The 55,547-nt window shown below is 70.3% G+C and carries 55 protein-coding genes and 1 pseudogene; 27 read left to right on the top strand and 29 right to left on the bottom strand.

The annotated features are described in order from the left end of the window. A partial coding sequence (locus CLM62_RS35250; protein ID WP_095754012.1) for a tetratricopeptide repeat protein occupies positions 1-2,334 on the top strand: 2,334 nt, incomplete at its 5' end. Here CLM62_RS35250 and CLM62_RS35255 read toward each other — a convergent pair. Continuing rightward, positions 2,315-3,106 (bottom strand): ABC transporter permease, encoded by a 792-nt coding sequence (locus tag CLM62_RS35255; protein WP_095753958.1) that lies wholly within the window; start codon positions 3,104-3,106, stop codon positions 2,315-2,317. The two genes, CLM62_RS35250 and CLM62_RS35255, sit on opposite strands and share 20 nt — an antisense overlap. Next, positions 3,103-4,074, bottom strand: a complete 972-nt coding sequence (locus tag CLM62_RS35260; RefSeq protein ID WP_095753959.1) for an ATP-binding cassette domain-containing protein — start codon at positions 4,072-4,074, stop codon at positions 3,103-3,105. The genes CLM62_RS35255 and CLM62_RS35260 overlap by 4 nt, the downstream gene beginning before the upstream one ends. A gap of 305 nt (positions 4,075-4,379) precedes the next feature. Here CLM62_RS35260 and CLM62_RS35265 point away from each other — a divergent pair, with 305 nt between their 5' ends. The 9 genes from CLM62_RS35265 (at position 4,380) to CLM62_RS35305 (ending at position 14,145) form a co-directional block, all read left to right on the top strand. Further along, positions 4,380-5,438, top strand: coding sequence for a BMP family protein (locus CLM62_RS35265; RefSeq protein ID WP_095753960.1), 1,059 nt, complete (start codon positions 4,380-4,382; stop codon positions 5,436-5,438). 198 nt (positions 5,439-5,636) lie between these two features. Then, the gene (locus CLM62_RS35270; protein ID WP_095753961.1) at positions 5,637-6,095 is read left to right on the top strand and encodes a PPOX class F420-dependent oxidoreductase; all 459 of its coding nucleotides are present in this window, start codon (positions 5,637-5,639) and stop codon (positions 6,093-6,095) included. A gap of 363 nt (positions 6,096-6,458) precedes the next feature. Next, the gene (locus tag CLM62_RS35275; protein WP_095753962.1) at positions 6,459-7,505 is read left to right on the top strand and encodes a BMP family protein; all 1,047 of its coding nucleotides are present in this window, start codon (positions 6,459-6,461) and stop codon (positions 7,503-7,505) included. A 210-nt stretch (positions 7,506-7,715) separates the two neighbouring features. Then, the gene (locus CLM62_RS35280) at positions 7,716-9,281 is read left to right on the top strand and encodes an ABC transporter ATP-binding protein (protein WP_095753963.1); all 1,566 of its coding nucleotides are present in this window, start codon (positions 7,716-7,718) and stop codon (positions 9,279-9,281) included. Continuing rightward, positions 9,281-10,420 carry an ABC transporter permease gene (locus CLM62_RS35285; RefSeq protein ID WP_095753964.1) on the top strand — a complete coding sequence of 380 codons (1,140 nt, stop codon included), beginning with the start codon at positions 9,281-9,283 and terminating at the stop codon, positions 10,418-10,420. Before CLM62_RS35280 ends, CLM62_RS35285 begins: the two co-directional genes overlap by 1 nt. Continuing rightward, the gene (locus CLM62_RS35290) at positions 10,417-11,691 is read left to right on the top strand and encodes an ABC transporter permease (RefSeq protein ID WP_095753965.1); all 1,275 of its coding nucleotides are present in this window, start codon (positions 10,417-10,419) and stop codon (positions 11,689-11,691) included. Before CLM62_RS35285 ends, CLM62_RS35290 begins: the two co-directional genes overlap by 4 nt. Next, complete coding sequence (locus tag CLM62_RS35295; protein WP_095753966.1) at positions 11,688-12,080, top strand: cytidine deaminase; 393 nt, start codon at positions 11,688-11,690, stop codon at positions 12,078-12,080. The genes CLM62_RS35290 and CLM62_RS35295 overlap by 4 nt, the downstream gene beginning before the upstream one ends. Before the next feature lie 121 nt (positions 12,081-12,201). Continuing rightward, positions 12,202-13,479 (top strand): thymidine phosphorylase, encoded by a 1,278-nt coding sequence (locus tag CLM62_RS35300; RefSeq protein WP_179382373.1) that lies wholly within the window; start codon positions 12,202-12,204, stop codon positions 13,477-13,479. Positions 13,480-13,554: 75 nt separating this feature from the next. After that, on the top strand, positions 13,555-14,145 hold the full coding sequence (locus CLM62_RS35305; RefSeq protein ID WP_095753968.1) for a Uma2 family endonuclease: 591 nt from the start codon (positions 13,555-13,557) through the stop codon (positions 14,143-14,145). A gap of 7 nt (positions 14,146-14,152) precedes the next feature. Here CLM62_RS35305 and CLM62_RS35310 read toward each other — a convergent pair whose 3' ends face one another. Next, entirely contained in the window at positions 14,153-15,079 is a 927-nt protein-coding gene (locus CLM62_RS35310; protein WP_095753969.1) for an AEC family transporter, read from the bottom strand. Between the two features lie 180 nt (positions 15,080-15,259). Here CLM62_RS35310 and CLM62_RS35315 point away from each other — a divergent pair, with 180 nt between their 5' ends. Then, complete coding sequence (locus CLM62_RS35315) at positions 15,260-15,613, top strand: STAS domain-containing protein (RefSeq protein ID WP_257004269.1); 354 nt, start codon at positions 15,260-15,262, stop codon at positions 15,611-15,613. Here CLM62_RS35315 and CLM62_RS35320 read toward each other — a convergent pair. Both CLM62_RS35320 and CLM62_RS35325 read right to left on the bottom strand, forming a co-directional pair. Next, the gene (locus tag CLM62_RS35320; RefSeq protein WP_095753970.1) at positions 15,497-16,513 is read right to left on the bottom strand and encodes a sigma-70 family RNA polymerase sigma factor; all 1,017 of its coding nucleotides are present in this window, start codon (positions 16,511-16,513) and stop codon (positions 15,497-15,499) included. The two genes, CLM62_RS35315 and CLM62_RS35320, sit on opposite strands and share 117 nt — an antisense overlap. Before the next feature lie 366 nt (positions 16,514-16,879). Further along, on the bottom strand, positions 16,880-18,163 hold the full coding sequence (locus CLM62_RS35325) for an MFS transporter (RefSeq protein WP_095753971.1): 1,284 nt from the start codon (positions 18,161-18,163) through the stop codon (positions 16,880-16,882). 63 nt (positions 18,164-18,226) lie between these two features. Between CLM62_RS35325 and CLM62_RS35330 the strand changes: the two genes are divergently transcribed. Then, the gene (locus CLM62_RS35330; protein WP_095753972.1) at positions 18,227-19,216 is read left to right on the top strand and encodes a LysR family transcriptional regulator; all 990 of its coding nucleotides are present in this window, start codon (positions 18,227-18,229) and stop codon (positions 19,214-19,216) included. Positions 19,217-19,302: 86 nt separating this feature from the next. Here the strand turns inward: CLM62_RS35330 and CLM62_RS35335 are convergent, their stop codons facing one another. Further along, positions 19,303-20,064: a prolyl oligopeptidase family serine peptidase gene (locus CLM62_RS35335; protein ID WP_095753973.1), complete on the bottom strand. Its 762-nt coding sequence runs from the start codon at positions 20,062-20,064 to the stop codon at positions 19,303-19,305. A gap of 113 nt (positions 20,065-20,177) precedes the next feature. Between CLM62_RS35335 and CLM62_RS35340 the strand changes: the two genes are divergently transcribed. Next, entirely contained in the window at positions 20,178-21,341 is a 1,164-nt protein-coding gene (locus CLM62_RS35340; RefSeq protein ID WP_095753974.1) for an adenosine deaminase, read from the top strand. A gap of 137 nt (positions 21,342-21,478) precedes the next feature. Next, positions 21,479-21,631: pseudogene (locus tag CLM62_RS53280) on the top strand (ATP-binding protein); the annotation flags it as partial. 418 nt (positions 21,632-22,049) lie between these two features. Here the strand turns inward: CLM62_RS53280 and CLM62_RS35350 are convergent. From CLM62_RS35350 to afsQ1, 5 genes are all read right to left on the bottom strand, one after another. Next, positions 22,050-22,253: a PspC domain-containing protein gene (locus CLM62_RS35350; protein ID WP_095753976.1), complete on the bottom strand. Its 204-nt coding sequence runs from the start codon at positions 22,251-22,253 to the stop codon at positions 22,050-22,052. Between the two features lie 89 nt (positions 22,254-22,342). After that, on the bottom strand, positions 22,343-22,894 hold the full coding sequence (locus CLM62_RS35355; RefSeq protein ID WP_095753977.1) for a VanZ family protein: 552 nt from the start codon (positions 22,892-22,894) through the stop codon (positions 22,343-22,345). Between the two features lie 125 nt (positions 22,895-23,019). After that, entirely contained in the window at positions 23,020-23,634 is a 615-nt protein-coding gene (locus CLM62_RS35360) for a hypothetical protein (RefSeq protein WP_179382369.1), read from the bottom strand. Continuing rightward, positions 23,634-25,196 carry a HAMP domain-containing sensor histidine kinase gene (locus tag CLM62_RS35365; protein WP_095753978.1) on the bottom strand — a complete coding sequence of 521 codons (1,563 nt, stop codon included), beginning with the start codon at positions 25,194-25,196 and terminating at the stop codon, positions 23,634-23,636. Before CLM62_RS35365 ends, CLM62_RS35360 begins: the two co-directional genes overlap by 1 nt. After that, a complete protein-coding gene (afsQ1, locus tag CLM62_RS35370) occupies positions 25,193-25,870 on the bottom strand; it encodes a two-component system response regulator AfsQ1 (RefSeq protein WP_179382370.1) in 678 nt (225 codons plus the stop codon). Before afsQ1 ends, CLM62_RS35365 begins: the two co-directional genes overlap by 4 nt. Before the next feature lie 275 nt (positions 25,871-26,145). Here afsQ1 and CLM62_RS35375 point away from each other — a divergent pair, with 275 nt between their 5' ends. Further along, a complete protein-coding gene (locus CLM62_RS35375) occupies positions 26,146-26,970 on the top strand; it encodes a SigE family RNA polymerase sigma factor (RefSeq protein ID WP_095753980.1) in 825 nt (274 codons plus the stop codon). Positions 26,971-27,168: 198 nt separating this feature from the next. Here the strand turns inward: CLM62_RS35375 and CLM62_RS35380 are convergent, their stop codons facing one another. Continuing rightward, positions 27,169-27,873 carry a uridine kinase gene (locus CLM62_RS35380; protein WP_179382371.1) on the bottom strand — a complete coding sequence of 235 codons (705 nt, stop codon included), beginning with the start codon at positions 27,871-27,873 and terminating at the stop codon, positions 27,169-27,171. A gap of 56 nt (positions 27,874-27,929) precedes the next feature. Here CLM62_RS35380 and CLM62_RS35385 point away from each other — a divergent pair, with 56 nt between their 5' ends. Further along, entirely contained in the window at positions 27,930-28,334 is a 405-nt protein-coding gene (locus tag CLM62_RS35385; RefSeq protein ID WP_095753981.1) for a hypothetical protein, read from the top strand. Positions 28,335-28,410: 76 nt separating this feature from the next. On the opposite strand, the gene CLM62_RS35390 is transcribed toward CLM62_RS35385, so the two are convergent. The 5 genes from CLM62_RS35390 to deoC all read right to left on the bottom strand — a co-directional run bounded on the left by CLM62_RS35390 (position 28,411) and on the right by deoC (position 32,374). Further along, positions 28,411-28,662, bottom strand: a complete 252-nt coding sequence (locus CLM62_RS35390) for a type II toxin-antitoxin system RelE/ParE family toxin (protein WP_095753982.1) — start codon at positions 28,660-28,662, stop codon at positions 28,411-28,413. Beyond that, on the bottom strand, positions 28,659-28,910 hold the full coding sequence (locus tag CLM62_RS35395) for a type II toxin-antitoxin system Phd/YefM family antitoxin (RefSeq protein WP_095754015.1): 252 nt from the start codon (positions 28,908-28,910) through the stop codon (positions 28,659-28,661). The genes CLM62_RS35390 and CLM62_RS35395 overlap by 4 nt, the downstream gene beginning before the upstream one ends. A gap of 140 nt (positions 28,911-29,050) precedes the next feature. Further along, positions 29,051-29,983 (bottom strand): aldehyde dehydrogenase family protein, encoded by a 933-nt coding sequence (locus tag CLM62_RS35400; RefSeq protein ID WP_095753983.1) that lies wholly within the window; start codon positions 29,981-29,983, stop codon positions 29,051-29,053. After that, positions 29,976-31,412, bottom strand: coding sequence for an aldehyde dehydrogenase family protein (locus CLM62_RS35405; RefSeq protein ID WP_095753984.1), 1,437 nt, complete (start codon positions 31,410-31,412; stop codon positions 29,976-29,978). Before CLM62_RS35405 ends, CLM62_RS35400 begins: the two co-directional genes overlap by 8 nt. A gap of 5 nt (positions 31,413-31,417) precedes the next feature. Then, positions 31,418-32,374: a deoxyribose-phosphate aldolase gene (gene deoC / locus CLM62_RS35410; protein ID WP_095753985.1), complete on the bottom strand. Its 957-nt coding sequence runs from the start codon at positions 32,372-32,374 to the stop codon at positions 31,418-31,420. Positions 32,375-32,519: 145 nt separating this feature from the next. On the opposite strand from deoC, the gene CLM62_RS35415 reads away from it, so the two are divergent. Further along, the gene (locus CLM62_RS35415) at positions 32,520-33,227 is read left to right on the top strand and encodes a PH domain-containing protein (protein ID WP_095754016.1); all 708 of its coding nucleotides are present in this window, start codon (positions 32,520-32,522) and stop codon (positions 33,225-33,227) included. Between the two features lie 86 nt (positions 33,228-33,313). Here CLM62_RS35415 and CLM62_RS35420 read toward each other — a convergent pair whose 3' ends face one another. The 4 genes from CLM62_RS35420 to CLM62_RS35440 form a co-directional block, all read right to left on the bottom strand. Next, positions 33,314-34,945, bottom strand: coding sequence for a phospho-sugar mutase (locus tag CLM62_RS35420; RefSeq protein WP_095753986.1), 1,632 nt, complete (start codon positions 34,943-34,945; stop codon positions 33,314-33,316). Between the two features lie 324 nt (positions 34,946-35,269). Continuing rightward, positions 35,270-36,094 (bottom strand): purine-nucleoside phosphorylase, encoded by an 825-nt coding sequence (locus CLM62_RS35430; RefSeq protein WP_095753987.1) that lies wholly within the window; start codon positions 36,092-36,094, stop codon positions 35,270-35,272. A 102-nt stretch (positions 36,095-36,196) separates the two neighbouring features. Next, positions 36,197-36,475, bottom strand: coding sequence for a hypothetical protein (locus tag CLM62_RS35435; RefSeq protein WP_095753988.1), 279 nt, complete (start codon positions 36,473-36,475; stop codon positions 36,197-36,199). Between the two features lie 51 nt (positions 36,476-36,526). Then, positions 36,527-36,964 (bottom strand): gamma-glutamylcyclotransferase, encoded by a 438-nt coding sequence (locus CLM62_RS35440; protein WP_095753989.1) that lies wholly within the window; start codon positions 36,962-36,964, stop codon positions 36,527-36,529. On the opposite strand from CLM62_RS35440, the gene CLM62_RS35445 reads away from it, so the two are divergent. After that, positions 36,963-38,519, top strand: coding sequence for an NAD(P)H-quinone dehydrogenase (locus CLM62_RS35445; RefSeq protein ID WP_257004270.1), 1,557 nt, complete (start codon positions 36,963-36,965; stop codon positions 38,517-38,519). The two genes, CLM62_RS35440 and CLM62_RS35445, sit on opposite strands and share 2 nt — an antisense overlap. Before the next feature lie 166 nt (positions 38,520-38,685). After that, a complete protein-coding gene (locus tag CLM62_RS35450) occupies positions 38,686-39,648 on the top strand; it encodes a DeoR/GlpR family DNA-binding transcription regulator (protein WP_095753991.1) in 963 nt (320 codons plus the stop codon). A gap of 146 nt (positions 39,649-39,794) precedes the next feature. Here the strand turns inward: CLM62_RS35450 and CLM62_RS35455 are convergent, their stop codons facing one another. Then, the gene (locus CLM62_RS35455; RefSeq protein WP_095753992.1) at positions 39,795-41,567 is read right to left on the bottom strand and encodes a biotin carboxylase N-terminal domain-containing protein; all 1,773 of its coding nucleotides are present in this window, start codon (positions 41,565-41,567) and stop codon (positions 39,795-39,797) included. A gap of 385 nt (positions 41,568-41,952) precedes the next feature. On the opposite strand from CLM62_RS35455, the gene CLM62_RS35460 reads away from it, so the two are divergent. Next, on the top strand, positions 41,953-42,435 hold the full coding sequence (locus CLM62_RS35460; RefSeq protein WP_095753993.1) for a hypothetical protein: 483 nt from the start codon (positions 41,953-41,955) through the stop codon (positions 42,433-42,435). On the opposite strand, the gene CLM62_RS35465 is transcribed toward CLM62_RS35460, so the two are convergent. Genes CLM62_RS35465 through CLM62_RS35480 form a run of 4 tightly spaced genes read right to left on the bottom strand, consistent with a single transcriptional unit; the run spans position 42,404 to position 45,115 of the window. Then, on the bottom strand, positions 42,404-43,024 hold the full coding sequence (locus CLM62_RS35465) for a nucleoside triphosphate pyrophosphatase (RefSeq protein WP_095753994.1): 621 nt from the start codon (positions 43,022-43,024) through the stop codon (positions 42,404-42,406). The genes CLM62_RS35460 and CLM62_RS35465 overlap by 32 nt on opposite strands. Positions 43,025-43,066: 42 nt before the next feature. After that, positions 43,067-43,195, bottom strand: coding sequence for a morphogenic membrane protein MmpB (gene mmpB / locus CLM62_RS52205; RefSeq protein WP_095753995.1), 129 nt, complete (start codon positions 43,193-43,195; stop codon positions 43,067-43,069). A 56-nt stretch (positions 43,196-43,251) separates the two neighbouring features. Continuing rightward, complete coding sequence (locus CLM62_RS35475) at positions 43,252-43,458, bottom strand: acyl-CoA carboxylase subunit epsilon (RefSeq protein ID WP_095753996.1); 207 nt, start codon at positions 43,456-43,458, stop codon at positions 43,252-43,254. 55 nt (positions 43,459-43,513) lie between these two features. After that, positions 43,514-45,115, bottom strand: a complete 1,602-nt coding sequence (locus tag CLM62_RS35480; protein WP_095753997.1) for an acyl-CoA carboxylase subunit beta — start codon at positions 45,113-45,115, stop codon at positions 43,514-43,516. A 110-nt stretch (positions 45,116-45,225) separates the two neighbouring features. On the opposite strand from CLM62_RS35480, the gene CLM62_RS35485 reads away from it, so the two are divergent. Beyond that, positions 45,226-46,095 (top strand): biotin--[acetyl-CoA-carboxylase] ligase, encoded by an 870-nt coding sequence (locus tag CLM62_RS35485; protein WP_095753998.1) that lies wholly within the window; start codon positions 45,226-45,228, stop codon positions 46,093-46,095. Positions 46,096-46,197: 102 nt separating this feature from the next. After that, positions 46,198-47,370 (top strand): adenylate/guanylate cyclase domain-containing protein, encoded by a 1,173-nt coding sequence (locus tag CLM62_RS35490; RefSeq protein WP_095753999.1) that lies wholly within the window; start codon positions 46,198-46,200, stop codon positions 47,368-47,370. Positions 47,371-47,403: 33 nt separating this feature from the next. Here the strand turns inward: CLM62_RS35490 and CLM62_RS35495 are convergent, their stop codons facing one another. Next, complete coding sequence (locus CLM62_RS35495; RefSeq protein WP_179382372.1) at positions 47,404-48,069, bottom strand: hypothetical protein; 666 nt, start codon at positions 48,067-48,069, stop codon at positions 47,404-47,406. Between the two features lie 173 nt (positions 48,070-48,242). On the opposite strand from CLM62_RS35495, the gene CLM62_RS35500 reads away from it, so the two are divergent. From CLM62_RS35500 to hutH, 3 genes are all read left to right on the top strand, one after another. Next, complete coding sequence (locus CLM62_RS35500) at positions 48,243-49,052, top strand: enoyl-CoA hydratase/isomerase family protein (protein WP_095754000.1); 810 nt, start codon at positions 48,243-48,245, stop codon at positions 49,050-49,052. A 476-nt stretch (positions 49,053-49,528) separates the two neighbouring features. Continuing rightward, the gene (locus CLM62_RS35505) at positions 49,529-50,674 is read left to right on the top strand and encodes a GGDEF domain-containing protein (protein ID WP_095754001.1); all 1,146 of its coding nucleotides are present in this window, start codon (positions 49,529-49,531) and stop codon (positions 50,672-50,674) included. A gap of 113 nt (positions 50,675-50,787) precedes the next feature. Then, positions 50,788-52,326 carry a histidine ammonia-lyase gene (gene hutH / locus CLM62_RS35510; protein WP_095754002.1) on the top strand — a complete coding sequence of 513 codons (1,539 nt, stop codon included), beginning with the start codon at positions 50,788-50,790 and terminating at the stop codon, positions 52,324-52,326. A gap of 45 nt (positions 52,327-52,371) precedes the next feature. Here hutH and CLM62_RS35515 read toward each other — a convergent pair whose 3' ends face one another. Together CLM62_RS35515 and CLM62_RS35520 are read right to left on the bottom strand one after the other, a co-directional pair. After that, on the bottom strand, positions 52,372-53,163 hold the full coding sequence (locus CLM62_RS35515; RefSeq protein ID WP_095754003.1) for a hypothetical protein: 792 nt from the start codon (positions 53,161-53,163) through the stop codon (positions 52,372-52,374). Positions 53,164-53,205: 42 nt separating this feature from the next. Further along, positions 53,206-53,532 carry a hypothetical protein gene (locus CLM62_RS35520; RefSeq protein WP_095754017.1) on the bottom strand — a complete coding sequence of 109 codons (327 nt, stop codon included), beginning with the start codon at positions 53,530-53,532 and terminating at the stop codon, positions 53,206-53,208. A gap of 109 nt (positions 53,533-53,641) precedes the next feature. Between CLM62_RS35520 and CLM62_RS35525 the strand changes: the two genes are divergently transcribed. Together CLM62_RS35525 and CLM62_RS35530 are read left to right on the top strand one after the other, a co-directional pair. Beyond that, positions 53,642-54,010, top strand: coding sequence for a hypothetical protein (locus tag CLM62_RS35525; protein ID WP_257004271.1), 369 nt, complete (start codon positions 53,642-53,644; stop codon positions 54,008-54,010). Positions 54,011-54,261: 251 nt separating this feature from the next. Then, a complete protein-coding gene (locus CLM62_RS35530; protein WP_095754019.1) occupies positions 54,262-55,515 on the top strand; it encodes an Ig-like domain-containing protein in 1,254 nt (417 codons plus the stop codon). The last annotated feature ends 32 nt before the right edge of the window (positions 55,516-55,547 follow it).

Raw genomic sequence — 55,547 nt, forward strand, 5'->3', positions numbered from 1 at the left:
GTCTCCCGCGCCGTCACCGTGGCCGGCCCCGGTGGCCTCGGCAAGACCCGGCTCGCGCACGCCGTCAGCCGCCGGGCCGAGCAGCGCGTGGTGTATTGCGTGCCGCTCGCCGGCGTCACCGCGGACGAGGACGTGGCCGCGGAGGTGGCCTCCGCGCTCGGCGCGGGCGAGGGGCGGGCCGGCGCCATGACCGGCCACGCCTCGGCCGACCCGGTGTCCGGCATCCTCGGCGTGCTCGGCTCCGGGCCCGCACTGCTGGTCCTCGACAACTGCGAGCAGGTCATCCGGGGCGCCGCCGACCTCGTACGGGCCTTGGTCTCGTCCTCGAAGGACCTGCGGGTGCTCGCCACCAGCCGGGCCCCGCTCGGCCTCAGCTCGGAGGCGGTGTACGCGCTGCCGGAGCTCGGTCTCGACACCTCGGTCGAGCTGTTCACGCAGCGGGCCCGGGCCGCCCGGCCCGGCGTGGAGCTGCCACCGGAGCCGGTGGCCGGGCTGTGCCGCCACCTCGACGGGCTGCCGCTCGCCGTGGAGCTGGCCGCGGCGCGGGTTCGGGTCCTTTCGGTGCCGGAGATCGCCCGCCGCCTCGGCGACCGGTTCGCGCTGCTGCGCGGCGGGGCGCGGGACGTGCCGGAGCGCCACCGCACGCTGCACGCGGTCGTGGAGTGGAGCTGGAACCTGCTCGCGGAGGACGCCAGGGCGGCGCTGCGCATGCTGTCCGTCTTCCCGGGCGGCTTCTCGGGCGAGGCGGCTGAGCAGGTGCTGGGTGAGGACGCGCTGTCTCTGCTGGAGCAGTTGGCCGATCAGTCGCTGCTCACCGTCGCCGACACCCCGGCCGGCGTGCGGTTCCGGATGCTGGAGACCGTACGGGAGTTCTGCGCGGCCCGGTGCGCTCAGGCGGGCGAGGACGAGGAGGCCGTCGGCCGGTTCCTCGCCTGGGCGCGGGACTTCGGGGTCGCGTACCACGACTGGCTCTTCCGCTCGGAACCGCTGACCGACCTGGAGCGGATCAGGGCCGAGCAGGACAACCTCGTGCTGGCCCTGCGGCACGCCCTGGCCCGCACGGACGGCCCCACCACCGCCGCCCTCACCGCCGTCCTCGCCGCCCTGTGGTCCCTCGGCTCCAACTACCCCCGCCTCACCGCCCTCGCCGCGGACACCGGCCCGCCGCTGTCGCACTACCACCCCGAGCCCGAATACGTCGAAGTCGCCCGCTCCGCCGCGGTGTTGTGCACGACGAGCCTGTTCATGGGCTACGGCCCGGTCGCCATACGCCAGTTCGTCACCCTCCGGCGGCTGCCACCGGCCCCGCCGGACACGCTGCTGCGCGCCATCGCGGTGGTGCTGAGGGCGGTCCCCGAGATGCTGCCGCCCGACTACGAAATGCTGCAGAAGCTCTGCGACAGCGAGCAGCCGCTGCTCGCCGGCACCGCCGAGTGCGTCGCCACCTACGTCTGGGAGTCGGAGCACGACATCAACCGCGCGCTCGCCTCGGCTCGGCGGATCATCGCCGCGCTGGGGCCGGTCGACAGCCCGTTCCTGCAGGTCATGGGCCACTCCCGGCTGAGCGAGCTGTGCTTGCAGACGGAGCGGGGCGAGGAAGCGTATGAACACCTCAAGGCGGCGCTCCAAGCGGTGCTGCGGCTCCGCGACGAGCACGACCTCATCGGCATCCGCTGGGGCCTCGTCCTCGCCTGCCTCCAGCGCGGCGACCCCGACGAGGCCGAGTACTGGCTGCGGCAGGCGGAGGGCGCCAGCGCCACGCAGCAGGACGACTACAGCATGGACATCCTCGGGCGCGCCGAGATCGCACTCGCCCGCGGACTGACGGAGGTCGGGCTCGGCTTGTGGCGCAGCGCCGTGCAGCCGCTGCCCGCAGTCGGCTCGATACACGGCGGCGACCCCTTCTTCGACCGGTGGGTGCTGGAGATCCTGGCGGTGGCGGTGACGGCGCACGCGCACGCCGGCCGTCTCGAGCTCGTCACGGAGCCGGTCGACCGACTGCGGCAGGGGCTGCGGACCCTGCTCTCCGGTCCGTCCGGCTCGCCCATGGAGCTCCCGGTGTTCGGGACGGTGCTGCACGCGCTCGGCATGGCAGGCCTCGCGTCCGGCGACGCCTCCGCCGTACGGATGATCGCGCTGGCCGAACGGCTGCGGGTGCTCCGCTCGTTCCAGCCGACGATGTCGGCGGACCGCGCCCGGAAGGCGGTCGGGGCGGCCGGGAACGCTGCCAGGGCGGCGTACGCCGACGCGGTGTCGGAGTACGCCCCCCTGGGGCGGGACGAGCTGCGGGAGGCAGCCCGCGCTGTCATGGCGGTTACTTCGGGTCGCGGTTGAACAACGCCGTCGACCAGCGGTAGCCGAGCACGGTCAGGCCGACGCACCAGGCGAGCGCGATCCACCAGTTGTTGCCGATCTCGGTGCCGAGCAGCAGGCCGCGCAGGGTTTCGATGGCCGGTGTGAACGGCTGGTACTCGGCGATCGGCTGGAACCAGCCCGGGATCGCGTCGATGGGGACGAAGGCGCTCGAGATGAGCGGGAGGAGGATCAGCGGCGTTGCCATGTTGCTGGCCGCCTCGGGGTTCGGGCTGGCCATGCCCATGCCGACCGCGATCCAGGTGAGTGCCAGGGCGAACAGCGTGATCAGCCCGAACGCCGCCAACCACTCCAGGACTGTGGCGTCCGTGGACCGGAAGCCGATGGCCACGGCGACGGCGCCTACGAGGACCAGGCTGGCGAGTACCTGCAGCACGCTGCCGACGACGTGCCCGATGAGCAGAGAGCCTCGGTAGACCGCCATCGTGCGGAAGCGGGCGATGAGACCCTCGGTCATGTCCATGGAAACGGAGATCGCGGCCCCGATCACGGTGCTGCCGATGGTCATCAGCAGGAGGCCCGGGACCACGTAGGCGATGTAGTCGGAGCGGTCGGCGCCGTCGCCACCGATGCCCGCGCTCATCGCGCCTCCGAAGACGTAGACGAAGAGCAGCAGCAGCATGATCGGCGTGAGCAGCAGGTTCAGGGTCATGGACGGGTAGCGCCGCGCGTGCAGGAGGTTGCGGCGTAGCATCGTGTTCGAGTCGCGGACGGCGAGGGAGAGGGCGCTCATCGGACATTCTCCTTGGACTGGTTGGGGACCTTGTTGCCGCCGGTCAGGGCGAAGAACACGTCGTCGAGGTCGGGGGTGTGCACGGTCAGCTCGTCCGCCTCGATGCCGGCCGTGTCCAGCCAGTCGAGGATGGAGCGCAGCTCGCGCTGGCTGCCGCCGCTGGGGATCTGCAGCGACAGCGCCTCGTCGTCCCTGGTGGCTTCGCGCAGGGCGACGGCGGCGGACTGGTACGCGGACGGGTCGGTGAAGCGGAGCCGGACGTGTCCCCCCGGGATGAGCCGCTTCAGCTCCTCGGCGGTGCCCTGGGCGGCGATCTTGCCGTCGTTGAGCACGGCGATGCGGTCGGCGAGCTCGTCGGCCTCCTCCAGGTACTGGGTGGTGAGGAAGACGGTGACGCCGCCGGAGACCAGCTCGCGGATGATCCCCCACATGTTGTGGCGGCTGCGCGGGTCGAGGCCGGTGGTCGGCTCGTCGAGGAAGATGATCCGCGGATCGCCGACCAGGGTCATGGCGATGTCGAGGCGGCGCTTCATGCCGCCGGAGTAGGTGGAGACGGGCTTCTTGGCGGCCTCGGTGAGGTCGAAGCGCTCCAGCAGCTCGGCGGCGACCTGCCGTCCCTCGCGCTTGGACAGATGGTGGAGGTCCGCCATGAGGAGCATGTTCTCCTCGCCGGTGATCAGGCCGTCGACGGCGGAGAACTGCCCGGTGACGCCGATCGCGGCCCGCACGGCCTGCGGGTCGGTGGCCAGGTCGTGGCCGCCGACGTGCAGCTCGCCGGCGTCGGCGGTGATGAGGGTGGAGAGGATCTTGACGGCGGTGGTCTTGCCGGCGCCGTTCGGGCCGAGCAGGGAGAAGACCGTGCCGGCCGGCACCGCGAGGTCGATGCCGTCGAGGACCGTCTTGTCCCCGTAGGCCTTGCGCAGCCCCTCGGCCGCGATGGCGGGAGAGTGCGATGTCGTTGTCGTCATGCGGCAGAGGTTGCGGCAGGGCGCATTCAGCGCGGCTTCAGGAGGGTTTCAACGCGCTGGAGCCCGGGTTGCCCTAGGAGACGGACCCCCGACCGCCCGGTCGCAGAGCGCGGTCGGGGGCGCGACGAGGTGTGAACGGGGACCTGTGCAACTAGCCTGTTTCCGGCTGAGAAGGTGACAAGAACGTAACCGGCGCCACGAATGGATAACGTCCAGCCGCACCCCGTTTCCCAGGAGTGTCTACGCGCGTTACTCTGCGCCGAACTCAGCACCCACTGCGGGGCTTGGAGAATGGGGAACTTCTGATGCGTCGGATATCCAAACTGACCCGCGTCGCGGTGGGGGTCGCGTCGCTCGCACTCGCCGCGACGGCCTGTGGTGGCACCAGCAGCGAGAGTAGTGACAGTGGTGACAGCGGTGCCAAGGAGGACCTCGGACTCGCCATCGCCTACGACATCGGCGGCAAGGGCGACCAGTCCTTCAACGACGCCGCGTACTCCGGCCTGGAGAAGGCCCAGAAGGAGTTCGGCTACAAGACCGACGACGTCGAGCCCAACGAGGGCGAGACGGACGCCGACAAGGAGCAGCGCCTGGCCTCGCTGGCGCGGCAGGGCTACAACCCCGTCATCGGCATCGGCTTCGCCTACGGCCCGGCGATGAAGAACGTGGCCGCGAAGTACCCGAAGACCACCTTCGGCATCGTCGACTCCGTGGTCGAGGGCGACAACGTCGCGTCCCTCGTCTTCGCCGAGGAGCAGGCCTCCTACCTGGCCGGCGTCGCCGCCGCCAAGGCCACCAAGACGAACACCGTCGGCTTCGTGGGCGGTGTCGACATCCCGCTGATCCACAAGTTCGAGGCCGGCTACAAGCAGGGCGTCCAGGAGACCAGCGGCGGCAAGGTCAAGGTCATCTCGCAGTACCTGACGCAGACCGCCGAGGAGGGCGGCTTCTCCAGCCCGGACAAGGGCAAGGCCGCCGCCGAGGGCCAGATCGAGAAGAAGGCCGACGTCGTCTACCAGGCGGCCGGTCTGTCCGGTCAGGGAGTGATCGAGGCCGCCGCCAAGGCGAAGGTCTGGGCGATCGGCGTCGACTCCGACCAGTACGAGCAGGCGGCCCTGGCGTCGTACAAGAACTACATCCTGACCTCCGCCCTCAAGGACGTCGGCGGCGCGGTGTACGCCCTGGCCAAGTCCGTCGAGGACGACAAGCCGCTGACCGGCGTCCAGACCTTCGACCTGAAGGTGAACGGCGTCGGCCTGGCCGAGAGCAACCCCGAGATGGCGAAGATCGCGGGCCTCTCCGACGCCGTGGCCAAGGCCAAGGCGGGCATCATCGACGGCACGATCAAGGTCAAGACCGAGTAGAGGCGACCGACCTTCGTTCCGCCTGAACGGGCGAGCCGCCTGAACGGGCGAGAAACGATCGGACTCTCACGAAGCGGGGCGGGCGCCAGTAGGGCTCGCCCCGCTTGGCTGTCGCGTCTTGTTCTGTTGCACCTATCGGCAGACCTGATCCGGTTCGGCCATGAAATTTCGGGGGCGGCCACAAACGTTGATCTGATCATGACTCAAGGCCCGGCACCCCGCCCGTTATCCGACGAAGCCCTCTCCAACCTGCTCGGCAAGCAGCAGTTCGGCACTCTCGCCACCGTCAAGCGCAATGGCCGCCCCCACCTGACCACCATGCTCTACAGCTGGGACCCCGAGGCCCGCATCGTGCGGTTCTCGACGACGGCCGACCGCATCAAAGTCAAGCATCTGCGGCGCGACCCGCGTGCGGCGCTGCATGTGCAGGGTGGCGACGTGTGGTCGTTCGCCGTCGCCGAGGGTGAGACCGAGGTTTCCGAAGCCACGACAGTCCCTGGCGACGCGGTCGGGCGGGAACTGCTCGGGATGATCCCGGAGGCTGCGAAGCCGGAGGACGACGATGCGTTCCTGGAGCAGTTGGTCGCCGAACGCCGGGTTGTCATCCGGTTGAAGGTCGACCGGCTGTACGGGACGGCGCTCGACATCAACGGATAGACATACCGGGTCCGTGCTGGTCGTAGCCACTCGTCGAGGGCTGCGACCAGCACGGTGGCCTCGTTGGCGAACGGCGAGCTTGAAGAGCCGCTCGGCGGCGTCGCCGAGTCGCCTCGGCCACGGCCCGATAACAAGGTGGACAGAAGGGGTTTTCAGGCAGGTCTACGCGCGTTAATCTGCGGCGAAGCCAGTGCCGTAGCCGAACCGTCCGGCGCTGGGCGACCCCGGAGAAGTGCGAGTACGACCCCACGCCGCCCGGCACGCCGAGAACACGCACCGGCGGCGCCGCAAGCCGCTACCGCGGCGGGCGCAGGGACACACCCGCACCTCCCCGGACCCGCCAGTACGACAGGAGCACCACACATGCGCCGGATTTCCCGGATCACGGTCGCAGGCGCAGCGACCGCCTCTCTGGCCCTCGTCCTCGCCGCCTGCGGCTCCACCTCGACCTCCGGCTCGTCGGGCGAGAAGGGCAACATGGGTCTCGCCATCGCGTACGACGTCGGCGGCAAGGGCGACCAGTCCTTCAACGACGCGGCGTACGCGGGCCTGGAGCAGGCGAAGAAGGAGTTCGGCTACGACACGGCCGACATCGAGCCCAACGAGGGCGAGACGGACGCCGACAAGACCCAGCGCCTGGTCTCGCTGGCCAAGCAGGGCCACAACCCGGTGATCGGCGTCGGCTACGCGTACGCGCCGGCCGTCAAGGAGGCCGCCGAGAAGTACCCGGACACCACCTTCGGCATCGTCGACGACTCCACGATCAGCGCGAAGAACGTGGCCGACCTGGTCTTCTCCGAGGAGCAGGCCTCCTACCTCGCCGGTGTCGCCGCCGCCAAGAGCACCAAGAGCAACGTCGTCGGCTTCGTCGGCGGTGTGGACATCCCGCTGATCCACAAGTTCCAGGCGGGCTTCGCGCAGGGCGTCAAGGACACCGACCCCAAGGTCCAGGTCCTGTCCCAGTACCTGACCCAGACGGCCGAGGAGGGCGGCTTCTCCAGCCCCGACAAGGGCAAGACGGCCGCCGAGGGCCAGATCGAGAAGAAGGCCGACGTCGTCTACGCGGCCGCCGGTCTGTCCGGTCAGGGCGTGATCGAGGCCGCCGCCGCCAACAAGGTGTGGGCGATCGGCGTCGACTCCGACCAGTACCAGCAGGAAGCCCTCGCGAAGTACAAGGATTCCATCCTGACCTCGGCGATGAAGGACGTCGCCAAGGCGGTGTACAACCTGGCTAAGTCGGTCGAGGACGGCAAACCCGAGACCGGTATCGTCAGGGGCGATCTGAAGACCGGCGAGGTGGGCCTGTCGAACTCCAACCCGAAGTTCGCGGATGACGCCGAGGTCCAGGAAGCCATCAAGACGGCCAAGGAGAAGATCATCAGCGGCGAGATCAAGGTGAAGAGCAGCTGATCCAGCAACACCCTGAGCAGCGTGTAACCGCGGGGTTACGTCCGCTCAACGGGGTACGGGGAGGCTGTCTCCCCGTACCCCGTTGTCACGGGCGTCGGGCCCCTTTCGATGCCGTAGGGGCGCTACGCGCGTAGACGACCCCCGTCCCCAGGAGAGTGCGCCATCAACGCGTCCAGCAGCCCTCCGGCCGGAGCGGCGGTCAACGGTCAAGTGACCGCCGTCGAACTCGCCGGGATCACCAAGCGTTTCCCGGGCGTCGTGGCCAACCACGACATCCACCTCACCGTCCGCAAGGGCACCGTCCACGCCCTCGTCGGCGAGAACGGCGCCGGCAAGTCGACCCTGATGAAGATCCTCTACGGCATGCAGAAGCCGGACGAGGGCACCATCGCGATCGACGGCGAACAGGTCTCCTTCTCCTCGCCGGCCGACGCCATCGCCCGCGGCATCGGCATGGTGCACCAGCACTTCATGCTCGCCGACAACCTGACGGTGCTCGAGAACGTGGTCCTGGGCAGCGAGAAGCTGTACGGCATCGGCGCCCGCGCCCGCCGCAAGATCAAGGAGATCTCCGAGCGCTACGGCCTCGAGGTCCGCCCCGACGTCCTGGTCGAGGAGCTCGGCGTCGCCGCCCGCCAGCGCGTGGAGATCCTCAAGGTCCTCTACCGCGGCGCCCGCACGCTGATCCTGGACGAGCCGACGGCCGTCCTGGTGCCGCAGGAGGTGGACGCGCTCTTCGACAACCTCCGCGAGCTCCGCTCCGAGGGCCTGTCGGTCATCTTCATCTCCCACAAGCTGGGCGAGGTCCTCTCCGTCGCCGACGAGATCACCGTCATCCGCCGCGGTACGACCGTCGGCACGGCCGTGCCCGCCGAGACCACCTCCCGCCAGCTCGCCGAGATGATGGTCGGCAGCGAACTGCCCACCCCCGAGACCGCCGAGTCCACGGTCACCGACCGCCCCGTCATCACCGTCGACAAGCTGCGCCTGGAGGCGGTGGGCGGCAAGGCCCTCCTCGACGACATCAGCTTCACCATCCACGCGGGCGAGGTCCTCGGCATCGCCGGCGTCGAGGGCAACGGCCAGACCGAGCTGGTCGACGCGCTCATCGGCCTCAAGCACGCCGACTCCGGAACGATCACGCTGATCGACGAGGAGATCACCGCCTGGCCCACCCGCAGGCGCCGCGAGCAGGGCATCGGCTACATCCCCGAGGACCGCCACCGCCACGGCCTGCTCCTGGAGGCCCCCCTCTGGGAGAACCGTATCCTCGGCCACGTCACCGAGAAGCCCAACGCCAAGGGCGTCTGGCTCGACCCGAAGGCCGCCCAGGACGACACCCGCCGGATCGTCGAGGCCTACGACGTCCGCACCCCCGGCATCGACGTCACCGCCGCCTCCCTCTCCGGCGGCAACCAGCAGAAGCTGATCGTCGGCCGCGAGATGAGCCACAAGCCGCGCTTCCTCATCGCCGCCCACCCCACCCGCGGTGTGGACGTCGGCGCGCAGGCCGCGATCTGGGACCACATCCGCGAGGCCCGCCGCGAGGGCCTGGCCGTGCTGCTGATCTCCGCCGACCTCGACGAGCTGATCGGCCTGTCCGACACCCTCCGCGTGATCTACAACGGCAGGCTGGTCGCCGACGCCGACCCGGCCACCATCACCCCGGAGGAGCTCGGCTCGGCCATGACCGGCGCCGCCACCGGCCACCTGGAACACGAAGAGACCCCCGAGATCCGTAAGTCTCCCGAGGCTCCGGAAGACGAGGCCCGCTGATGAAGAAGTTCGACAGGGAGCGCGTGCTCCTCGCGGTGGCCGGCCCGGTCATCGCGCTCGCCGTGGCCTTCGCCCTGAGCTCGGTCGTGCTGATCGCCTCGGGCAAGAACCCCGTCGAGCCGTACACGCTGATGTTCGAGCAGGCCTCCTTCTCCGACATCCAGGTCCTGATCATCAACCAGGCCTCGATGTACTACATCGCCGCCCTAGCGGTGGCCATCGGCTTCCGGATGAACCTGTTCAACATCGGCGTCGACGGCCAGTACCAACTCGCCGCCATGATGGCCGCGATCGTCGGCGCCCACGCCAACCTGCCGGCCGCCCTCCAGGTCCCGCTGCTGCTCCTGACCGCCGTCTGCACCGGCGCCTTCTGGTCCGGCATCGCCGGTGTCCTCAAGGTCACCCGCGGCGTCAGCGAGGTGGTCGCGACGATCATGCTCAACGCGATCGCCACCTCCGTCATCGCCTACCTGTGGCTGCCGAACGTCTTCGGCGTCAAGGTCGGCAACAACAACACCACCGGCGAGATGCACTCCTCGGGCTGGATCCCCGGCATCGACATGGGCGCGGCCGGCGAGATCTACGGCCTGGTCATCCTCGCCGTGCTGCTCGGCATCGGCTACTGGGTCGTCCTCAACCGCACCCGCTTCGGCTTCGACCTGCGCGCCTCCGGCGCCTCGGAGTCCGCCGCCGCGGCCAGCGGTGTCGATCCCAAGCGCATGGTGCTCACCGCCATGCTGCTCTCCGGCGCCATCGCCGGTCTCGCGGGCCTGCCGATCCTGCTCGGCGACGCGCACACCTACAACCTCAACTTCCCCACCGGCATCGGCTTCCTCGGCATCGGCATCGCCCTGCTCGGCCGTAACAGCCCGGTCGGCATCGCCTTCGCCGCCCTGCTGTGGGCCTGGCTCGACAAGGCCTCGCCCGAGCTGGACTTCCACGGCTACGACAAGGAGATCGCGGTCATCATGCAGGGCCTGATCGTCCTCTCGGTCGTCGTCTCCTACGAGGCCGTCCGCGAGTGGGGCCTGCGCCGCCAGCAGCGCCGGGTCGGCGCGGAGCTCGCCGCCGGTCACGTCCTCGGCTCCTCCGACTCCACCGACGGCAACAACTCCCAGAAGGAGGTGGCTGGCCGATGACCGCCCCCCTTTCGGCGACTGACGTCAACCAGCCCACGCTGCAGCCCGCGGCGCCGACCGGCCGCCGCCTGTCGCTGCCCGTCCTGCTGCTGGTCATCGCCGGAGCCCTGGCGCTGACCTCGATCGTGCGCATCATCACCGGCGCCGACGGCATCACCAACGTCAGCCAGATGTCCACCGCCCTCCAGCTCGCCGTCCCGATCGGCCTCGCCGGTCTCGGCGGCCTGTGGGCCGAGCGCGCGGGCGTCGTCAACATCGGCCTCGAGGGCATGATGATCCTCGGCACCTGGTTCGGCGCCTGGGCCGGATTCCAGTGGGGCCCGTGGACCGGCGTCCTGGTCGGCATCCTCGGCGGCGCGATCGGCGGCCTGGTGCACGCCGTCGTCACCATCACCTTCAACGTCAACCACATCGTCTCCGGTGTGGCCATCAACATCCTCGCCCTCGGCGCCACCCGCTACCTCGCCCCCCTCGCCTTCGAGGGCCATCAGGGCGGCTCCGCCAAGCAGTCCCCGCCGGTGGAATCGCTCGGCGACTTCACGGTGCCGGGCCTGTCCGACGGGCTGAGGGATCTCAACGCGCACGGCTGGTTCTTCATCTCGGACATCGCGGGCCTGCTCGGCGGCCTGGTCACCAACGTCTCCTGGCTGACCCTCATCGCCGTCGCCCTGATCCCCGCGACCTGGTGGATCCTGTGGCGCACCGCCTTCGGCCTGCGCCTGCGCTCCTGCGGTGAGAACCCCGTCGCCGCCGAGTCCCTCGGCGTCAACGTCTACAAGTACAAGTACCTGGCCGTGATCATCTCCGGCGGACTGGCCGGCCTCGGCGGCGTCTTCCTGTCCATCGTGGCCAACCCGTTCTACCTGGAGGGCCAGGTCAGCGGCCGCGGCTACATCGGCCTCGCCGCGATGATCTTCGGCAACTGGATGCCGGGCGGACTCGCCATCGGCGCCGGCCTGTTCGGCTACACCGACAGCCTCAACCTGCGCGGCGGCTCCACGAACGTCCACGCGCTGCTGCTGCTCGCCGCGCTGCTGCTGATCATCGGCGCGATCTGGCTGGCCATCCGGAAGAAGTACGTCCAGGCCGCGATCACCGTGGCCGTCGGCGCCCTGGTCTTCGCCTGGTACGCGGGCACCAACGAGGTCCCGAACCAGGTCGTCTCCGCCACGCCGTACGTCATCACGCTCGTCGTTCTCGCCCTGTCGGCCCAGCGCCTGCGGATGCCGAGGGCGAACGGCATGCCGTACCGGAAGGGACAGGGCAAGTGACCGACGTCGACTGGGAGGCGCTGCGTACGGCGGCCCGGGACGCCATGTCCCGGGCGTACGCCCCGTACTCGGGCTACCCGGTCGGCGCCGCCGCGCTGGTCGACGACGGTCGCACGGTGACGGGCTGCAATGTGGAGAACGCCTCCTACGGCATCGGCCTGTGCGCCGAATGCGGACTCGTCTCGCAGCTGCAGCTCACCGGCGGCGGCCGGCTGACGCACTTCGTCTGCGTGGAGGGCCAGGGCGAGGTCCTCGTCCCGTGCGGCCGCTGCCGGCAGCTGCTGTACGAGTTCGGCGGGCCGGGCATGCTCCTGGACACCCCGGCGGGCATCCTGCCGCTGTCCCAGATGCTCCCGCAGGCCTTCGGGCCGGAGCATCTCACCAAGTAACTCCCGTGCGGCCCTTCTGAGTTGCTCGCGCCAGATACTCACTCGCGTCGGACACTCAGAGGGGCCGCGCAGTTTCTCAATGCTTTTCGGAGCTTTTCGGAAGGAAGGCCAAGCCATGGCCATGGACGCCATCTCCGTCATCCGCACCAAGAGGGACCGCGGCGAGCTCAGCGACGAGCAGATCGACTGGGTCATCGACGCGTACACCCGCGGGGAGGTCGCCGACGAGCAGATGTCCGCGCTCGCCATGGCGATCCTGCTCAACGGCATGAACCGCCGGGAGATCGCCCGCTGGACGGCCGCGATGATCGCCTCCGGCGAGCGCATGGACTTCTCGGCGCTGTCCCGCCCGACCGCGGACAAGCACTCGACGGGCGGCGTCGGCGACAAGATCACCCTCCCGCTGGCCCCCCTGGTGGCGGCCTGCGGCGCGGCGGTCCCGCAGCTGTCGGGCCGGGGCCTGGGCCACACCGGCGGCACGCTGGACAAGCTGGAGTCGATCCCCGGCTGGCGCGCGCTGCTCTCGAACGAGGAGATGCTGTCGGTCCTGGACGGCACCGGCGCGGTGATCTGCGCGGCGGGCGACGGCCTGGCCCCGGCGGACAAGAAGCTCTACGCACTCCGCGACGTGACCGGCACGGTCGAGGCGATCCCCCTGATCGCTTCCTCGATCATGTCGAAGAAGATCGCGGAGGGCACCGGCTCGCTGGTCCTGGACGTGAAGGTGGGCACGGGCGCCTTCATGAAGACGCTTCAGGACGCCCGCGAACTGGCGTCGACGATGGTCGGCCTGGGCACGGACCACGGAGTGAAGACGGTGGCGCTCCTCACGGACATGTCGACGCCGCTGGGCCTGACGGCGGGAAACGCGCTGGAGGTCAGGGAATCGGTCGAGGTCCTGGCCGGCGGCGGCCCTTCCGATGTGGTGGAGCTGACCCTGGCCCTGGCGCGCGAGATGCTCGACGCGGCCGGCGTGAAGGACGCCGACCCGGCGAAGGCCCTGGCCGACGGCTCGGCGATGGACGTCTGGCGCCGCATGATCGCAGCCCAGGGCGGCGACCCGGACGCGGAGCTGCCGGTGGCGCGTGAGCAGCACATGATCAAGGCACCGTCGTCCGGTGTCCTGACCCGCCTCGACGCCTACGACATCGGCGTCGCCGCCTGGCGCCTGGGCGCCGGACGCGCCCGCAAGGAGGACCCGGTGCAGGCGGGCGCGGGCGTGGAGATGCACGCCAAGCCCGGCGACACGGTGACGGAGGGCCAGCCCCTGCTGACGCTCCACACGGACACGCCGGAGCGCTTCGCGTACGCGTTGGAGGCGGTGGAGGGCTCCTACGACATCGCGGCGGCGGGGACGGACTTCACGGCGTCGCCGGTGGTGTTGGAGCGTATCGCCTGACCTGGAGTTTTCTCCTTCGGGTGAACGGGATCGGTGGACCGGCGCCGGTCCCGTTCGGCGTGTTTGGCTGGCCATATGGGTGTGCCTGACGGCGACTACATCATGGCCGACAACGAGTGGGACGAACTCGTCTGGATCTGGGAGCAGACGGACGCACCCAAGGGCTGCAAGGTGGAGATCATCGAGGGACTCGTCACGGTGACGCCCTTGTCCGCCGGCGCACACCACGCCATTGCCGAGCGCGTGCAGCGGCCCCTCTATGAGGTGATCCCGGAGGAATGGGACGTCTACCAGCGGTTGGGCATGGCTGTGCCATCCCGACTCGGGCTCTACGTGCCGGACCTCGCTGTGATGCCGATGCAGACGCTCCGTGCAGGGAACGGCAATTTCGTCCCCGCAGGTGACGCAGAACTCGTCGTGGAGGTCACGTCCCGGGCCACCGCGAGGAACGACCGTATCCACAAGAGCGCCGGCTACGCCGAGGCCGGTATCTCGCTCTACCTCCTCATCGACAGCCTGGCCCCGGGCGGCCCGACGATCACGCTGTACGGCGAACCGAAGGGCGACGTGTACCGCCTCTTGCACGCGTGCAAGTTCGGAGACCAGATCACCCTGCCGCTGCCCTTCGATCTCGCCCTCGACACCGGCGAGTTCCTCATGGGCTGACGCCCCGTCATCCCAACAACGCCGCCACCCCCACCAACACCGGCACGGACAGCAACGTCGACAGCAGTATGGAGTCCCGCGCCAACCCCTCGCCCACGCGATACCGGCTCGCGTACGTGAACAGGTTCTGTGCGGCCGGCAGCGCCGACGTCACCACCACGTCGAGCAGGGGTGCGCCGTGCAGCCCGAACACTCCCGCCGCCAGTGCCCAGGCCACCGCCGGCTGGCCCACCGTCTTCAACGCGACCGAGAGCAGCACGAGTTGTCTGTCCGGGCCCCGGCCCGGCATCGTGCTGCCGCACAGGGAGATGCCGAAGGCGAGCAGGACCGCCGGGACGGACATGTTGCCGATCAGGGTCAGCGGGTCCATGACGGCGGACGGGACGTGGATGCCTGCTGCCGACACCGCGACCCCGGCCAGTGAGCCCACCGCTATCGGGTTGCGCAGGGGCGTGAGCAGGCGTTGCCACAGGGGCCCCTTCTCGCCCTCGTCCTTGCCCGCCAGGTCCAGGATCGTCAGGGCGACGGGCGTGAGCACGAGGAGCTGGAAGAGCAGCACCGGCGCCACCAGCGAGGCGTCGCCCAGGACGTACACGGCGATCGGGATGCCGAGGTTGCCGGAGTTGACGTAGCTGGAGCAGAGCGCGCCGATGGTCGTCCGGCCCAGGCCCCAGCCTCGTACGGCGCCCACCGCGACGAAGACCCCCGCCGCCGCTGCCGTACTCAGCGCGGTCACCAGCAGGCGGCTGGAGAAGATCAGCGACAGGTCGGTCCCCGCCAGCGTCGTGAACAGCAGGGCCGGTGAGGCGACGTGGAAGGCGAGCCGGGTCAGCACCTCGCGGCCGTGGTCGCCGAGGTGGCCGCGTCGGCCGATCACATAGCCGACGCCGATGACGACGGCGATCACCGCGAAGCCCGTCAGCACCCCCCGCACGGAATCTCCCCCGAGGTGAGGAGTCCGTCGACCGGGCAGGGAGACGCTGATCTGTGGCGCATACACCCAACCCTCCGGGGAAGGTGGGCCGCAGGTCAATGTGATCCCGGTCGGCTCTGCGGGTTCCGAGGAGTTCCGATGAGTTACGCCCGCCCGCGAGGTCTACAGATCGTGGACGCCATGACACCCGCTGTACTCGTGCTGACCGGCCCCGTCCCCAGGGACGAGGTGACCGGGCTGTGCGACGACGTACGGGCGCTGCTGGAAGCCACGGGGGCACGTGGGCCGAGCGTCGTGGTGTGCGATGTCGGAGGGCTCGGGCCGCCGGGGCTCGGTGCCGTCGACCTGCTGGCACGGCTGGAGCTCACGGCCCGGCGGGCCGGGGGCAGGATCCGGCTGCGGGACCCCGACCCCGCCCTACGCGCCCTCCTCGACCTGGTCGGCCTCCCCTTCGAGGTGGAGGGGCAGCCCGAACAGCGGGAACCAGCGCTGGGTGTCGAGGAAGCAGTGGAACCCGGTGATCCGGCCCTCTGAAATCTCCAGCACCTGCACCGCCCACGGGGTGAAGCCGCCCTTCTCCGGGTCCGGCTTGTACTGGGCGAACCCGGGAAGACCATTGACCTGGACGGGCACGAGACGCGAGCCCGCGCACGGGGCGCCGAGCGTCGTCATGAAGCCGGTGATGTCCTGCTGCCCCGTCAGCCACAGGTCGAACGGCGGCATCGTCATGACGGCGTCCTCGTGCAGCAGCGCCGTCAGAGCCGTCATGTCGTAGCCCTCGAACGCCGCCACATAGCGCTCCAGGAGCTTCTGCTGCTCCTCGTCCAGCGGGTCGGAGACGGCCGCGTCGGTGCCGTGCGCGTCCCGCTCGGCGAGCGTCGCCCGGGCCCGCTGCAACGCGCTGTTGACCGAGGCGACCGAGGTGCCGAGCAACTCGGCGACCTCGCTCGCCTTCCAGGCCAGCACCTCACGCAGGATCAGCACGGCACGCTGCTTGGGCGGGAGCTGCTGCAGGGCGGCCATGAAGGCGAGCCGTACGGACTCCTTGGCGACGGCCGCCTCTGCCGGGTCGTCTGTCGTGGGGAGGACTCGTGCGTCGGGCATGGGTTCCAGCCAGGTGTTGTCCGGGCGGGGGGAGAGGGCGGCCTGGGCGAGGGGGGTGGACTCGGTGAGGTCCATGGGCCGGGCGCGTTTGTTGCCGGCCGTCAGCATGTCCAGGCAGACGTTCGTCGCGATGCGGTAGAGCCACGAGCGGAGGCTGGAGCGGCCCTCGAACTTGTCGTAGCTGCGCCAGGCTCGGACCATGGTGTCCTGGACCGCGTCCTCGGCCTCGAAGGAGGAGCCGAGCATGCGGTAGCAGTAGCCGGTCAGTTCTGTTCGGTGTTTCTCGAGCCTGACGTCGAGGTCTGACGTCGTCGCCGTGCCGTTCGTCATCGTCCACCCACCCCTGTGGCCGTTCCCATCCGCGCGCCTCTTTGCGCCCAGCACTTCGGAAGCTACCGCAGCACACTGACAATGGCGCCCGGAGCTGGGAAAGGGGCAGGTGAAAGAGGGGACCCCGATCCCGGCTCGGTGGTCGAGAGGTGCACCACATCCAGCCCGTCCGGCGCTTGAGGACGAGGCCGTCGAGGCCGAAGGGGGTCTGGGGCACAGCCCCAGCGGGGTGCAGAGGCGGAGCCCCGCGAGGGGTGCAGGGGACGCAGTCCCCGCCGGGTTCCAGGGGCGGAGCCCCTGGCGGGGTCGAAGGGGCAGCGCCCCTGGGGACGGGACGGGTAGGGGCGGCGGGGGCGAACCCCTCCCTCAGCGCACCGCCACCGGCACCCGCCCCCGCCGCGCAGCGACCCGCGCCGCCCGCGTCCCGAACACCGTGATCGTCACCACGCCCACAACCGCCAGCAGACCGACCCCCACCGTCCCGGCCCAACCGCCCGCATGAAACGCCACCGCCCCCACCATGCTCCCCGCACTGGAGCCGACGTAGTACGCCGACTGATACAGCGCCGACGCCTGCGCCCGCCCCCGCGTCGCCGTCTTGCTCACCGCCGACGACGCGACAGCGTGCCCCGCGAAGAAGCCCCCGGTGATCAGCACCAGCCCCAGCAGCACCAGCGGCAGCGACCCGGCCAGCGACAGCACCAGCCCCGCAGCCGTCGTACCACCCGCCGCGTACAGCGCACCCCGCCGCCCCAGCCGGCCCACCAGCCGCCCCGCCGTCGACGCCGACACCGTACCGACCAGGTAGACCAGGAAGATCGAGCCGACGACGCCCTGCGGCAGCCCGAAGGGAGCCTCCGACAGCCGGTACCCGATGACCGTGTACACGCCGCCGAACACCGTCATGAACAGCGCCCCGATCGCATACAACCGGCACAGCAGCGGGTCGGACAGATGGTCACGGACCGTACGGGCCAGCACCCGCGGCCGCAGCGACCCCGCCACGAAGTGCTTCGGCGCCGGCAACAACGCCCGGAACGCCACCGCACACGCCACCGCGATCGCGCCGATCACACCGACGGCGACCCGCCAGCCCCACTCCTGCGCGACCCACCCGGTGATGACCCGGCCACTCATCCCGCCGACGCTGTTGCCCGCGACGAACAGCCCGATCGCCGTCACCAGCGCCTTCGGCCGGACCTCCTCCGCGAGATACGCCGTCGCCGAGGCCGGCAGACCGGCCAGCGCCGCCCCCTGAACGGCCCGCAGCACGACCAGCGCGGTCAGCGAGGGAGCGAAGGGGACCAGCAGACCCACGGTCACCGCGACCGCCAGCGAGGCCGTCATCACCGTACGACGGCCGAAGCGTTCCGACAGGGCGCTCATCGGCAGCACGAACAGCGCCAGAGCCCCCGTCGCAGCCGCCACCGTCCAGCTCGCCTCGCTCGCCGCCACCCCGAACTCGCCCGAGATCAACGGCAGGAGCGCCTGCGTGGAGTACAGGAGGGCGAAGGTCGCGACACCGGCGAGGAAGAGGGCGAAGCTCATCCGGCGATAGCCGGGGCCGCCCGGGGCCATACGGGAGTCGACGACAGGGGCAGAGGACGCGGCGCCCACGATGGTGGACGCCTCGGTACTGGCGGGAGACATGCTTCGAAGCTACGTACGCCCCCACTGATCCGTCCAATGCATGGAAACGCCATAATCGTTCCCATGGCGCATCAACACAGGTCACAGGCTCACCTGTCACCGTCCAGTGACACACGAGACATGGCAGAGACGGCGGACACGGCGGACACGGCGGACATGGCGAGGCTGCTCGCCCCCCGCCTCGCCTACTTCGCCGGCGTGGCCCGCACCGAGCACGTCACCCGCGCCGCCCAGGAGATGCAGGTCCCGCAGTCCACCCTCTCCCGCGCCATGGTCCGCCTCGAACAGGACCTGGGCGTCGACCTGTTCGCCCGCCGCGGCCGTACGGTCTCTCTCACCCCCGCGGGCCGCACCTTTCTCGGCTCCGTCGAACGCGCCCTCGCCGAGATCGAGCGTGCCGCCGAAGAGGTCCGCGCCGACGCCGACCCCACCGCCGGCAAGGTCGCCTTCGGTTTCCTGCACACCATGGGCGCCGAAACCGTGCCGGGCCTCATCCAGGCCTTCCGCGCCGACCACCCGCGCGTCCGCTTCAGCCTCGTCCAGAACTACGGCGAGGCGATGATCGAACGCCTGCGAGCGGGCGAACTGGACCTCTGCCTGACCTCCCCGGTCCCCGACGCCCCCGATCTCGTGGCCCTCCGCCTCGACGAACAGAAGCTCCGCCTCGTCGTCCCGGCCGACCACCGCCTCGCGGCCCGCAGACGCATCCGCCTCGCCGAGGCCGCCGACGAAACCTTCGTCACCCTGGAACCCGGCTACGGCCTCCGCCGCATCACGGACGACCTCTGCCAGGAGGCGGGCTTCCGCCCCCGGGTGGCCTTCGAGGGAGAGGAGGCGGAAACCCTGAGGGGCTTGGTGGCAGCGGGCCTCGGGGTGGCGCTTCTACCTCCACCGGCAGTCCCACGCCCGGGAGTAGTGGAACTGACGGTCACGGCGCCGCGAGCGGCACGCGAAATCGGCGTCGCCTGGCTCGACGGCCACCCGGACACACCCCCGGTGGCAGCCTTCAAGAAGTTCCTCCTGTCAAGACGGGGCAACTTGCTGCCGGGTTAGGGGCGCGGGGCTGTGTTGAACATGCGGCTCCGCCGCGTGGGCGCGACGAGCCCCCACAAACCCGCACACCACACCGAACCCAAGGATCAACGGCGAAGGGACCGCCCGAAGCCGGAGGCAAGCGGCATCCGCAACCCCAAAGGAGGCGGAGCCGCAAGCGCATCCCGAACCGGCCGGGCAAACGCCCGCCCGAACAACGCCCCCATCACAAAGTCCTCAGCCAACGCATGCACTTCATCCCGATGCTGATGCAACCCGTGCCCATCGGAGTGCACCTCGAACCGACACACCTCCCGGTTCACCTTCTTCACCCGAGCCGCCAGCCGAAACGACAACTCAGGATCCGTACGCTCGTCATTCGTGCCGTGCACGATCAGCACCCGCCGCCCCACCAACTGCTTCACCGGTTCGGGCGGTGCGGCCACGTCCTCCTCGGGCAGCCAAGGGGCCATCGCGACCACGGAGTTGACGGCCTCGTGCCCGCCCGCGTGCAGCGCCGCGCGGCCGCCCATGTCGACGCCGGCGAGGCAGACGGGGACGTCGCCGTAGCGTCGTACGACCTCCTCCACGGCCCAGGACGCGTCCTGGGCCAGATGGGCCTCGCTGCCGTTCCAGCCGCGATAGCGGTAGTGGACGACATGCGCGGCGAGCCCCTCCTCGCGGCCCGCGCGGGCGAGTCGGCGGCCCAGCGCCCGAACGGACGCCGTCGCCAGCATGGGGGACGGTCTGCGGTGGGAGACCTCGTCGCCGCCGGGGAGCAGCAGAACCACCCCGCTCACCGCCGTCGGCTCCGGGCCGAGCGCCCGCCCCAGCCGGGCCGTGCGAACCGGCGTCGCTTGCTGTGCCATGACAGAACAGTGTCAGAAGAGACGGTGTACGCCACTAGTCGGTGCGGTCACCGTTACGTATCGACGGATTCGTACAGCGCGCGATCTACGCGCGTAGGAGTTAGAGTGCGGAAATGACGAGCCAGACTGCCCCGATGGGAAACGCCCCGAGCTCGGATCAGATCCGCCGGGCGCCCAAGGTTCTGCTGCACGACCACCTCGACGGCGGGTTGCGCCCCGGCACGATCGTCGACCTCGCCCGGGAGACCGGGTACTCCCACCTGCCCGAGACCGACCCCGACAAGTTGGGCGTCTGGTTCCGCGAAGCCGCCGACTCCGGTTCGCTGGAGCGGTACTTGGAGACCTTCTCGCACACCGTCGGCGTCATGCAGACCCGTGACGCCCTCGTCCGGGTCGCCGCCGAGTGCGCCGAGGACCTCGCCGAGGACGGGGTCGTATACGCCGAGGTGCGGTACGCCCCCGAGCAGCACCTCGAAAAGGGCCTGAGCCTGGAAGAGGTCGTCGAGGCCGTCAACGAGGGGTTCCGGGAAGGGGAGCGGCGGGCCAAGGAGAACGGCCACCGCATCCGTGTCGGCGCCCTGCTCACCGCCATGCGGCACGCGGCCCGCGCCCTGGAGATCGCCGAACTCGCCAACCGCTACCGGGATCTAGGGGTGGTCGGCTTCGACATCGCGGGCGCGGAGGCGGGCTACCCGCCCACCCGGCACCTCGACGCCTTCGAGTACCTCAAGCGCGAGAACAACCACTTCACCATCCACGCCGGTGAGGCCTTCGGGCTGCCGTCCATCTGGCAGGCCCTGCAGTGGTGCGGCGCCGACCGGCTCGGCCACGGCGTGCGCATCATCGACGACATCCAGGTCCACGAGGACGGCTCGGTGAAGCTGGGACGACTCGCCTCGTACGTACGGGACAAGCGGATCCCGCTGGAGATGTGCCCCAGCTCCAACCTCCAGACGGGAGCCGCCGACTCGTACGCCGAGCACCCGATCGGCCTCCTGCGCCGACTGCATTTCCGTGCGACCGTGAACACGGACAACAGGCTCATGTCGGGCACCAGTATGAGCCGGGAATTCGAGCACCTTGTCGAGGCATTCGGTTATACGCTCGACGACATGCAATGGTTCTCCGTCAATGCGATGAAATCCGCATTCATTCCTTTCGATGAACGGCTCGCCATGATCAATGACGTCATCAAGCCCGGATATGCCGAGCTGAAGTCCGCGTGGCTGTTCCAGCAGACCGCTTCCACCAGCGGGTCTGTGCGCGTGGAGGGCTGATCGAGGGAAGGCGGGGGCGCGGAATGCGGGCGGGCGTTCACCATCCGTCCGCATTTCGATGTTTGCGGCGGGTGGCTGGGCATGTTTACGGTCGTGGACCGCTCATATCCCCGTAACTCATTTCGAGGACGCATTTCATGAAGCAGTCTGCTGCCAAGACCCTCGGTGTCGCCGCCCTCGGTGCCGCCTTCGCCGCCGCCGGTGCGGGCGCCGCGAACGCCGCGCCGGCCGTGCCGGACGCCACCCAGGCGCTGGACGGCATCACCAAGACGCTCCCGACGGAGAACGTCGGTAAGACGCTGCCCGCGGGGAACCTCGGCAAGGCGCTGCCGACGAAGAACGTCGGTAAGACGCTGCCCGCGGGGAACCTCGGCAAGGCGCTGCCGACGAAGAACGTCGGTAAGACGCTGCCTGCGGGGAACCTCGGCAAGGCGCTGCCGGGTGCCGGTCAGGCGCTGTCCCAGGCGCAGCCGGCGCTCGCCGCGGGCCAGGCCGCCGCGCAGCCGGCCGTCGAGAAGGCGATGGCCGGCGGTCCCACCGCGCCGGTGGCCGGCCTCCTCGGCGGTCTGCCGGTGAAGGGTCTGCCCACGCAGGCCCTGCCGGTGAACGGTGTTCCGCTCGTCTGATCCGCGCCGCCTGAAGTACGCGCCGGTGGGGCGCACCCTCGGACACGGGGTGCGCCCCACCGGCGTACGGCTGTACGGGCGGTCACCAGGCCGTGCGGGCCGCCTTCCCCTCCGAGGGGAACAGGATCCACAGCGCGATGTACAGCAGGAACTGCGGGCCCGGCAGCAGGCAGGAGACCAGGAAGATCACGCGCATGGTCGTCGCGGAAGTGCCGAAGCGCTGCGCCAGCGCGGCACACACTCCGCTGATCATGCGGCCGTTGGTGGGGCGGGCGAGGCGGGACATATTCGGCTCCTTCGATTCGTGTCCTTGTGGGCCGGTTGGCTGCCCATCTGCCTACAACGCTACGGAACCGAAACGGACGTAGCGTCGCTCTATGGGGCGATCCCGACCCTGGGAATCGTCGGGGTCCGACCCTGAGCCGCTTCCTCCTGGCGGACGGAGCCGCGTCGGGCGCGGTCCTTCCTGCGGCGGAGCCAGGCGCGGGCTGCCGGTACGAACGCGACGTGGGCCAGGCCCACGCCCGCCGTGTTCAGCAGGAGTGAGTCGATGTCGACGACCTGTCCGGGCACCGCCGTCTGGAGCAGCTCTATGCCCAGCGAGATGAGGGCGCCGGCGGCTGTCGTCCGCAGGAATGAGGCGAGCGGGGAGACCGCGAGCCTGCCGTGGACCATGGGAAGCAGGACGCCCAGCGGGGCGAGCAGCCCGAGCCCTTCGACGATGCGCCGGACGCCTTGCTGCCAGCCCAGCGCGAGATCGGACCGGATGCCGGCGAGCGGATGCAGGTTGGGCGGCATCACCCAGGGGACGTCCAGCGGACGCAGCGTGAACCAGGCGACGAACGCCAGGTGTGCGACTAGGAGAACACCCCCTGTCACACGGATGCGGATCGCGGCGCTGCCGCCGATGGAGCCTTGACGCTGCACGACCCCCTAGACGCGGCCTCCGGCACGGTCGGTTCCGGGATGCCCAGGAGCACGGCATGAGGCTTGCGCCACACGCTCCTTTTCGGGCCCGTACATCCTCGTAGGTCGTCGTGCGTTCTCGTACGTCAGGCGCCCGCGACCTCGCCCGACGGCGGCTCCGTGCTGCCCGGCCGGGAGCGGACCTCGTCCGTGCACTCGTAGCGGCGCGGCGGCTCGCCGTCCGGCCCGCCGAGGATCACCGAGCCGTCGCCCTCGGCGGCCGCCGAGTCGGAGAACGTGCAGACCAGCTGGGCCAGGGCATAGGAGGTCAGGTCGCCCGGCGCGGTGCTCAGCCGGAGCGCGTCCTCGGGGTCCTGGGGGCGCGGCCCGCTCACCGCCATGCCGCCGCGTACGTCGGTGGTGTACCCGGCCTCCTTCTCCGCGGGCGACGGCGTCGCGGCGAGCTCGTCGAGCAGGCCCTGCGCCACCAGCACCCGCCGCTGGAAGTCCGCCGTACCGTCCGGGACGCGCACGGTCCGGTCGACGGCCACGAGCGACGAGCCGCACAGCAGGAACACCTGCACCGGCAGCCCGCGCGAGGCCTGCGTCGAGACGTCCGGCTCGGTCAGGGAGCAGCGCACCCGGGAGGGCGCGGGACCGAAGTCGGTCGGCACCTCCGTGGCCCGGATGCCGCATCCGGTGAGAAGCCCGGCGAGGACCGGGAGCGCGAGCAGGCGTCGTACGTTCAGTCGCACGTTCATCAGGCGTCCCCCTTGCCCTTGTCGCCTTCCTCGGTCTCCTCCATCAGTGCCGAGGCGTCCCGCGGCAGCCGCAGTGTGAACACCGCGCCGCCCTCGGGGGAGTTGGCGGCGGTTATCTCGCCGCCGTGGATGTGCGCGTTCTCCAGGGCGATGGACAGGCCCAGGCCGCTGCCCTCGGAACGCGGCCGGGAGGCGCTGGCCTTGTAGAACCGGTCGAAGACGTGCGGCAGGACGTCCTCGGGGATGCCGGGCCCGTGGTCCCGTACCCCGATCACGACCTCCTCGTCCGCCTCCCGTACGGAGACGCGCACCGGCGAGCCGCCGTGCTTGAGGGCGTTGCCGATCAGGTTCGCCATGATCACGTCCAGGCGGCGCGGGTCGAGACGGGCGTGGATGCCGCGCTCGGTGTCCAGCTCCACCGCGTCCAGCCAGGCCCGCGCGTCGATGCACGCGGTGATCTGGTCGGCGACGTCGACGTCGTCCAGGACCAGCCGCGCGGTGCCCGCGTCGAAACGGGTGACCTCCATGAGGTTCTCGACGAGGTCGTTGAGCCGTCGGGTCTCACTGACGACGAGCCGTACGGCGGGCTCGATCATGGGATCCATGGACCCGGACTCCGCCTCCAGCTCCTCCTCCAGCACCTCGGTCACGGCGGTGATGGCGGTGAGCGGCGTACGCAGCTCATGGCTCATGTCCGCCACGAACCGACGGGACGCCTCGTCCCGCGCGGCCATGTCGGCGACCCGCTTCTCCAGCGCCTCGGCCGCGTTGTTGAACGTCCGGGACAGGTCGGCGAGTTCGTCGGTGCCGGACACGCGCAGCCGGGTGTCCAGCTTGCCCTCGCCGAGCCGGCGGGCGGCCACACCCAGCCGGTGCACCGGCTTCAGTACGGTCGTCGCGGCGGCCTGCGCGAGCAGCGCGGACCCGATCAGCGCGAGGCCGGTGGCGATGCCGAGCGACCAGGCCAGCGAGTTGAGGTCCTTCGCCTCCGGCTCCAGCGACTTGAGCATGTAGCCGGTCGGCCCCCCGCCGATCACCTTCGTGCCGGCCACCAGGTACGGGGTGCCGTTGTTGACCACCCGCTGCCAGTACAGGTGGTACGCGTACTTGTTGGTCGAGCTGACCGCCTGTTCCTCGTTCACGGCCTCGCGCAGCGACATCGGCACGTCCTGCAGCGAGAACCCGTCCAGGGCACCGGAGTTGCCGTACACCGTCTTGCCGCCGGCGTCCTCGGCGACGAGCAGGACGCTGAAGCGCTGGCTGCTGTTGGCCATCTGTCCGGCGGTGTGCTGCAACTCGTCCTGCGACGGGCTCTGAGGCAGCGCGCCCGCGCGGTTCTGCATCTCCTGCTCGAAGTCGCGCAGCACGGCGTCCTGGGTACGGGTGAGCACGGCCTCGCGGTTGAGCCAGTAGGCGATCCCGGACGCGGCAACGGCGGCGGTCAGCGCCACCAGCCCGAAGACGACGACCAGGCGCAGGCGCAGGCTGGTGAAGCGCAGCCGTGACCAGCTTCCCTTACGAGCCGCGGCCCAGCCGCGGAACCCCCCTTGAGCTTCGGTCACTGAGGACTGTCCAGCCGATAGCCCACGCCACGCACGGTACGGATCAGCGTCGGGGACGACGGCACGTCCTCGACCTTGGCGCGCAGCCGCTGCACACAGGCGTCCACCAGCCGCGAGTCGCCGAGGTAGTCGTGCTCCCACACCAGCCGCAGCAACTGCTGCCGCGACAGCGCCTGCCCCGGCCGCCGGCTCAGCTCCAGCAGCAGCCTGAGCTCGGTCGGCGTGAGCTGGAGATCCTCGCCGTTCTTCGTCACGGTCATGGCCGCGCGGTCGATCACGAGGCTGCCGAACGTGGCCGCGTCGTTCGCCTCCCGCTCGCCGCGCCGCAGCACGGCCCGGATCCGGGCGTCGAGCACCCGCCCCTGGACGGGCTTGACGACGTAGTCGTCGGCGCCGGACTCCAGCCCGACCACGACGTCGATGTCGTCGCTCCGCGCGGTCAGCAGAATGATCGGCAGTTGGTCCGTGCGCCGGATGCGCCGGCACACCTCGAACCCGTCGATGCCGGGCAGCATCACGTCCAGCACGATCAGATCCGGCCGCTGCTCGCGCAACAGCTTCAGACCGTCCTCACCGCTGGCAGCGGTGGCCACGCGGTGACCCTGGCGCGTCAGAGAGAGCTCCAGGGCCGTCCGGATGGCGTCGTCGTCCTCGATCAGCAACAGGGAAGGCACGGGCTCATTCTGGCCCATGGGGGGCCGGGGTTTCGACACCTGTCTTTCTACCGGCCGGTACCTGTATTTTCGCGGGCCGCTAGCGCTCTGTTCTGTGTGGGGGCTGTGCCGAGCCTGGGAGCGACATCCCGAGACGACCCCTGTGACAGGTCTGTGACAGTCGACGGACACGGCCATGAAGTGGCCCGGGCAGGATTTTCGGCACAGGCAAGGAAGCAAGACGCAACAAGCTGCAACAAGCCGAACACCGGTAAGTCCACGACGGGGGGCGCGAGATGAACATGCTGCACGGCAACGGCACCAGCGCAGTGATCACGCGTCTGCACGACGTGAACGCGAACGTGAACCGGAGTTCCGAGAAGTCCGGTGCCGATGGGGGTCCCTCCCGCGCGAGCGTATTCGAGCGTGGGGGAGGGCGGGGGTGCGCTCGCGGCACCGGGCGTCAGCACACCGCGTATGCGCAGCAAGGGCTTCAGCCCTACATGGCGGTGGTTGACGTCCACACGGGGGAAGCTCACGGGGGAGCCGCGTACGGGGAGGCCACGGGGGAGCGTCGTTCGCGGTCGGAGACGGTAGATGCCGAAGCGGCGTTCACCGCCTACGTCCAGGAGCGCCGCGCCTCCCTGTACGCAACCGCCTATCACCTCACCGGCGACCGTTTCGAGGCCGAGGACCTGCTGCAGAGCGCGCTGTTCTCGACGTACAAGGCGTGGGACCGGATCAGTGACAAGGCGGCGGTCGGCGGATACCTCCGCCGCACCATGACCAACCTGCACATCAGCGCGTGGCGCCGCCGCAAGCTGAACGAATACCCGACCGAGGAACTGCCGGAGACGCCCTCCGACACGGACGCGATGCGCGGCACCGAACTGCGCGCGGTCCTGTGGCAGGCGCTGGCCCGGCTGCCCGAACTCCAGCGCACCATGCTGGTCCTGCGCTACTACGAGGGCCGCACGGACCCGGAGATCGCGGAGATCCTCGACATCAGTGTCGGCACGGTGAAGTCCAGCATCTGGCGGTCGCTCCGCCGGCTGCGTGAGGACGAGGTCCTCAGCTTCGGCCGTGACGAGGAAGACGCCTTCGGGGAGCTGGTCGCCTGAGGGTCTGGGGGGGAGTAAGTACGGGGGAGCGGTAACCGGGGGGACCAACGGGGGTCACGGGGGACCAACGGGGGTCGACGGGGGAAGTACCACGGGGGAGCAGCAAGAGAGCGGGACTGGAGGGCCGGGGGGTCCGTCCGGTCCCGCTTTTGCTGTGCGCGCGTGCGTACGTCCGTGAGGTCCCCGTCCGTACGTCCGTCAGGCCGCCGTACGCGCCGTCGCGCATCGTCCCGCTGCCGCGGACGCAAGGCGGCCCATCGCCTCGTCCTGGTCGCAGGCGTACGCCCCCAGCGCCGTCTGACGGGCCACGATGGAGCGCTCGGCGCGCATCAGGCGCCAGCCGCGGCGCAGCAGGAACGGGACCGACTTGCGCCCTTCCTTCAGATCGCGGAGGAAGCGTCGGCGGAAGGTCCTGACCGGGCCGCGGCTCAGGCACAGCGCGTCGGCCAGGACACCCAGCTCCCGGCAGCGCGAGACGATCTCGGCGGCGAAGACGCCCTCCGCGATGAACAGCGGGGTACGGCCCACCTCCACCGACTCCTCGCCGGTACGGGCGCTCAGCGAGATGTCGTAGACGGGAACCTTCGTACGGCCCGTGCGGCACAGGTCCACGATCGCGGTGACCGCCGTGTCCGCCTCCCACGAGTCGGGGTGGTCCCAGTCGATGTCGGAGCTCCCGGCCACCAGCGGCAGCGTCGGGTCGTCGCCCTCCTTGTAGAAGTCGTCGAGCCGCAGCACCGGAAGGCCGGAGCGGGCCGCGAGGAGGGACTTGCCGGAGCCGGAAGGGCCGCAGAGCAGCACGACTCGCGTCGGTATGGGTGGAGGGGAGGTCACGGGACACCAGTGTGAGGCATCGACCGGGCCCCGAACGACCCCGCGGTTCGGCTTTGAAGCGCGCGTCACACCTCTACTACTCTTCGTGCTGACTCGATCACTCTCCGCATGAAAAGGTGGCAGCGATGGCCCGACACGCGTCCCTCCGCACCCCGACCGCCCAGCGTGCGCTGGTCGTCCTCGCGACCGCCGGAATGGCCCTGGGGGCAGGCGCGGCGACGGCCTCCGCCGACGCCAGGACAAGCGCCGGCCCGCAGCACGACCGCCCCGCCTCGCGCGGCGCACTCCACCCGCAGGCCAGTCCCGAGTCGGCCACCGGCCTGGTCGGCCACGTCACGGGCCCGGTCTCGGAGATGCGGCTCAACCCGCTCGCGGGCACGGGCGCCGACCCACTCGACAACTCCGTCAACGCGGAAGTGGGCGACTTCAAACCGGTGTCCACGAAGAAGCTGACCGGGCCGGTCGCGCAGGCGCCGTCGGTCGGCAGGATCCCGGTGGTCGGCCCGGTGACGCGGCTGCCGCAGGGCTGAGGGCCACAGCGGCGGAGAGCCGCGCCTTCCCTGGGTGGAGGGGAGGCGCGGCTCTCTCTTGTTGCCTGGTGGTGGGTCAGGCGGTGCGGCCGAGGTGGGTGACCATGATGCGGATGACGTCGTCGTCGATGATGTACAGCACCCGGTAGTCGCCGACGTGCAGGCGGCGTACATCCTGGGACCCGTAAGGATTGGAGTCGCGCGGGCGGGGCTGGGTGGCCAGGGCGTCGACGGCCTCATAGACGGCGGCCAGTCCAGCCGGGTCGTCCTTGAGGAACCGCGCGGCCGCGTTGGTGGCCCGCGGTTCCCAGATGATCTCGTAGGTCACTTACGCAGCCCCAGCATCCTGCCGACTTCCTCGTGAGGGATGCCCGGGCCAAGCGTCCCGCGCTCTTTCTTCAGCTCGTACTCGGCCACCGCCAAGGCGTCTTCCAGATCCTCTATCACTTGGGGTGAGATGAGGAGGGCGGCGACGTGGCCGTGGTCGGTGAGGGCGATGGTCTCGCGGCCGTGGGCGGCGCGGCGGACCAGGTCGCCGAGCTGGGAGCGGGCGGTGCTGATGGCGATCTCAACCATGTGCACATGGTGGCACGAGATGAATCTAGTGGTCAATTCGTCCGGCGCCGTGAAGAAGCGGCGCCTCTACGCAGAAGGCCGCACTTCCCCCGGACGGAGGGGATAGTGCGGCCCTCTGATGCGGGGCGGTCGTCAGGCCGTCAGTACGACGAGCCCGACGCGCCAAGCGACCCCGTCGGATGCCAGACCGTCTTCGTCTCCAGGAACGCCGTCAGGCGCTCGATCCCCGGCGTCTCCGCGTAATCCACAGGCTGTGGACGGAGGACCCGCTTGAGGTTGTCCGCCGCCGCGATCTCCAGTTCCTTCGCCAGTACGTCGTCGGCGCCGGCCAGGTCGATCGCGTTGACGTCCTGGTGGGACGCGAGGGGCGTCGCGATCTCCGCCGTACGGCCGGAGAGGACGTTGACCACGCCGCCGGGGAGGTCCGAGGTGGCCAGGACCTCGCCGAGGGAGAGGGCAGGGAGAGGGGACTTCTCGGAGGCCACCACGACCGCCGTGTTGCCCGTCGCGATCACCGGGGCGACGACCGAGACCAGGCCCAGGAAGGACGACTCCTGGGGCGCGACGATCGCCACCACGCCCGTCGGCTCCGGAGTGGACAGGTTGAAGAACGGGCCCGCCACCGGGTTGCCGCCGCCGACCACCTGGGCGATCTTGTCGGTCCAGCCCGCGTACCAGACCCAGCGGTCGATGGTCGCGTCCACCTGTGCGGCGGCCTTCGACTTCGACAGGCCCTCCGCGTCCGCGACTTCGCGGATGAACTGCTCGCGGCGGCCCTCCAGCATCTCCGCGACGCGGTAGAGGATCTGGCCGCGGTTGTACGCCGTCGCGCCGGACCATGGCCCGAACGCCTTGCGGGCCGCGACCACCGCGTCCCGGGCGTCCTTGCGGGAGGAGAGCGGTGCGTTGGCCAGCCACTTGCCCTTCCCCGCCGCGTCAGCGGCTGATGTTGCTGTGGTCACCTCGTACACCCGGCCGCTCTCGGAACGCGGGAACTTCCCGCCGACGTACAGCTTGTAGGTCTTGAAGACGCTCAGACGCTGCTGCTCGGTGCTCTTGGACTTATCAGACATCGAGGTACGCCTCCAGGCCGTGGCGGCCGCCCTCGCGGCCGAAGCCCGACTCCTTGTAACCGCCGAACGGCGAGGTCGGGTCGAACTTGTTGAACGTGTTGGACCAGATCACGCCCGCGCGGAGCTTGCCCGCGACGGCGAGGATCCTCGACCCCTTCTCCGTCCAGATGCCCGCCGACAGGCCGTACGGGGTGTTGTTGGCCTTGGCGACCGCCTCGTCCGGGGTGCGGAAGGTGAGGACGGACAGGACCGGGCCGAAGATCTCGTCGCGGGCGATGGTGTGCGCCTGGGTGACGTTCGTGAACAGCGTCGGGGCGAACCAGTAGCCGGAGGAGGGCAGTTCGCAGGCCGGGGACCAGCGCTCGGCGCCCTCCGCCTCGCCCTGCTCGACCAGGGAGGTGATGCGCGAGAGCTGCTCGGCGGAGTTGATCGCGCCGATGTCCGTGTTCTTGTCGAGGGGGTCTCCGAGGCGGAGCGTGGAGAGCCTGCGCTTGAGCGACTCCAGCAACTCGTCCTGGATCGACTCCTGGACCAGGAGGCGGCTGCCGGCGCAGCAGACCTGGCCCTGGTTGAAGAAGATGCCGTTCACGATGCCCTCGACGGCCTGGTCGATGGGGGCGTCGTCGAAGACGATGTTGGCGCCCTTGCCGCCGAGTTCCAGGGTGAGCTTCTTGCGGCTGCCGGCGACCGTGCGGGCGATCTCCTTGCCGACGGCCGTGGAGCCGGTGAAGGCGACCTTGTCGACGTCGGGGTGGGCGACGAGGGCGGCTCCCGTACGGCCGTCACCCGTCACGATGTTCACCACGCCCTTGGGCAGGCCTGCCTGGCGGCAGATGTCCGCGAAGAACAACGCCGACAGGGGGGTGGTCTCCGCCGGCTTCAGGACGACCGTGTTGCCGGTCGCCAGGGCCGGGGCGATCTTCCACGCCAGCATCAGGAGCGGGAAGTTCCAGGGGATGACCTGGCCTGCGACGCCGAGGGGCCGGGGGTTGGCACCGAAGCCGGCGTGGTCCAGCTTGTCGGCCCAGCCCGCGTAGTAGAAGAAGTGGGCGGCGACCAGGGGGAGGTCGGCGTCCCTCGTCTCCTTGATGGGCTTGCCGTTGTCGAGGGTTTCCAGGACGGCCAGTTCGCGGCCGCGTTCCTGGATGATGCGGGCGATGCGGAAGAGGTACTTCGCGCGCTCCGAGCCCGGGAGCGCCGACCACTTCTCGAACGCCTTGCGGGCGGCCTTGACCGCGCGGTCGACGTCCGCCTCTTCGGCCTGGGCGATCTCGGACAGCACTTCTTCCGTGCTCGGGCTGACCGTCTTGAACACCTTGCCGTCGGCCGCCTCCGTGAACTCACCGTCGATGAACAGGCCGTAGGACGGGGCGATGTCGACGATCGCGCGGGACTCGGGTGCGGGCGCGTATTCGAATGCGGATGCCATGGTGATCAGTCCACCGTCACGTAGTCGGGGCCGGAGTAGCGGCCGGTGGCCAGCTTCTGGCGCTGCATCAGCAGATCGTTCAGGAGCGAGGAGGCGCCGAAGCGGAACCAGTGGTTGTCCAGCCAGTCCTCGCCGACGGTCTCGTTGACCAGGACGAGGAACTTGATCGCGTCCTTGCTGGTGCGGATGCCGCCGGCCGGCTTCACGCCGACCTGTACCCCGGTCTGCGCGCGGAAGTCGCGTACGGCTTCCAGCATGAGGAGGGTGTTCGCGGGGGTGGCGTTGACGGCGACCTTGCCGGTGGACGTCTTGATGAAGTCCGCCCCGGCGAGCATGCCGAGCCAGCTGGCGCGGCGGATGTTGTCGTACGTCGACAGCTCGCCCGTCTCGAAGATGACCTTCAGGCGGGCGGAGGTCCCGCAGGCCTCCTTCACGGCGACGATCTCGTCGTACACCTTCATGTACCGGCCCGCGAGGAACGCTCCTCGGTCGATGACCATGTCGATCTCGTCGGCGCCCGCCGCCACCGCCTCGCGGACGTCGGCCAGCTTGACCGCGATCGGGGCGCGGCCCGCCGGGAATGCCGTGGCGACCGAGGCGACCTTCACGGAGGAGCCGGCGACGGCCTCCTTGGCGGCGGCCACCATGTCGGGGTAGACACAGACGGCCGCGGTCGCGGGGGTCGTACGGTCGGTCGGGTCGGGGTGGACCGCCTTGGCGCCGAGCGCCCGGACCTTGCCCGGGGTGTCCGCGCCTTCCAGCGTCGTCAGGTCGACCATCGAGATGGCGAGGTCGATGGCGTACGCCTTCGCGGTCGTCTTGATGGAACGGGTACCGAGCGAGGCGGCGCGTGCCTCCAGGCCGACCGCGTCGACGCCGGGCAGCCCGTGGAGGAAGCGGCGCAGCGTGCTGTCGGACGTGGTGACGTCCGAGAGGGCTGCGGTGGGTGCAGTGGTGGGCATGGTCACCAGACGAGCATATCTACGCGCGTAGCGACTGTACAGCCCGGCGAAGATATCGGTGATCGTCCTGTGGGGCGGCAACGTGTATGGGCTTGGGTGGCACCGCGTCCGAGTGTTGTCGGGGGCTTCGGGCACAATCGGGGCCATGACGACCCCGGATCATGAGTCACCGTCGCCGCAGCCCCCGGTACCCCCTTCCAGCGACCGGATCTACCGGTCGTCCGCGGGTATCGCCGGTGGTGTCCTGCTGCTCGGCATCGCCGGGTGGCTCGGTATCGACGCGATCGTCACGGGGGAGGGGCGGACGCCGTGGCTGGCTCTCGCCGCGCTGATCTTCGTGGTGCCGCTGGTCGCGGCCTTCACGCTGCGGCCCGCCGTGTTCGCGGGGGACGACCGGCTGCGTATCCGTAATCCGTTCCGGGTCATCGTGCTGCCGTGGGGGGAGGTCGAGTCGTTGCGTTCCGGGTATTCGAACGAGGTGGTGGCCAAGTCCGGCAAGAAGTACCAGCTGTGGGCCATCCCCGTTTCGCTGCGGGCACGCAAGAGGGCGGCCCGGCGGGAGGCGCGCAGGAGCGCCGAGGGCGGGAGTGCGAGGGGCGGTGCCGCCGGTGGTGGGCGGGGCGGTGCGTTCGGTGGGATCGGCGGGGGTGCCTTCGGGGGGCGGACGCCGGAGCCGGACGGGCCTGTGCGGGCCGAGGCCGACCGGATCATGGACGAGCTGCGGGGGCTGCTGGAGGCGCGGGGGGAGGCGCAGACGTCCCAGGGCGAGGTGAGTGTGCGGTGGGCTTACGAGGTTGCGGGGCCCGCGGTGACCGGGGCGGTGTTGTTGGCGATTTTGGCGGCGCTGGGGTGACGCGGGCGGGGTGAGTCGGGTGGAGTGGCGCGGGGGAGTGGACGCCGCGGCCACCCCGATGCGTAGGGCTCCGAGTGTCGGGCGCCTCAGATGCCTGCCGCTGCCGACAGGTCCCGCTTGATCGTCGTCAGCAGGTCCGTCGCCTTCGTGCGGGCCGCGGCGAGGTCGGCGTGCGTCGCTACCGGGACGACCACTTCCAGGTAGCACTTCAGCTTGGGTTCCGTGCCGCTGGGACGGACGATGACGCGGGCGCCGTCGAGGGTGTAGCGGAGGCCGTCTGTGGGCGGGAGCGTGTCCGTGCCCTGGGTGAGGTCCTCGGTGCGGGTGATGGGGAGGCCCGCGAGGTCGGTCGGGGGGTGCTCGCGCAGGCGTCGCATCGCGCTGGCGATGAGGGAGAGGTCCTCCACGCGGACCGAGAGCTGGTCGGTGGCGTGCAGGCCGTGTTCCACCGCGATGTCGTCCAGGAGGTCCAGGAGGGTGCGGTTCTGTGACGTGAGGACGGAGGCCAGTTCCGTGATCAGGAGCGCGGCTGTGATGCCGTCCTTGTCCCGTACGCCGTCCGGGTCGACGCAGTAGCCGAGGGCTTCCTCGTAGCCGTAGCGGAGGCCTGCGACGCGGGCGATCCACTTGAAGCCGGTGAGGGTCTCCTCGTAGGGGAGGTTCGCCTTTTCGGCGATGCGGCCGAGGAGGGAGGAGGAGACGATGGATTCGGCGAAGGTGCCGTGGGCTCCGCGGTTCACCAGGTGGGTGGCGAGGAGGGCGCCGACCTCGTCGCCTCGGAGCATGCGCCAGTCCGTGCCGTCTTTCACGGCTACCGCGCAGCGGTCCGCGTCCGGGTCGTTGGCGATGATCAGGTCGGGGTTCGTCTCGCGGGCCTTCGCGAAGGCGAGGTCCATCGCGCCGGGCTCTTCCGGGTTGGGGAAGGCGACGGTGGGGAAGTCCGGGTCGGGATCGGCCTGTTCGGCGACGAGGGCGGGTTCCGGGAAGCCGGCGCGGGCGAAGGCGGCGAGGAGGGTTCCCTTGCCTACGCCGTGCATCGCTGTGTAGACCGTGCGGGCGGTGCGCGGGGAATCGGGGGCGAGGACGGCGTCCGTGCGGGCGAGGTAGGCGTTGAGGACGGTGTCGTCGAGGGTTTCCCAGCCCGTGGTGGGGCGGGGGACGGTGGTGAGGCTGGGGATGGCTGCGATCTCGGCTGCGATCTCGGCGTCCGCCGGGGGGACGATCTGGGAGCCGTCGCCGAGGTAGACCTTGTAGCCGTTGTCGCGGGGTGGGTTGTGGCTGGCGGTGACCTCTACGCCGGCCACCGCGCCGAGGTGCCTGATGGCGAAGGCGAGGACGGGGGGGGGGAGGGGGCGGGGGAGGACGGCTGCGCGGAGTCCGGCGCCGGTCATGACGGCGGCGGTGTCCTGGGCGAAGTCGGCGGACTTGTGGCGGGCGTCGTAGCCGATGACGACGAGGCCGTCGGTGTGGCCGTTCTTCTTGAGGTACGCGGCGAGGCCGGCGGCTGCTCGGATGACCACGGAGCGGTTCATGCGCATCGGGCCGGCGCCCAGTTCGCCGCGGAGACCTGCGGTGCCGAACTGGAGGGTGCCGCTGAAGCGTGCGGTGAGCTCTTGGACGTCCTGGGCTTCGATGAGCTTGGCGAGTTCGTCGCGGGTTTCCGCGTCGGGGTCCTCGGTCAGCCATGCGTTGGCCCGGGCGATGAGATCGTCGTGCACGGTCGGTCAGCCTCTCGTTGTGGAGCGGGTGCGGGTGCCTCCGGCGGTTTGGCCGGGGGCGATGCCTGCGGCGGCCTGTGCGGGGTGCGCGTAGCGCGTTGCGTTGTGGGGTGGGTCGGGGCCGCGCCGGGGGTGTCCGTCCTCGGAACGGCGCGGAATCGGTCACCTACCAGCGTGCCCGTGTTGACGCGCCAACCGCTGCGGGCGGACACCCCCCGACACGTCCCCTTGCCGCCGTACGCGGCTGCGGGCCCGCCCAGCTGCGGGCAGTCGTGCCGCTGGGGCGGCTCCCGACCCACAGAGGGCGGCACCTCGTAGCGCCGCTTACAACCGCCCCAACACCTGCGCCAACAGCGACCCCATCCGCGTCGCGCTGTCGCGCCCCGCCTGGAGGACCTCCTCGTGGTTCAGGGGCTCGCCCGTCATGCCCGCGGCAAGGTTGGTCACCAGGGAGATACCCAGCACCTCGGCACCCGCCTCACGCGCGGCGATCGCCTCCAGGACCGTCGACATGCCCACCAGGTCCGCGCCGATGACGCGGGCCATGCGGATCTCGGCCGGCGTCTCGTAGTGCGGGCCGGGGAACTGGGCGTAGACGCCCTCCTCCAGGGTGGGGTCGACCTCCTTGCACAGGGCGCGCAGGCGCGGGGAGTAGAGGTCGGTGAGGTCGACGAAGTTGGCGCCGATGATCGGGGAGGCCGCCGTCAGGTTGATGTGGTCGCTGATCAGGACCGGCTGGCCGGGGCGCATGCCCTCGCGCAGGCCGCCGCAGCCGTTGGTGAGGATGATCGTCTTGCTGCCGGCGGCGACGGCCGTGCGGACGCCGTGGGCGACCGCGGCGACCCCGCGGCCCTCGTAGTAGTGCGTGCGGCCCAGGAAGACCAGGGCCCGCTTGTCGCCGATGGTGTACGAGCGGATCTTGCCTCCGTGCCCCTCGACCGCGGGGGGCGGGAAGCCGGGCAGCTCGGTGACCTGGAGCTCGGCGTCGGGGACGCCCAGCGCGTCCACGGCCGGTGCCCAGCCGGAGCCCATCACGAGGGCGACGTCGTGGGTCTCGGCGCCCGTCAGTTCGCGCAGGCGAGCGGCGGCGGCGTCAGCGGCGGCGTGGGGGTCGCCCTGGATGTCGTCCGGAAGAAGAGATGCGTTCACGGCACGAGGGTAGCCGGTCGAGGCCTACGCGCGTAGATGAGGGAGCTCACCAGATGGGGATCGTTGTCTCGTCGTTTCCAACGACAAGCGCGGCGACGCCGGTCACTCGTCCGGGATGAGGACGTCCTTGTCGTTGAAGACCTCGACAATGAAGATCAGCAGTCGGCCGCGGCTGACTGTGTACTCAACGAGGACGTTCTGCGTGAGTCGGATCGTACGGTCGTCCCCGGTGGAGCTTATGGGCCGCGACACCGACACGAAGGGGTCGCGGGCCAGCATGGCGATGCCCTTGTCGAACGTGGTGCGCTGCCGGTCGTCGAGCCGGTCGCGGGCCTGAGCGGCCTGGACCGTGTAGTAGACGTCATACGTGGTGGGGGCCATGCGATCTCCCGGCGGTGCGTCGATCGCCCAAGTCTAGGAGCGGGACCGCTGTCAGCAGGGTCGCTTCCGCAGCTCCATCACGTAATCGTGTGGTGCCCCCGCCGACTCGGCGGCATCGGCGATCTCCCCGAGATAACGGGCCGACGGCAGGCCCCCCTCGTAGCCGTTGAGGACGTACGTCCAGGCCTGTTCCTGGCCCTCGAGGGTGTGGACGTGGACCCGCATGCGGCGGTAGATGTCCAGTCCCGCGCCCTCCCAGCGGTCCATGGAGTCCTCGTCCAGGGGCGCGATGTCGTAGAGCGCCACGAAGACCTGGGCCATGGGGTCCTCGACGATCGTGGCCACGGCACCCTCCCAGCCCATGTGCTCGCCGCCGAAGGTCAGCCGCCAGCCGTTGAGCCAGCCTGTCGCACGCAGTGGTGAGTGCGGTGCGCGGCGGGTCATCAGCCGCGCGTCGAGGTTGCCGGCGTACGCGGCGTAGAGCGACATGCGTCGAGGGTACGGCAGGGATCTCGGGTGTCTCAGCAGTCGCGTGTGTATCCGTGCCGGGGCGGGCGGGGCCCCGGGGGAATGGCGTTTGGTGGCGTGCGGGACAATGGAGTACGTGACTCGGATCGTGATCATCGGTGGCGGACCCGGCGGCTATGAAGCGGCGCTGGTGGCCGCGCAGCTCGGCGCGGAGGTGACCGTCGTCGACTGCGACGGTCTGGGCGGGGCGTCGGTGCTGACCGACTGCGTGCCGTCGAAGACCCTTATCGCTACGGCCGAGGTGATGACCACCTTCGATTCGTCGTACGAGGAACTGGGGATCATCGTCGCCGACGACACGCCGCCCATGGAGCAGGCCGCCCGGGTGGTGGGGGTCGATCTCGGGAAGGTGAATCGAAGGGTCAAGCGGCTTGCGCTGGCTCAGTCGCACGACATCACGGCTTCCGTGACGCGGGCCGGGGCTCGTGTGCTGCGGGGGCGCGGGCGGCTGGAGGGCATGCAGGCGCTCGACGGGTCGCGGAAGGTGGTCGTGCGGGCCGCGGACGGGAGTGAGGAGACCCTCGTCGCGGATGCCGTGCTGATCGCCACCGGTGGGCATCCCCGTGAGCTTCCCGACGCGCAGCCCGACGGCGAGCGGATTCTGAACTGGACCCAGGTGTACGACCTGACCGAGCTGCCCGAGGAGCTCATCGTGGTCGGGTCCGGTGTCACCGGTGCCGAGTTCGCCGGGGCCTATCAGGCGCTCGGGTCGAAGGTCACGCTGGTGTCGTCGCGGGATCGCGTGCTGCCGGGGGAGGACCCGGACGCCGCGGCCGTGCTGGAGGACGTCTTCCGGCGGCGCGGCATGAATGTTCTGGCGCGCTCGCGGGCGCAGTCGGCCAAGCGGGCCGGGGACCGGGTCGAGGTCACGCTGGCGGACGGGCGGGTCATCACCGGCTCGCACTGTCTGATGGCCGTCGGCGCCATTCCCAACACCGAGGGCATGGGGCTGGAGGAGGCCGGCGTCCGGCTGCGGGAGTCCGGGCACATCTGGACCGACAAGGTGTCGAGGACCACGGCCCCCGGTGTGTACGCCGCCGGTGACGTGACCGGGATCTTCGCGCTCGCTTCGGTGGCGGCGATGCAGGGACGTATCGCCATGTACCACTTCCTGGGTGACGCGGTGAACCCGCTGAATCTGAAGACCGTGTCGTCGAACGTCTTCACCGATCCGGAGATCGCCACGGTCGGGTACAGCCAGGCCGACGTCGACGGCGGCAAGATCGACGCCCGGGTCGTGAAGCTGCCGCTGCTGCGCAACCCGCGCGCCAAGATGCAGGGCATCCGGGACGGCTTCGTCAAGATCTTCTGCCGGCCGGGCACGGGGATCGTGGTGGGCGGTGTGGTCGTGGCGCCACGCGCCTCGGAACTGATCCATCCCATCTCGATCGCCGTCGACAACAATCTGACAGTCGAACAGATCGCGAACGCGTTCACCGTTTACCCCTCCCTTTCGGGGTCGATCGCGGAGGTGGCGCGGCAGCTGCATACCCGTAAGACCGAGGATGGCGGCTGACGACCGAAAGCGATTCCCCGCTGGTCACGGGGAGTTGTCGAGCATGCGTGCGGCATAGGCGGCTGGGTTAGGCCCTATACCACTTCCCGCCCTCGTGTGCGAACAACTTCTGTTATTCGGCGCAAACTGCTGAAACCAGACGGTCGTTGGGGTTACTGTCAGTTTCGTGTTCGCTGCAGAACGTCGCCAATTGATCCTCGAAATGGTGCGAGCGAACGGGGCCGTGTCGCTCCGTGAGCTCGCCCGCGTCGTCCAGACCTCCGAAGTGACCGTACGGCGGGACGTGCGCGCGCTGGAGGCAGAAGGACTCCTCGACCGCCGGCATGGCGGTGCGGTATTGCCGGGCGGGTTTACGCGGGAGTCCGGCTTTCCGCAGAAATCACATCTCGCGACCGCCGAGAAGACGGCCATCGCCGATCTCGCCGCCAGCTTCGTCGAAGAGGGCGAGGCCATCGTGGTCGGGGCGGGAACCACCACGCAGGAGCTGGCTCGTCGGCTCGCGCGGGTGCCTGGGCTGACCGTCGTCACCAACTCGCTGTTGGTGGCCCAGGCGTTGGCCCATGCCAACCGTGTGGAAGTCGTGATGACCGGCGGTACGCTCCGCGGTTCGAACTACGCCCTCGTCGGGAGTGGTGCCGAGCAGTCCCTTCAGGGGCTCAGGGTCTCCCGGGCCTTCCTCTCCGGGAGCGGGCTGACCGCCGAGCGCGGGCTGTCCACGTCCAACATGCTGTCCGCGTCCGTCGACCGTGCGCTGGTACAGGCGGCCGCCGAGGTCGTCGTCCTCGCCGACCACACCAAGCTGGGCACGGACACCATGTTCCAGACGGTGCCGACCGATCTCATCACCCGTCTGGTGACGGACGACCCGCCCGCCCACGACGACCGCGCCGCCACCGAGCTCCAGGCCCTCGCCGACCAGGGGGTGCAGATCGCCGTGGCCGGGGCGACCGGGAACCCGGGGGGTGACGAGGTCCCGGCGCGCCGGCAACAGCGCCGGGACGTGCCCCTGCCGAGCCCGCGCCGCGGTCAGGTGCCGGGCGCCGCGCCGGGGTTGCGGACGGCCACCGTGCTCGGCGAGCAGGTACCGGGAGCCGAGCGGGCCAGGGTCGCGGACCTGCGGCGGCGTTGAGCTGGGCCGCCGAGGTTCGAGGAGACCGCGGGGCAGTCGATCGGCGCTGGATCGGGCCATCGGCACAGGGGATGGAAACGAGGCGCCCGGCGGACTGAAGCTGTCGTCAGTCCGCCGGGCGCCTCGTGATGCCGTAGAAGCGGTGGTCAGTCCTTGATCTCGCAGATGGCGGCGCCGGAGGTGAGGGAGGCGCCGACCTCGGCGGACAGGCCCTTGATGGTGCCGGACTTGTGCGCGTTCAGCGGCTGTTCCATCTTCATCGCCTCGAGTACGACGACCAGGTCACCCTCCTGGACCTCCTGGCCCTCCTCGACGGCGACCTTGACGATGGTGCCCTGCATCGGGGAGGCGAGGGTGTCGCCGGAGGCGGCGGGGCCGGACTTCTTCGCCGCGCGGCGCTTGGGCTTGGCGCCCGCCGCGAGCCCGGTGCGGGCCAGCGACATGCCGAGCGAGACCGGGAGGGAGACCTCGAGGCGCTTGCCGCCGACCTCGACGACGACCGTCTCGCGGCCCGGCTCCTCGTCCGTGTCCACGTCGGCGGGGGCGGTGAAGGGCTTGATCTCGTTGACGAACTCGGTCTCGATCCAGCGGGTGTGGACCGTGAACGGGCCGTCCTGGCCATGGACTTCCGGAGCGAAGGCCGCGTCCGCGACGACCGCGCGGTGGAACGGGATGGCCGTGGCCATGCCCTCGACCTGGAACTCGGCCAGGGCACGGGCCGCGCGCTGGAGCGCCTGCTGCCGGGTGGCGCCGGAGACGATCAGCTTGGCCAGCAGGGAGTCCCAGGCCGGGCCGATGACCGAGCCGGACTCGACGCCGGCGTCCAGGCGGACGCCGGGGCCGGCCGGCGGGGCGAACGTGGTGACCGTGCCGGGGGCGGGGAGGAAGTTACGGCCGGGGTCCTCGCCGTTGATGCGGAACTCGAAGGAGTGCCCGCGCAGGACCGGGTCGTCGTAGCCGAGCGCTTCGCCGTCGGCGATGCGGAACATCTCGCGGACCAGGTCGATGCCGGTGACCTCCTCGGTGACCGGGTGCTCGACCTGCAGGCGGGTGTTGACCTCCAGGAAGGAGATCGTGCCGTCGGCACCGACGAGGAACTCCACGGTGCCCGCACCGACGTAGCCGGCCTCCTTGAGGATGGCCTTCGACGCCGTGTACAGCTGGGCGTTCTGCTCGGGGGAGAGGAAGGGCGCCGGGGCCTCCTCGACCAGCTTCTGGTGGCGGCGCTGCAGCGAGCAGTCACGGGTCGATACGACGACCACGTTGCCGTGGGTGTCGGCCAGGCACTGCGTCTCCACGTGCCGGGGCTTGTCGAGGTAGCGCTCGACGAAGCACTCGCCCCGCCCGAACGCGGCGACGGCCTCGCGCACGGCGGAGTCGTACAGCTCGGGCACCTCGTCCAGGGTGCGGGCGACCTTCAGACCGCGCCCGCCGCCGCCGAAGGCCGCCTTGATCGCGATGGGCAGGCCGTGCTCCTGGGCGAAGGTGACGACCTCGTCGGCGCCGCTGACCGGGTCGGGTGTGCCGGCGACCAGGGGGGCGCCGGCGCGCTGGGCGATGTGGCGGGCGGCGACCTTGTCGCCGAGGTCGCGGATGGCCTGCGGCGGCGGGCCGATCCAGATCAGGCCCGCGTCCAGGACGGCCTGGGCGAAGTCGGCGTTCTCGGAGAGGAAGCCGTAGCCGGGATGGATGGCGTCCGCGCCGGATTCGCGCGCGGCGCCCAGCACCTTCGCCATGTCCAGGTAGCTGGTCGCCGGGGTGTCACCACCCAGGGCGAACGCCTCATCCGCGGCGCGGACATGCAGAGCGTCCCGGTCCGGGTCGGCGTAGACGGCCACGCTCGCGATCCCGGCGTCCCGGCAGGCCCGGGCAACGCGGACAGCGATTTCGCCACGGTTGGCGATGAGCACCTTGCGCACGATTGAGGCTCCCTCCTTGAAACAAGCCGAGTTTAGGGACTGCCGACACGACACTTCGACCCGTCCCCATTGGTGAGCTTGCCCACACGGAGCGTGATGCGAGGCTTGCTCTACCCGCGAAATCCCTTGTCGCACCTCGGTACGCAGGACTCCTCCGGGAAACCCTAGCCCTCCTGTGTGGTCAAGGTCTCTGTGGTGGCGTGCTGCGGCCCACTCTGTTTCTTTGTGGAGTCCCTACGAATGGCCCAATGATTCTTTGCCCTCCGCCGGACTCTTGTCCTCGGGTTTACCCGTGAGTAGCGTTCACGATGTATCGAACGTACTGCGGGTAACCGCAGTCTTGCTCGGGTGGCTCTGAAAAAGCTCTGGAAGTGGGTGGGGACCGGTGGTGCGCAGACCGGTGGCGTGGGTCGTGGCGGTCGTGCTCTTCGCCGAGGCGCTCGGCATCGCCTTGCTCAACTGGATCCTCGGGACCGTCGTCGACCGGCAGGACATGTCTCTGGCCGGCCTCGACCCGCATGTGATGTCCACGTCGTCGAAGATCGGCGGGATCGTCTTCGGCCTCTACTTCGCCCTGTGCGGCCTGGTCGCGCTCCTGGTCGCCGTGCGCGGCCGCCGCCCCGCCGGTCTCGGCCGCATCCTGCTGATCAGCGCGGCCGTGGTGCACGGGCTGCTGGGAGCGTTCGCGTGGGGGCTGATGGGCTGGCCGCAGTTCCTGTTCATGATGGTCGTGCTCGCCCTGATCGTGCTGCTGCTGATGACGTACGACGGCCAGGGCGGGCCGGAGCCCGCCGACGCCGCGCCGGACGGCACCAAGGGCGACGGCGGCTCGCCGCTCACCCCTCCGCCGGCGCCCACAACTCCGTGATGCCGACGCCCAGTTCCGCCAGCAGTCGACGGACGAGGGGCAGGCTGATGCCGATCACGTTGCCGTGGTCGCCGTCGATGCCCTCGATGAACGGGGCCGAGCGGCCGTCGAGCGTGAACGCCCCGGCGACGTAGAGAGGTTCGCCCGAGGCGACGTACGCGGCGATCTCCTCGTCGGTCGGATCGCCGAAGCGGACGACGGTGGAGGCGGTGGCGGACGCGTACCGGCCGCTGATCGTGTCGTAGACGCAGTGGCCGGTCTGGAGCGTGCCGGCGCGGCCGCGCATGGACTTCCACCGGGCCGTGGCCTCCTCGGCGTCGGCGGGCTTGCCCAGCGCCTCGCCGTCCAGTTCGAGGACCGAGTCGCAGCCGATCACCAGAGCGCCCTTGACCTCGGGCTTGGCCGCCACCACGGACGCCTTCGCCTCGGCCAGGGCGAGGGCCAGGTCGGCGGGGGTCGGCGCGGTGACGGCGTCCTCGTCGACGCCGCTCACGATCACCTCGGGGTCGAGTCCGGCCTGCCGCAGCAGGCCGAGCCGGGCGGGAGACTGGGAGGCGAGGACGAGTCGGCGGCGCGGCTGATCAGTCATACGGTCAGCGTATCGGCGACCTTCATCCGTCGCCGAGCCCGATCATCTGACGCCGATCACGATCATCGCGATCACCATGGCGAGCGCCATGAAAACGCCCAGCCGCCGAAGCATCTCCTGCGTGTCGCGCAGTTCCTTCGGCGGCTCGTCGTCGGGGTCGGACCACAGCATGCTTTCGAGCGTGCGGTGGTTTCGCGCGGGGCGCCTGAGTACGCGTACTCAACTTCCTACCCGGGCCAGTAGGTGCGGCTCCAGGATGCCGGGCCCGGCTGCGGCAGTCGGTGGGCCGCGATGCGGGACGGATCCGACCAGGCGTCCCGGGCGGTGGGCGCGCCGGGCGGCTCGGGTGCCGCCGCGGCGCGGGCGCGGACCACCGCCAGGGCGGCGGCGAGCTCCTCCGGGGTCGGGTTGCCCCTTACGACCTTGATCGTCATGACGGCTCCCAATCAATCGGGGTGGGGCTAATCGGGGTGGGGCTGATCGGGGTGGCTAGAGGGGGATGTTGCCGTGCTTCTTCGGGGGCAGGGATTCCCGTTTGGTTCGCAGTTGACGCAGGCCCCGTACGACATGACGGCGCGTTTCGGACGGCATGATCACCGCGTCGATGTAGCCGCGCTCGGCCGCGACGTACGGGTTGAGGAGGGCGTCCTCGTACTCCTGGATGAGCCGCGCCCGGGTCGCCTCACCGTCTCCGGAGGCCTCCGCCTCGGCGATGGTCCGGCGGTGCAGGATGTTGACCGCGCCCTGGGCGCCCATCACGGCGATCTGGGCGGTGGGCCAGGCCAGGTTGAGGTCGGCGCCCAGGTGCTTGGAGCCCATGACGTCGTAGGCGCCGCCGAAGGCCTTCCGTGTGATCACCGTGATCAGCGGGACCGTCGCTTCCGCGTAGGCGTAGATCAGCTTGGCGCCGCGGCGGATGATGCCGTCGTGCTCCTGGTCGACGCCGGGCAGGAAGCCGGGGACGTCCACGAAGGTGATGACCGGGACGTTGAAGGCGTCGCAGGTGCGTACGAAGCGGGCCGCCTTCTCGCTGGCCTTGATGTCGAGGCAGCCGGCGAACTGCATCGGCTGGTTCGCGACGATGCCGACCGGGTGGCCCTCGACCCGGCCGAACCCGGTGACGATGTTCGGCGCGAACAGCGGCTGCGTCTCGAAGAACTCGGCGTCGTCCAGGATGTGCTCGATCACCGTGTGCATGTCGTACGGCTGGTTCGCGCTGTCCGGGACCAGCACGTCCAGCTCGCGGTCCTCGTCGGTGAGGGCGAGGTCCGCCTCCTCGGGGAAGGCCGGGGCTTCGCTGAGGTTGTTGGACGGCAGGTACGACAGCAGCTGCTTGACGTACTCGATGGCGTCCTTCTCGTCGCCGGCCATGTGGTGTGCCACGCCGGAGGCGGAGTTGTGGGTGCGGGCGCCGCCCAGCTCCTCGAAACCGACGTCCTCGCCGGTGACCGTCTTGATGACGTCCGGGCCGGTGATGAACATGTGCGAGGTCTGGTCGACCATGACGGTGAAGTCGGTGATCGCGGGGGAGTAGACCGCGCCGCCCGCGCAGGGCCCGACGACCAGGCTGATCTGCGGGATCACGCCGGAGGCGTGGGTGTTGCGGCGGAAGATCTCGCCGTAGGCGCCGAGGGAGGCGACGCCCTCCTGGATGCGGGCACCGCCGGAGTCGTTGATGCCGATGACCGGGCAGCCGGTCTTGAGCGCGAAGTCCATCACCTTGACGATCTTCTGGCCGTAGACCTCGCCGAGGGCGCCCCCGAACACGGTGAAGTCCTGGGAGAACACGGCGACGGGGCGGCCGTCGACCGTCCCGTACCCGGTCACGACCCCGTCCCCGTACGGGCGGTTCTGGTCCAGCCCGAAGTTGGTCGACCGGTGCCGCGCGAACTCGTCGAGCTCCACGAAGGAGCCTTCGTCGAGCAACAGTTCGATCCGCTCACGGGCCGTCAGCTTGCCCTTGGCGTGCTGCTTCTCGACGGCGCGTGCGGAGCCGGCGTGCGTCGCCTCCTCGATACGGAGCTGGAGATCCGCCAGCTTGCCCGCGGTCGTGTGAATGTCGATCTTGTGACGCTCTTCCGGCTCGGACATCGGGATGGGGCTCCCTGCCTGCTCAAAAGGGGGGACGGTTACTCATCCGTAGAGTAGTGGGGGGTCCACCAATCGGCAGTGCGGCGTTTACCACACCTAGTCTGGCTTGCATGACGCCGCGAGATGCATCAGACGACAGCCGTTGGTCCAATCTGGACCGTCCGCCGCTCAATGCTGCCGCGTTGCGGCGGGGCCTGGTACGGGACGGCGGGCACGGCGGGCTCTATTGCGATATCGAGGTCGTGCAGCGCACCGGCTCCACGAACTCCGACCTGGTGGCACTGGCCGCCAAGGGCGGTGCGGAGGAGGGGGCCGTCCTCGTCGCCGAGGAGCAGACCGCAGGCAAGGGTCGTCTTGACCGGCAGTGGACGGCACCGGCCCGTTCAGGCCTCTTCTTCTCCGTCCTGCTCAAGCCCACCGAGATCCCGGTGGCCCGCTGGGGCTGGCTGCCGCTGCTGACCGGGGTGGCGGTGGCGACGGGGCTGTCGCGGGCGGCGGGTGTGGATACGGCACTCAAGTGGCCGAACGACCTGCTGGTGACCGTGGGCGGAGAGGAACGCAAGGCCGGGGGGATCCTGGCGGAGCGGGCCGGGGACGACGGGGTCGTCGTCGGGGTCGGCGTCAACGTCACGCTGCGGGCGGAGGAGCTGCCGGTGCCGCAGGCGGGGTCGCTGGCGCTGGCCGGGGCGGCGAACACGGACCGGGACCCGTTGCTGCGGGGGGTGCTGCGGTCGCTGGAGGACTGGTACGCGCGCTGGCGGGCCGCCGGGGGCGACCCGGCGGCGAGTGGCTTGCAGGAGACGTATGCCGCCGGGTGCGCGACCCTCGGGCGGGTGGTGCGGGCCGAGCTGCCCGGGGACCGGTCGGTCGTCGGGGAGGCGGTGGCGATCGACGGTGACGGACGACTCGTGATCGCGACGGAGGAAGGGGTACAGGAGCCGGTGGGAGCGGGGGACATCGTGCACTTGCGCGCGGGATGACCACCGTATCGTCGGACCACTCGCGGAGTGAGCTACCGCACACCTGCCGTAGAGTTGAGGCCGGTCGATACCTGACCGTGACAGATCGGAAGGGCAGCAGGCGTGACCGTCGACGACACGGGCTCCGGCGCGGACGCGGACGGCCGGGAGGAGCCTCCCCCACTCTCGAGTTCGCTCGAGCGGGGGGACCCCCACGCCGCCGACCCCGGCGAGGACCATGGCGAGGACCCTCTCGCCCTGCGCATCGAGCAGCTCATCCTCGGCGCCGAGCGGCGCTACACCCCCTTCCAGGCGGCCCGTAGCGCGGGCGTCTCCGTGGAGCTGGCCACCCGCTTCTGGCGGGCCATGGGCTTCGCCGACATCGGCCAGGCCAAGGCGCTCACCGAAGCCGACGTCCTCGCACTGCGCCGGCTCTCCGGTCTCGTCGAGGCGGGGCTGCTGAGCGAGGCCATGGCCGTGCAGGTGGCGCGGTCCACGGGGCAGACCACCGCCCGCCTGGCCGAATGGCAGATCGACTCCTTCCTGGAGGGGCTGACCGAGCCCCCGGAACCGGGCATGACCCGCACCGAGGTGACGTACCCGATCATCGAGCTGCTCCTGCCCGAGCTGGAGGAGTTCCTCGTCTACGTCTGGCGGCGCCAGCTCGCCGCCTCGGCCGGCCGGGTCGTCCAGACCGCCGACGACGAGGAGATGGTCGACCGGCGCCTCGCCGTCGGCTTCGCCGACCTCGTCGGGTTCACGCGCCTGACCCGCCGTATGGAGGAGGAGGAGCTCGGCGAACTCGTCGAGGCCTTCGAGACCACCGCCGCCGACCTGGTCGCCGCGCGCGGCGGACGGCTCATCAAGACGCTCGGCGACGAGGTGCTGTACGCGGCCGACGACGCGGGCGTGGCCGCCGAGATCGCGCTGCGCCTCATCGAGACCATGGCGAACGACGAGACCATGCCGGAGCTGCGCGTAGGCATCGCGTTCGGCACGGTGACCACTCGAATGGGCGATGTCTTCGGTACGACCGTGAACCTCGCCTCCCGCCTGACGTCGATAGCCCCGCGCGACGCCGTCCTCGTCGACACCGCCTTCGCGGAGGAGCTGATCCGTACCGAGGAGGCGCCCGCCTCGGAGGCGGAGGCGGCCGAGGCCGTGGCCGCCGCCGAGAAGGAGGGCGAGGAGCCGCCGACGTACCGCTTCGGGCTCCAGCCGATGTGGCAGCGGCCGGTGCGTGGGCTGGGCGTGGTCGAACCGTGGCTGTTGACGCGGCGGGACGGCAGGGCGTAGCCGCCGGGCAGCTGCCTTTCGTCGGTTGTCTCGTCAGTTGTGCCGGGTGGTCGGTGGGTCCACGCACACGTTGATGATCGGTACGCACAGGTCGGGCCGGTCGGGGTCGTTCGGCTGGTCCGGTTGTGGGGCCGGGGGTGGCGTGATGCGGCTCGGGGGCGGGGTCGGTGTGGGGCGTGGGGTGGTGGGCTTCGAGGCCGGTGGCCGGGGTGCGGTGGTGGGGCCAGTGGTGTGGTCGGTCGGGTTCGGGGCGACGGGGATGGTTGTGGGGACGGCTGCGGGCACTCCCGGGGCGGCGGTCGCGTAAGGCGTGTGGGCCAGGGACCGGCCCGGGTGCGGTGTCGCGCCCGGCGCGCCCCTCACCGGTGCGGTCGCCGACGGGCTCACCTCGGGGGTGCTTCCCGCGGTGGCGGCGGTGTTGGTGGGGCGGTCCGTGCCGGTGTCCGTGTCCGGGCTGGGTTCGGTCTCCGCGGTGCCGAGGCTATGGACGTTCGGGTCGGGCGTCAGTCGTACGAGGCTCAGTACCCCGGCCGCCACGGCCAGGCCGCCGGCGGCGAGCAGCATCTTGCGGGGGCGGGGTTTGCGGTGACGGCCGCGGGGGCTCCGGACACGGGTTCCGGGGTCGTACGGCTCGGGCTGTGCGGGCGTCCTGGCCTGCGTGGTCGCTCTCTCCGGCCGCTTCTGCGTGTCCGTCGTCATGTCCCTCGACCCCTCCCCGATGCGCTCACGCCCCCTGTACGCCGTGGCGGACGCACGTTATGCGCTCTCGTGGGCGGTGGGATGGGAGTCGGGCGGTATGTCACTCGAACGGGGTCTCGGCGTCGATATGATCGAGGCGAGTGTTGTTAACCCACGTTAACAAGGAGCGTGTCATGGGCGAGGAGCGGTTCGGGGAGTTCGTGCTGGTACGGCGACACGGGGACGGGGGTGCCGGGCACGTCGCGGAGCTGGTCCTCGATCGGCCCAAGGCCATGAACGCCGTCTCCACGGAGATGGCGCGGTCCATCGCGGCGGCCTGTACGGGGCTGGGCGGGGACAGGAGCGTGCGGGTGGTCGTGGTGACCTCCACGCATGAGCGGGCCTTCTGTGTCGGGGCCGACCTGAAGGAGCGCAACTCCTTGAGCGATGCCGAGCTGGTGCGGCAGCGGCCGGTGGCGCGGGGGGCGTACACCGGGGTGCTGGATCTGCCGGTGCCGACGATCGCGGCGGTGCACGGGTTCACGCTGGGGGGTGGGTTCGAGCTGGCGCTCGCTTGTGACCTGATCGTGGCGGATCGTACGGCGGTGGTGGGGTTGCCGGAGGTGTCGGTGGGGGTGATTCCGGGTGGCGGTGGTACGCAGTTGCTGCCGCGGCGGGTGGGGGCGGCTCGGGCGGCCGAGCTGATCTTTACCGCGCGGCGGGTGGAGGCTGTGGAGGCGGGGGAGTTGGGGCTGGTGGATCAGGTGGTGGAGGAGGGGCGGGACCGGGAGGAGGCGTTGGCGCTGGCGGGGCGGATCGCGGGGAACTCGCCGGTTGGGCTGCGGGCGGCCAAGCGGGCGTTGCGGTTGGGGCAGGGGTTGGATCTGCGGGCCGGGTTGGAGGTGGAGGACGCGGCTTGGCGGGCGGTGGCGTTTTCGGGGGATCGGGCGGAGGGGGTGGCGGCGTTCAACGAAAAGCGGACGCCGCGGTGGCCGGGGGAGTAGTAGGGGCGCGCGCTTGGAGGGTGCTCGGCGTGGGCTGGACCGGTTGACTGCGTGCCGCCTTCTGTCCGGTTGCCCGGGGTGGGGGCTGGCGGGGGTGGGTCGCGCAGCCCGGCGCTTGCGGGGTGCCGCCTCTCTTTGGGTCGGGAGCCGCCCTAGGCGGCACGAATGCCCCCGCTGGGAGGGACGAATGCCCGCAGCTGGGCGGCACGAATGCCCGCAGCTGGGCGGGACGGTTGCCCGCAGCTAACGCGGCACGATCGCTTGCGAGGTGGGTCACCTCTTGGCCGACCGAGTCGGGTGGTGGGTGGGCATAGGTCCGGGGGACTGGTGGCGCAGCCCCCAGTGGCGCGGCTGCCCGCAGGCTGACGGCGTCGGTTGCTCCCAGCGCCGGCCGCGTCGGCGTCGCGTGCCGTCGGCGATCACCCCAGCGCCGCATCAAGTGACCGGTTCGCCCCAATCCTCCCTAGCCTGGAGTGATGGGTGAGGACACTCGGCTCGCCGCCGTGGTGGCGTTGGCTCAAGGCATGGCGGCAGCCCGTTGCTCGCGAGAGGCGTGGTGGGCCGCCGCCAACGGGGCGTGCCGTGCGCTCGGGGGGAGTTTCGCCGCGCTGTCCGTGTGGGAGCGGGAGCTCGGACGGCTCAAGGTCCTCGTCAACGTGGGCGAGCGGGCCGAGGGCGAGGAGGAGTTCCCGGACGACGAGGCCTACCCGGTGCACCAGTTCGCCGAGATCACCGAGTTCCTGCACGAGCGGTGGGCCGGCGGCGGCGAGCCCAACGCCTGGGTGGAGACGGCTCAGGGCCCGGCGGCCGGACGCCGTCCCGGTTACGTCCACCAACGCGTCGCCGCCCTCCGCAGGAGAGGCCGCGGCTCCTGCGTAGTCGCCCCGATCGTGCTGCACGGACGCGCCTGGGGGGAGCTGTACGTCGCCCGCCCGGTCGGCGCCCCCGTCTTCGACCGCGCCGACGCCGACTTCGCCACCGTCCTGGCCGCCGTAGTCGCCGCCGGCATCGCCCAGACCGAGCGGCTGGAGGAGGTCCGCCGACTGGCGTTCACCGACGCGCTCACCGGCCTCGCCAACCGCCGCGCCGTCGACGCACGCCTGGACCGGGCCGTCGAGCGGCACCGCAAGGAAGGCGTCGTCGTCAGTCTCGTCGTCTGCGACCTCAACGGACTCAAGCGCGTCAACGACACCCACGGGCACGCCGTAGGCGACCGGCTCCTCGAACGCTTCGGATCCGTCCTCTCCCTCTGCGGCGCCATGCTGCCCGGCGCCCTCGCCGCCCGCCTCGGCGGCGACGAGTTCTGTCTGCTCGCGGTCGGGCCGCCGGCCGACGAGGTCGTCAAGGCGGCCGACGAACTCTGCCGCCGGGCGGCCGAGTTGGAGCTGGGGGAAGGGGTCGCCTGCGGGATCGCGTCCACCGCGGATCCCATCGGCCCGGTGCACTCCGCCCGCCGGCTGTTCCGGCTCGCCGACGCCGCCCAGTACCGGGCCAAGGCCGAAGGGTCCACCCGGCCGGTCGTCGCCGGGCGCGAGGGCCCCGACGATCCCGTCGTACGGATGGCCGACGAACCCTCGGCCGAGCCGACCGCCGAGCGCCGCCGCTTCCGCGGACGTCACTGAAGGGGACGTCACTGAAGGATGACCCATCGCCCCATCGCCCCATCGGTAAGGGGTAAACCCGCCCCCCACTGGTGACATCCTCGAATTCACTGCGTACGCTCCTGAATATGGATATGCACACTGTGGTGGTGGGGACGTCCGGCGTGACCGCGTCCGACGTTCTCGCCGTGGCGCGCGCCGGCGCCCGGGTCGAGCTCTCCGAGGAGGCGGTCGCCGCCCTGACCGCGGCCCGCGAGATCGTGGACGCGCTGGCCGCCAAGCCCGACCCCGTCTACGGCGTGAGCACCGGCTTCGGCGCCCTGGCGACCCGGCACATCAGCCAGGAGCTGCGGGCCCGGTTGCAGCGCAACATCGTCCGCTCGCACGCCGCCGGGATGGGACCGCGGGTCGAGCGTGAGGTGGTCCGCGCGCTGATGTTCCTGCGGCTGAAGACCGTCTGCTCCGGGCACACCGGCGTCCGCCCCGAGGTCGCGCGGACCATGGCCGACGTACTCAACGCCGGCATCACCCCGGTCGTCCACGAGTACGGCTCCCTCGGCTGCTCCGGCGACCTGGCCCCGCTGTCCCACTGCGCCCTGACGCTCATGGGGGAGGGGGACGCCGAGGGACCCGACGGGTCCGTACGGCCGGCCGGTGAACTCCTCGCCGAGCACGGGATCCAGCCCGTCGCACTGCGCGAGAAGGAAGGCCTCGCCCTCCTCAACGGCACCGACGGCATGCTCGGCATGCTGGTCATGGCCCTCGCCGACCTGGAGACGCTGTACAAGTCGGCCGACGTGACGGCGGCCCTGTCGCTGGAGGCTCTCCTCGGCACCGACAAGGTCCTCGCCCCCGAGCTGCACGCCATCCGCCCGCACCCCGGGCAGGGCGCCAGCGCCGCCAACATGCTGGCCGTACTGAAGGGTTCGGGCCTGACCGGGCATCACCAGGACGACGCGCCCCGCGTCCAGGACGCCTACTCCGTGCGCTGCGCCCCGCAGGTCGCGGGAGCAGGACGCGACACCATGGCGCACGCTCGCCTCGTCGCCGAGCGCGAGCTCGCCTCCGCCGTCGACAACCCGGTCGTCCTGCCCGACGGACGCGTCGAGTCCAACGGCAACTTCCACGGCGCCCCGGTCGGCTATGTCCTCGACTTCCTCGCCATCGCCGCCGCCGACCTCGCCTCCATCGCCGAGCGCCGCACCGACCGGCTGCTCGACAAGAACCGCAGTCACGGTCTGCCGCCGTTCCTCGCCGACGACGCCGGCGTGGACTCCGGGCTGATGATCGCCCAGTACACGCAGGCCGCGCTGGTGAGCGAGATGAAGCGGCTCGCCGTACCGGCGTCGGCGGACTCCATCCCGTCCTCCGCCATGCAGGAGGACCACGTGTCCATGGGCTGGTCGGCGGCGCGCAAGCTGCGCACGGCCGTCGACGACCTCACGCGCGTCATCGCCATCGAGCTGTACGCCGCCACGCGCGCCGTCGAGCTGCGTGAGGGGCTGTCTCCGGCGCCGGCGTCCCGGGCCGTCATCGACGCCGTACGGGAGGCGGGGGTGGAGGGCCCGGGACCGGACCGGTTCCTGGCGCCCGACCTCGCCGCCGCGGACGCGTTCGTGCGTGCCGGGCGGCTGGTCGCGGCGGCGGAGACGGTCACCGGGCCGTTGCAGTGAGCAGAACGGGCCTTGCCGGTCTGCCGACCGGCAAGGCCCGTGGGATCACTTGAGCTTGGCCGCCTGCGCGTCGATCACGGCCGCCGGGACGTCGTAGGCCTTGCCGGAGGTGACCAGGGCGAGGTTCACCGTGTAGTACGTGGCGATGGTGCTGCCGTGACGCACCACCTCGGTGTGGAAGATGCCCGTCCCGTCGCCGTCCATCGCGGATTCGGCGGCGAACGCGACGGACTCGTCACCGGCGCCCGAGGCCTTCTCGGGGGCGATCTTGGTGATCTTCGTGTCCGTGCCCTCGGCGCTGAAGCCGAACCCGCCGGAGCAGGCCGTGACCCCGTCGGAGACGGCCTTGAAGGCCTTCTCCGCGCCGTCGCCCTCGTAGGAGGACAGGCCCACGTAGGTCGCGGCGAGGTTGAACGCCTCGCTGAAGTCGCCCTCGGCCAGGTCCTCCAGGGAGGTGGAGGCGGAGTCCGACGGAGCCGCCTGGATGACGCTGTTGCTCGCCTGCGCGTCCGTGTCCCCCGGCGGGAGCGCCGCCATGGAGTGGGCGACGGGCTCGCACTCCGCCTTGTCGACCTTCAGCACGCTCTTGGAAGCGGGCAGGGTGTCGTCACCGGAGGTGACCTTGTAGCCCTCGACCTCGCCCTCGGCGAGCAGCAGCTTCTCCAGCTCCGCCGCGCTGTACGCCTTCGCGGCGGCGGCGGGTGAGGAGGAGGACCCGGAGTTCGCGGAGTCCTTGGAGCCGTCCGACCCGTCGCCGGAACAGCCCGTTATGAGGGCGAGCGACAGAACGCTCACGGCAGCCGTGGCGCTCATGCGCGCGCCCGATGATCTCTTCATGGGCGGACTATGAAGGTTTCCTGAAGATCACGTCAAGCGAGTTCAAAAACCGAGACGTTCCCGGCGAACCGAGTACACGACGAACCCGGCGCCCAGAGTGAGGCAGAGGGTGCCGCCGACGACGTACGGGGTGGTGTCGAAGCTGCCCGTGTCGGCGAGTTGGGTGCCCTCGGCGGTCGTACCGGACGTGCTGGACGTACTCGTGGACGCGGCCCGCGCCTGGGTCGTGACCTGCGACGTCGGGGTCGCAGAGGAATCCGTTCTGGCCGGGTGGTCCGCCGACGCGTTCGCGGAGGGGACGAACCACAGGGCACCCAACAGGGTCCCCGCGGCGGTGGCGGTCAGCAACGGACGGCGAGCGGATGACACGGAATATCGATCCCCTTGTGGCGCTGGCGAATTGGCCGTGTGGGGCGATGTTAGTGAAAGGCGCGGGTCACGGGAAAGTCACGGGAGCGATGGGCCGTACGCTCCGGGCATGAGCACTGCAGAGACATCACGTTTTGTACGACTTCGCGTGGAACTCGTCCTCGAAGTCGACGACGCCGGCGCCGTCACCGGGGCCGCGCTGGGGCGGATCGCGAAGGACGCCGACATGCCGGCCGAGGAGCGGGTACACGCCGAGAGCGCTGTGACGGAAGACACCGCGGAGGCCCTCGCGTATCTCGTGGACCCGTTCGACCTGGTCAGCGGGGTGCCGGGGGTCGAACTCGCGCAGGCCTCCTGGAGCAGCGAGCAGATCGACTACGACCCGGATTCGCCGGACTGGGACCTCGACGAGGATGATGTCGACGAGGACGACGAAGAAGTCGACGAGAGCGACGAAGAGGAAGAGGCGGCCGGCTGAGCCCGCTTGGGGAAATCGTGACCCCGGGCGGAAACCGCCGCCCGGGGTTTCGTCGTCTCAAGGGGCGCACGACCGACACCGGCACCATCCACCACGCGAACGTGGTGTGCCCCACACCTTCGAGGAATGTGGAACGGGATGAACCGGTCGTAGCGTTGAAGTCTTGTTAACGGGGACTCTCGGTTTTACGGGGCTCTCGGTTTTACGGGGCTCTCGGGGTTGGGGATTCGGCAACGATGGAGAAGCGTGTGATGACGGTCGGTAAGCGGCGCAAGGGCCTGACGGTCGCGTCCGCACTGCTCGGCGGTGTGCTCGTGCTCACGGCGTGTTCCGGCGGCGGCGACGACGCCTCCGCGAGCGACGGGGGCAACGACAGCTCACAGTCCAAGGTCGACGAGGCGGCCGCCAAGAAGACCTCCGAGGCCCAGATCAAGATCACGCCCAAGGACGGCTCGGACAACGCCTCCATCAACAACTCCGCCGCCGTCACCGTCAGCAAGGGCACCCTCACGGACGTGACGATGACCACGGTCGACGGCACCGAGGTCAGCGGCGAGATATCCGCGGACAAGCTCAGCTGGAAGCCCAGCGCCCAACTGGAGCGGTCCACCACCTACAAGGTGACGGCGGAGGCGAAGGACGCCGACGGCCGCGTCGCCCACGAGAACGCCTCGTTCACCACGGTCTCCCCGTCCAACAGCTTCATCGGCACCTTCACGCCGGACGACGGCACCACCGTCGGCGTCGGCATGCCCGTGTCGATCAACTTCGACAAGGCGATCACCAACAAGGCGGACGTCCAGAAGGGCATCACCGTCTCCACCACCAGCGGCCAGGAAGTCGTCTGCCACTGGTTCAACGCCAACCGCATGGACTGCCGGCCCGACAAGTACTGGCAGGAGAACTCCACCGTCACGCTGAAGCTGGCGCTCGACGGTGTCGAGGGCGCGGACGGGGTCTACGGCGTCCAGCAGAAGACGGTCACCTTCAAGATCGGCCGCAACCAGGTGACGTACGTCGACGCGAAGACCAAGCAGATGAAGGTCACGCAGGACGGTAAGACGGTCAGGACCATCCCGATCTCCGCCGGCGCGCCCGACAACAAGACGTACGAAGGCCAGATGGTGATCTCCGAGAAGTTCAAGGAGACCCGGATGAACGGCGCGACGGTCGGCTTCACCGACGACGACGGCAAGGGCGAGTACGACATCAAGGACGTGCCCCACGCCATGCGTCTGTCCACCTCCGGCACCTTCGTCCACGGCAACTACTGGGGCGCCAAGTCCATCTTCGGCAGCGTGAACACCAGCCACGGCTGCGTGGGCCTGTCGGACACCAAGGGCGCGAACGACCCGAACACGCCGGGTGCGTGGTTCTACAACAACTCGATCGTCGGTGACGTGGTCGTCGTCCAGAACACCGGCGACAAGACGATCGCGCCGGACAACGGCCTCAACGGCTGGAACATGAGCTGGGATCAGTGGAAGGCGGGGTCCGCCGCCTGACGTCGCTGACGTCCCGCACTTCGGATCGACCC

It is taken from the genome of Streptomyces sp. SA15 (assembly GCF_002291145.1).
GTDB lineage: Bacteria > Actinomycetota > Actinomycetes > Streptomycetales > Streptomycetaceae > Streptomyces.

Coding starts and splice junctions, on each gene's coding strand:
- CLM62_RS35475 (WP_095753996.1), bottom strand. CDS start 43,458: ATGACGATCAAGGTCGTAAGGGGCAACCCGACCCCGGAGGAGCTCGCC.
- CLM62_RS35285 (WP_095753964.1), top strand. CDS start 9,281: ATGAAGAAGTTCGACAGGGAGCGCGTGCTCCTCGCGGTGGCCGGCCCG.
- CLM62_RS35515 (WP_095754003.1), bottom strand. CDS start 53,163: ATGAAGAGATCATCGGGCGCGCGCATGAGCGCCACGGCTGCCGTGAGC.
- CLM62_RS35530 (WP_095754019.1), top strand. CDS start 54,262: ATGACGGTCGGTAAGCGGCGCAAGGGCCTGACGGTCGCGTCCGCACTG.
- CLM62_RS35440 (WP_095753989.1), bottom strand. CDS start 36,964: ATGTCGCTCTACGCCGCGTACGCCGGCAACCTCGACGCGCGGCTGATG.
- CLM62_RS35400 (WP_095753983.1), bottom strand. CDS start 29,983: ATGTCTGATAAGTCCAAGAGCACCGAGCAGCAGCGTCTGAGCGTCTTC.
- CLM62_RS35265 (WP_095753960.1), top strand. CDS start 4,380: ATGCGTCGGATATCCAAACTGACCCGCGTCGCGGTGGGGGTCGCGTCG.
- CLM62_RS35340 (WP_095753974.1), top strand. CDS start 20,178: ATGACGAGCCAGACTGCCCCGATGGGAAACGCCCCGAGCTCGGATCAG.
- CLM62_RS35505 (WP_095754001.1), top strand. CDS start 49,529: ATGGGTGAGGACACTCGGCTCGCCGCCGTGGTGGCGTTGGCTCAAGGC.
- CLM62_RS35290 (WP_095753965.1), top strand. CDS start 10,417: ATGACCGCCCCCCTTTCGGCGACTGACGTCAACCAGCCCACGCTGCAG.
- hutH (WP_095754002.1), top strand. CDS start 50,788: ATGCACACTGTGGTGGTGGGGACGTCCGGCGTGACCGCGTCCGACGTT.
- CLM62_RS35525 (WP_257004271.1), top strand. CDS start 53,642: ATGAGCACTGCAGAGACATCACGTTTTGTACGACTTCGCGTGGAACTC.
- CLM62_RS35300 (WP_179382373.1), top strand. CDS start 12,202: ATGGACGCCATCTCCGTCATCCGCACCAAGAGGGACCGCGGCGAGCTC.
- CLM62_RS35255 (WP_095753958.1), bottom strand. CDS start 3,106: ATGAGCGCCCTCTCCCTCGCCGTCCGCGACTCGAACACGATGCTACGC.
- CLM62_RS35405 (WP_095753984.1), bottom strand. CDS start 31,412: ATGGCATCCGCATTCGAATACGCGCCCGCACCCGAGTCCCGCGCGATC.
- CLM62_RS35385 (WP_095753981.1), top strand. CDS start 27,930: ATGGCCCGACACGCGTCCCTCCGCACCCCGACCGCCCAGCGTGCGCTG.
- CLM62_RS35445 (WP_257004270.1), top strand. CDS start 36,963: ATGCGTCGAGGGTACGGCAGGGATCTCGGGTGTCTCAGCAGTCGCGTG.
- CLM62_RS35350 (WP_095753976.1), bottom strand. CDS start 22,253: ATGTCCCGCCTCGCCCGCCCCACCAACGGCCGCATGATCAGCGGAGTG.
- CLM62_RS35270 (WP_095753961.1), top strand. CDS start 5,637: ATGACTCAAGGCCCGGCACCCCGCCCGTTATCCGACGAAGCCCTCTCC.
- deoC (WP_095753985.1), bottom strand. CDS start 32,374: ATGCCCACCACTGCACCCACCGCAGCCCTCTCGGACGTCACCACGTCC.
- CLM62_RS35495 (WP_179382372.1), bottom strand. CDS start 48,069: ATGACGACGGACACGCAGAAGCGGCCGGAGAGAGCGACCACGCAGGCC.
- CLM62_RS35485 (WP_095753998.1), top strand. CDS start 45,226: ATGACGCCGCGAGATGCATCAGACGACAGCCGTTGGTCCAATCTGGAC.
- mmpB (WP_095753995.1), bottom strand. CDS start 43,195: ATGCTGTGGTCCGACCCCGACGACGAGCCGCCGAAGGAACTGCGCGAC.
- CLM62_RS35375 (WP_095753980.1), top strand. CDS start 26,146: ATGAACATGCTGCACGGCAACGGCACCAGCGCAGTGATCACGCGTCTG.
- CLM62_RS35315 (WP_257004269.1), top strand. CDS start 15,260: ATGACACCCGCTGTACTCGTGCTGACCGGCCCCGTCCCCAGGGACGAG.
- CLM62_RS35330 (WP_095753972.1), top strand. CDS start 18,227: ATGGCGCATCAACACAGGTCACAGGCTCACCTGTCACCGTCCAGTGAC.
- CLM62_RS35395 (WP_095754015.1), bottom strand. CDS start 28,910: ATGGTTGAGATCGCCATCAGCACCGCCCGCTCCCAGCTCGGCGACCTG.
- CLM62_RS35465 (WP_095753994.1), bottom strand. CDS start 43,024: ATGACTGATCAGCCGCGCCGCCGACTCGTCCTCGCCTCCCAGTCTCCC.
- CLM62_RS35275 (WP_095753962.1), top strand. CDS start 6,459: ATGCGCCGGATTTCCCGGATCACGGTCGCAGGCGCAGCGACCGCCTCT.
- CLM62_RS35500 (WP_095754000.1), top strand. CDS start 48,243: ATGGGCGAGGAGCGGTTCGGGGAGTTCGTGCTGGTACGGCGACACGGG.
- CLM62_RS35320 (WP_095753970.1), bottom strand. CDS start 16,513: ATGACGAACGGCACGGCGACGACGTCAGACCTCGACGTCAGGCTCGAG.
- CLM62_RS35325 (WP_095753971.1), bottom strand. CDS start 18,163: ATGTCTCCCGCCAGTACCGAGGCGTCCACCATCGTGGGCGCCGCGTCC.
- CLM62_RS35480 (WP_095753997.1), bottom strand. CDS start 45,115: ATGTCCGAGCCGGAAGAGCGTCACAAGATCGACATTCACACGACCGCG.
- CLM62_RS35260 (WP_095753959.1), bottom strand. CDS start 4,074: ATGACGACAACGACATCGCACTCTCCCGCCATCGCGGCCGAGGGGCTG.
- CLM62_RS35335 (WP_095753973.1), bottom strand. CDS start 20,064: ATGGCACAGCAAGCGACGCCGGTTCGCACGGCCCGGCTGGGGCGGGCG.
- CLM62_RS35305 (WP_095753968.1), top strand. CDS start 13,555: ATGGGTGTGCCTGACGGCGACTACATCATGGCCGACAACGAGTGGGAC.
- CLM62_RS35435 (WP_095753988.1), bottom strand. CDS start 36,475: ATGGCCCCCACCACGTATGACGTCTACTACACGGTCCAGGCCGCTCAG.
- CLM62_RS35415 (WP_095754016.1), top strand. CDS start 32,520: ATGACGACCCCGGATCATGAGTCACCGTCGCCGCAGCCCCCGGTACCC.
- CLM62_RS35360 (WP_179382369.1), bottom strand. CDS start 23,634: ATGAACGTGCGACTGAACGTACGACGCCTGCTCGCGCTCCCGGTCCTC.